The following is a 56,984-nucleotide window of genomic DNA, read 5'->3' as shown; positions in this document are numbered from 1 at the left end:
CTGCTGGAGGATTACTTTCTGGAGGCCGGCCAGCGCCTGTCCTTCACCGGACCCGTGCGACTGCGGGTCAGTGCCGAAGGCCACCGGCCCGCGCGGCTGAACTGGGCACAACACCGGGCGGTGGCAGGAGCCGCCTGTCCACCTGCACCCGCCGCATCCCAGCCCAAGGCGTCGGCCCCCACACAGGGTGCCCTGCCCCGGGGGGCGATCAGCGCGGCTTGACTCCAGCCTTGAGCCGCATCTCGGCCGCCTGCGCGTGGGCCTGCAAGCCCTCGCCGTAGGCCAGCTCGGCGGCGATGGTGCCCAGCACCTGGGCACCAGCTTCGCTCACCTCGATGATGCTGCTGCGCTTCTGGAAGTCGTACACGCCCAGCGGGGAGGAGAAGCGTGCCGTGCCGCTGGTGGGCAGCACGTGGTTGGGGCCTGCGCAGTAGTCGCCCAGGCTTTCGGAGGTGTAGGCGCCCAGAAAGATCGCGCCCGCGTGGCGCAGCAAAGGCTCCCAACGGTGCGGGTCGGTGCTGCTCACTTCCAAATGCTCCGGAGCGATGCGGTTGCTGATCGCGCAGGCTTCTTCCATGTCCTTGGTGAGGATCAGCGCGCCCCGGCCGGTAAGGCTCTTGGCGATGATCTCGGCGCGCGGCATGGTGGGCAGCAGGCGGTCGATCTCGCGCTGCACGGCGTCGAGGTAGGCGGCGTCAGGGCACAGCAGGATGCTCTGCGCCAGCTCGTCATGCTCGGCTTGGCTGAAGAGGTCCATGGCCACCCAGTCGGGCGGTGTGGTGCCATCGGCCAGCACCAGGATTTCGCTCGGGCCCGCGATCATGTCGATGCCCACGGTGCCGAACACGCGCTTCTTGGCGCTGGCCACATAGGCGTTGCCGGGGCCGGTGATCTTGTCCACCTTGGGCACGGTGGCCGTGCCGTAGGCCAGCGCGGCCACGGCCTGGGCGCCGCCGATGGTGAAGGCGCGGGTCACACCGGCCACGTAGGCGGCGGCCAGCACCAGCTCGTTGCGCTCGCCCTTCGTCGAGGTGCCCTCGCCCGTTCCGCCGGTCGCCACGCTGCCACGCACGGGGGTGGGCACGACCATGATTATTTCCTGCACTCCCGCTACGTGGGCCGGGATGGCGTTCATCAGCAGGCTCGACGGGTAGGCGGCCTTGCCGCCGGGCACGTAGATGCCCACGCGGTCCAGCGGCGTGACCTTCTGGCCCAGCAGAGTGCCGTCCTCGTCGCGGTAGCTCCAGCTCTCTCCCGACGCCTTCTTCTGCGCCTCGTGGTAGCTGCGCACGCGCTTGGCGGCTGCCTGCAGCGCGTCGCGCTGGGCCTGGGGGATGGCGTCAAACGCGGCCTTGAAGTCGGCCTGGGTCAGCTCCAGCGCGGCCATGTTCGGTGCCGAGAGGCCGTCGAAGCGGGCGGTGTATTCCAGCACCGCCGCATCGCCGCGCTTTTGCACGTCGGCCAGGATGTCGGCCACGCGCTGCTCGATGGCCGCGTCGGTGTCGGCAGACCAATGCAGGCGGGCTGCAAAATCAGCCTCAAAAGTGGCCGCAGCGGTGGACAGACGGGCGGGAGCAGCTACCAAAGTCATAGTGCGTTCTACGGTGGGTTCAGTTCTTGGGGGCAGGGATGGCCGAAGCAAACGCATCAATGATGCGGCGCAGCGGTGCCTGCTTGAGTTTGAGCGCGGCCTGGTTGACCACGAGGTAGGAGCTGATGTCCATGATGCGCTCGACCTCCACCAGGTGGTTGGCCTTGAGCGTGTTGCCGGTGGACACCAGGTCGACGATGGCATCGGCCAGGCCGATGAGCGGCGCCAGTTCCATGCTGCCGTAAAGCTTGACCATGTCGACATGCACGCCCTTGGTGGCAAAGAAGTCACGCGCAATCGACGTGTACTTGGTGGCGACCTTCAGGCGCGAGCCCTGCTTGACAGCACGCTCGTAGTCGAAGTCGTTGCGCACGGCAACGCTCACGCGGCACTTGGCAATCTGCAGGTCCAGCGGCTGGTACAGCCCCTGGCCACCGTGTTCGATCAGGGTGTCCTTGCCGGTCACGCCGATGTCGGCACCGCCGTATTCCACGTAGGTGGGCACGTCGGTGGCACGCACCAGCACCACGCGCACGTTGGGCTGGTTGGTGGGCAGGATGAGCTTGCGCGACTTTTCGGGGTCTTCCAGCACCTCGATGCCTGCGGCGGCTAACAGCGGCAGGGTTTCGTCAAAGATGCGGCCCTTGGACAGGGCCAGGGTGATCATGTTGCCGGTGCTCATGCTTTCAGTCTTTCAATGTCGGCGCCCATGCCGCGCAGTTTGGCTTCCATACAGTCGTAGCCACGGTCCAGGTGGTAGATGCGGTCCACCACGGTTTCGCCGTCGGCCACCAGGCCCGCGATGACGAGGCTGGCCGATGCACGCAGGTCGGTGGCCATCACGGTGGCGCCGGACAGGCGGGGCACGCCTTCGATGACCGCCACCTTGCCATCGGTCTGGATCTTGGCACCCAGCCGCACCAGTTCATTGACGTGCATGAAGCGGTTTTCAAAAATCGTCTCGGTCACCGTGGCCGTGCCCTGCGCAATGCAGTTGAGCGCCATGAACTGGGCCTGCATGTCGGTGGGGAAACCCGGGTACTCGGTGGTGCGAAAGCCCTGTGCCTTGAGCGTGGCGCCGCCCGCGCTTTGCACGCGGATACCGCCCTCGACCGCTTGCACGGTGGCACCGGCCTCACGCAGCTTTTCGATCACCGCATCCAGGTGGTCGGCGCGGCCATGGCGCAGCATCACATCACCGCCCGTGGCTGCCACAGCGCAGAGGAAGGTGCCAGCCTCGATGCGGTCAGCCACCACGCGGTGGGTGCAGCCGTGCAGTTGGTCCACGCCCTGGATGCGGATGCGGCTGGTGCCGTGGCCTTCGATCTTCGCGCCCATGGCGATCAGCATCTCGGCCAGGTCCGAAATTTCGGGCTCTTGCGCGGCGTTTTCCAGCACCGTCTCGCCTTCGGCCAGCGCAGCGGCCATGAGGAAGTTCTCGGTGCCCGTCACCGTGACCATGTCGGTGGTGATGCGCGCGCCCTTCAAACGCGTCCAACCCGCAGGCAGCTTGGCGATCATGTAGCCGTGCTCGACCACGATCTCGGCGCCCATGGCGGCCAGGCCCTTGATGTGCTGGTCCACCGGGCGCGAACCGATGGCGCAACCACCGGGCAGCGACACCGTGGCCTCGCCAAAGCGGGCCAGCAGCGGGCCCAGCGCCAGCACGGAGGCGCGCATGGTCTTGACCAACTCGTACGGCGCCTCGGGCGTGTTGAGCGCACTGGCGTCGATGCGCACCGTGCCGTCGTCGGCGCGCTCTGCGGTCACGCCCATATTGCGGATGAGCTTGAGCATGGTGCTCACATCCTGCAGCTGGGGCACGTTGAGCAGGGTCACCGGGTCGGCGGTGAGCAGCGCGGCACACAACTCCGGCAAGGCGGCGTTCTTGGCGCCAGAGACCAGCACCTCGCCTTGCAAGGTGCGTCCGCCGCGAATCAGGAGTTTGTCCATCTCTATCTAACAACCAAAATATGAATGAAAATGGCCCTTAGCGCTTATCTATCAAGCGTTAACAGCTATCAATAAATGAGTACCTAGGCGGGCAGCGTCACTGCGCTTGCGCCGCCCACTCGGCGGGGGTGAAGGTCTTCATCGACAGCGCGTGAACTTCATCCGTATGCATTTTCGCGCCCAGAGTGGCGTACACGCGCTGGTGGCGTTGGATGGCGCGCTTGCCCTCGAACTCGGCCGAGACGATGGTGGCGTACCAGTGGCGCCCATCGCCCTCCAGCGTGATGTGTTCGCAGGCCAGGCCGGCGGCGATGATGTCTTTGAGTTGGTCAGCGGTCATGTTGGGCTCGGAATCAGTTGCGAATTTTGTAGCCGGTGCGCAGCAGGTGCACGGCGAGAAAGCTCACGGCCAGCCAGGCGATGCCCACGATGCTGAGGCTGAGCCAGGGCGAGGTATCGCTCTGGCCAAAGAAGCCATAGCGGAACCCGTCAATCATGTAGAAAAACGGGTTGAGGTGGCTCACGGTCTGCCAGAACGGCGGCAGCGACTGGATGGAATAGAACACGCCCGAGAGGAACGTCATGGGCACGACCACGAAGTTTTGGAACGCGGCGAGCTGATCAAACTTGTCGGCCCACAGCCCGGCAATGAGCCCCAACGTGGCCAGCAGGCCCGCGCCCAGCACCGCAAACACCAGTATCCACAGCGGCGCCGCAAACTCTGGCCGCGCAAAAGCCAGCGTGACGATGAACACACCCAGCCCCACCACCAGCCCGCGCACCATGGACGAGCCCACATAGGCCACAAACCAGGCCCAGTGCGACAGCGGCGTGAGCAGCACAAACACCAGACTGCCCATGATCTTGCTCTGGATCAGGCTCGACGAGCTGTTGGCAAAGGCGTTTTGCAGCACGCTCATCATCACGAGGCCGGGCACCAGAAAGGCGGTGTAGCTGATGCGGTCGTAGACCTTGACGTGGTCTTCGAGCACGTGACCGAAGATCAGCAGGTACAACACGGCCGTGAGCACCGGCGCGGCAACGGTCTGGAAGCTGACCTTCCAGAACCGCAGGACTTCCTTGTAGAACAGGGTCTGCCAGCCGGTCATAGCGCGACACCTTCGAGTGGGATGTTGGACGCAGACGTACCGGACATCACCTGCAAGAACACATCCTCCAGGTCCGGCCTGCGGATCTCCATGTCATGCACCTCTACGCCCGCTACGCGCAGCGCTGCCAGGTGGCTTTCGATCTCTGCGGCGTCGTGCGCGGGCAGTTGCACGATACGACCGGTGACACGCGCCGCCATCGCCAGGGCGGGTGGCAAAGCCGCATCGGTCTTGAACTGCAGGATGCTGCCTGAAGCCGCCTGCAGCAGTTCGCTGGTGCGGTTCAGCGCTACGATCTGGCCGGACTTGAGCATGGCAATGCGGCCACACAGGGCTTCGGCTTCTTCCAGGTAATGCGTGGTCAGCAACACCGTGTGGCCTTCCTTGTTCAGGCGCGCGACAAAGTGCCAAAGGGTCTGGCGCAGCTCCACGTCCACGCCAGCCGTTGGTTCATCGAGCACGATGATGGGCGGCTTGTGCACCAGCGCCTGCGCCACGAGCACGCGGCGCTTCATGCCGCCCGACAGTTGCCGCATGTTGGCGTTGGCCTTGTCGGTAAGGCCCAGGTTCTCCAGCAGCTCGTCGATCCAGGCGTCGTTGTTCTTCACGCCGAAATAGCCGGACTGGATGCGCAGCGATTCGCGCACATTGAAGAAGGGGTCGAACACCAGTTCCTGCGGCACCACACCGAGCTTGCGGCGCGCCTCGGCGAAGTCGGCCTGCACGTCGCTGCCCTGCACCAGCACACGGCCGCTGCTGGCGCGCGCCAGGCCCGCGAGGATGCTGATCAGGGTGGTTTTACCGGCACCGTTGGGGCCGAGGAGTCCGAAGAACTCGCCCTCCTCAATGTCCAGGTTGACCTGGTTCAGTGCCTGAAAAGGGCCTTTGGGCGTGGCAAAGGTCTTGGAGATGGCTTGGAAGGAGACTGCGGGCATGAAGCCCCTGATTTTACGGCCTTGCCCCGAACTGCGTTATGGCGGAGGGTATGCACCCTCAGGACACGGGCGTGAGCAAGGTGCCAACGCCGTACAAGCCCGCCATGCCGCGCAGCGCCGTGGGCAACCCCTGCACGGCAAAGGTCTTGCCCACGGACAGCGCCTCACGCCGGCATTCCAGCAGCACGGCCAGGGCCGAGCTGTCAAACACCGTCATCGCGCTCGCATCCACCACCACACCACTTTCACGGTGCACGCGCAGCCCCTGCAGAAGCATCTGCAGGCAGGCTGTGGCCTGGCGGTGGGTCAGCTCGGGGGGGAGAACCAGCATGGAGGAGGCTCAGCCCTTGGCGGTGGAGTTGGCTTTGTTGCGCGCAGCCAGGGTCTCGATCAGGCCATCAATGCCCTTGGCGTTGATCTCCTGGGCAAACTGGCCCCGGTAGGTTTCCACCAGCCAGACACCCAGCACATTCAGGTTGTAGATCTTCCAGCCTGCGCCGTCGCCAGGGGTTTTTTCGAGGCGGTAGTCCAGCTGAATGGGGTCGCCACGGCCCACGATTTCGGTGCGCACCAGCACGTCCTTGTCTTCGGGCGCAGCGCGCAACGGCTTGACCTGGATGCTTTGGTCGTTGACCTGCGCCAGCGCACCCGCATAGGTGCGCACCAGCAAGATCTTGAACTCGTCCTGCAGGCGTTTTTGCTGCTCGGGCGTGGCCTGGCGCCAGCCTGGCCCCACGGCAGCGGCAGTCATGCGGCGAAAGTTGACGTTGGGCATCACGGTCTTGTCCACCAGCGCGATCACCTTGGTCAAGTCGCCGCCCTGAATCGCCTTGTCGGACTTCACAGTGTTGAGCACGTCGGTGGACAGGCGCTTGATCATCGCGTCCGGCGCTTCGTCTGCCGCCAGAGCGGCCAGCGGCAAGCCCAGAGATGCCACGGCGGCAGCACACAGTGCCAGGTGGCCCAGGGAACGTCGGTTCATCATGTCCTCTATCCTCTACTTTCTCATTCAGTCATGAGCCGCCATCCGGCATGCCCGTGTTGCATTGTGGTGGCCGCAGAAACAACGCATGCGTCGCGGGCGTTGCGGTGTGCAAGCAAGTGCAACACGATCGCCCGCGCTATGGCCGCCATCGGCGGGCAGCCCCCTGGAAATCACCTCAACGGGGAGGCTCTTGCGGCAGCACGCCGTCGTTGCCGTCTTTGCCATCCGAGCCCTTGCTGTTCTGGGGCTCGCCAGCCTGGCTGCGCACCTGCAGGAAAACGTCCCGCGTGAAGCTGTACTTGTCCAGCGCGGCACTGTCGAGGACGGAGCTTGCCCGCAAAAGATTGGCGCGCGTGTCCACCACCCGCAGTGCATACAGCGTGTTCCGGGCCGAGACCGGGTCCACATAGCTCACCACGTTGCCTTTCATGTCCACCGGCAGCGCAAAGGTGTCGCGCACCGTGGACGGGCCGAGAACCGGCAGCACCAGGTATGGGCCAGTTCCCACGCCCCATCGGCCCAGCGTCAGGCCAAAGTCCTGCTTGTAGCGGTCTATGCCCAGCTCACTGGCGATATCGAGCACCCCGCCGAGACCCATGAAGGTGTTGACATTGACGCGCATGAACGTCGAGGCGGCAGCCTCCGCGCGCAGTTGCAGCACGTTGTTCACAAACGACCAGACATCGCCGATGTTGGCGAAAAAGTTGCTCACCCCCGTGCGCACGGGGGCGGGCGCGATGTCCTGGTAGGCAATCGCTACCGGCTTGAGCACCATGGCATCAACTTGCTCGTTGAAGTTGGTCATGCTCCGGTTGTAGGATTCCAGCGGATCACGCGGGTCGGGATTGGCCACGGTGGCACAGCCCGAAAGCAGCGCACCGGCCAACAGCAGCGCCGAACCGCCCAGCGCACGTGGCAAGCCCTGCTGCTTGGAGCCGGTGGGCAGGGTGGTTGTTTCAAAGTTCTTCATTTCTTGTCACCTGCCCCTGCGGGCTTACCGCCGTCTTCGGCTTTGCTGTAGAGAAACTGTCCAATGAGGTTTTCGAGCACCACGGCAGACTGGGTCGCGGTGACCATGTCGCCCGCAACAAGGTTCTTCTCGTCCGCCCCGGCCTCAATACCGATGTACTGCTCACCCAACAGGCCGCTGGTGAGAATCTTGAGGGAGCTGTCCTTCGGGAAAGCGTAGCGGTTTTCCATCGCCAGCGTCACCCGCGCCTGGTAGGTCTTGTCGTCGAACGTGATGGACTCCACACGCCCGACCACCACGCCCGCACCGCGCACCGCAGCCTGGGGCTTGAGCCCGCCGATGTTGTCAAAACGCGCCGTGATGCGGTAGCCGGACTGGAAATTCAGGCTCAGCAAATTGGCGGACTGGAGCGCCAGAAACACCAGCGCCACGGCACCCAGCATCACGAACAGCCCAACCCAGAGATCGTTTTTGGAGCGTTGCATTGTTTATTTCCTCTTCACTGCCAGCATCGCCAGCTCAGATACTGAACATCAGGGCCGTGAGGACGAAGTCGAGCCCCAGCACGGCCAGGCACGCCATCACCACGGTGCGCGTAGTGGCACGCGACACGCCCTCGGGCGTGGGCTTGGCAGTAAAGCCCTGCAGCAACGCCACAAAGGTGACGGCAACGCCGAACACCACGCTTTTGAGCACCCCGTTGCCCACGTCTTTCCACACGTCAACGCCGCCCTGCGTCTGGCTCCAGAAAGCGCCGGGGTCGATGCCGATCATGAGCACGCCCACGCTCCAGCCACCAATCACCCCCACCGCACTGAACACCGCCGCCAGCAGGGGCATGGTGATCACGCCGGCCCAGAAGCGGGGCGCCAGAATGCGCTGGACGGGGTCCACCGCCATCATTTCCATCGCGCTGAGCTGCTCGCCAGCACGCATCAAACCAATCTCGGCCGTCAGCGACGTGCCCGCCCGCCCCGCAAACAGCAAGGCGGTGACCACGGGCCCCAGCTCCCGCACCAGCGACAGCGTGACCAGAAGACCCAGCGCTTCTGCTGAACCGTAGCGCTGCAGCGTGTAATACCCCTGCAGCCCCAGCACCAGCCCTACAAACAGGCCGGACACTGCGATGATGGCCAGCGAGTAGTTGCCCAGAAAATGCACCTGGTCGCGCACCAGCGAAGGCCGCATGAAGGTGGCACCCACCATCCGCACCAGCCGTACAAAAAGACGCGCGCCCATGCCAATGTCGGCCAGCTTTTGGCGCACGGCAAAACCGACATCGGAGGGGTTGTACCAGCTCACCGTGCACGCCCTCCCACAGGTCCGAAGTCCTGCACCTCGTCAGGGCCAGGGTAATGAAAGGGTACCGGCCCTGTGGGCAAGGCATTGACAAACTGGTGGACCAGGGGGTCCGTGCTGGCACGCACCTCATCTGGCGTGCCCTGAGCAGCCACCACGCCAGCCCCGAGGATGATCACGTGGTCTGCCAGCCGGAAGGTTTCCTCCAGGTCGTGCGAGACCACGATGCTCGTGAGGCCCATTGCATCATTGAGCTGGCGGATCAGCTGCGCCGCCGTACCCAGGGAAATGGGGTCCAGCCCCGCAAAAGGCTCGTCATACATGACCAGCTCCGGGTCCAGCGCAATGGCACGGGCCAGGGCCACCCGCCGGGCCATTCCCCCCGAAATCTCGCTGGGCATGAGATCACGTGCGCCGCGCAGGCCCACGGCATGCAGTTTCATGAGGACCACGTCGCGGATCAGCGCTTCGGAAAGGTCGGTGTGCTCCCTGAGCGGAAAGGCCACATTCTCGAAAACACTCAGGTCAGTGAACAACGCCCCGAACTGGAACAGCATCCCCATCCGGCGACGGACGGCGTACAAGCCAGACGCATCAAGGCGACCCACGTCCTGCCCATCAAACAGGACTTCACCGCCCGAAGCCCGCTGCTGCCCCCCTATCAGGCGCAGCACCGTGGTCTTGCCCCCACCGGAGGCACCCATCAGCGCCGTGACCTTGCCACGCGGCACGGTCAGCGAAACGTCGCGCAGGATGTCGCGGTCTCCGTAGGAGAACGTGACATTGCGCAGTTCGGCAAGGAGGGAGGGGTCAGGCATGCAAAAAAGATTCAGGATTCCGGGTCATCAGTCACCACACAGTGATTCCTCGGGCCGCAGGAAGCCGCGATGGTAGCTCAAGATGCAAACATACATACATGTATGTTTGCATCTTGAAGCATCTGCATCATGAGATGAATGATCGCTCAGACGCCATACAACCCCGGATTGACAGAACCCTCGATTGTGCCAATAAAGATGCGCAGACGTGGAAGGCGGGGCCATCCACCTGGACTGGCGGGCGCGCGCCGGGTCCAGTCGGTGGCCTCGCCCAAGAATGCGTCCGCCGCCCCTCCCCTCCCAACTGCCAGGGTCATATCCACCGATCGCTTTACGCCCTGACTAACCCGCCATGAAAAACGGCGCCGCAGCGCCGTTTCGATCGCATGTTCCGCAGCCGATCAGCGCGGCAGATCTGAGTAGCCCATGAGGAACTCATCGACTGCACGCGCGGCCTGACGGCCTTCGCGGATGGCCCAGACGACCAGCGACTGACCACGCCGAATGTCGCCAGCAGCGAAAACCTTGGGCACGTTGGTGGCATAACCGCCATCGAAGTCGGTCGTGGCGCGGGCATTGCCCCGGGCATCCTTGTCCACGCCAAAAGCTTCCAGCACGGCAGCCACCGGGCTCACAAAGCCCATGGCCAGCAGCACCAGATCGGCCTTCAGGATCTTCTCAGACCCGGCCACCTCGACCATCTTGCCGTCCTTGAACTCCACACGCACGGTCTTGAGGCCGGTGACCTTGCCCTTTTCGCCGATGAACTCCTTGGTGGAGATGGCGAACTCGCGCTCGCAACCCTCTTCGTGGCTGGAGCTGGTGCGCAGCTTGATCGGCCAGTAAGGCCAGGTCAGCGGGCGGTTTTCCTCTTCGGGCGGCTGGGGCATCAACTCAAACTGGGTGACGCTCACGGCGCCATGGCGGTTGCTGGTACCCACGCAGTCGCTACCGGTGTCGCCGCCACCAATCACGATGACGTGTTTGCCATCGGCGCGCAACTGGCCCTTGAGCTTGTCGCCGGCGTTGACCTTGTTCTGCTGCGGCAAGAACTCCATCGCGAAGTGGATGCCATCGAGGTCACGGCCCGGCACGGGCAGATCGCGCGATTGCTCAGCGCCACCGGTCAGCAGCACGGCATCGAACTCCTTGTTCAACTGCTCGGGCGTGACAGTTTCCTTGGCCCAGTTGGTGACCTTGGAATCTTTGCCCAGTCCGTCCTTGGCGGCGCCCACGAACACGCCGGTGCGGAAGACCACGCCTTCGGCTTCCATCTGCTTGACGCGGCGGTCAATGTGCGACTTCTCCATCTTGAAGTCCGGAATGCCGTAGCGCAGCAGCCCGCCCACGCGGTCGTTCTTTTCAAACAGCGTGACGCTGTGGCCAGCGCGCGCGAGTTGCTGTGCTGCCGCCATACCTGCGGGGCCAGAGCCCACCACGGCCACCTTCTTGCCCGTTTTGTGCTTGGCAACGCGTGGCTGTACCCAGCCCTCCTCCCACGCACGGTCAATGATCGCGTGCTCGATGGACTTGATGCCCACGGCGTCGTCGTTCACATTGAGCACGCAGGCGGCCTCGCAGGGTGCGGGGCAGATGCGGCCGGTGAACTCGGGGAAGTTGTTGGTGCTGTGCAGCACCTCAATCGCGCTCTTCCAGTCCGCGTGGTACACCAAATCGTTGAAGTCCGGAATGATGTTGTTTACCGGGCAGCCGTTGTTGCAGAACGGCGTGCCGCAGTCCATGCAGCGCGCGCCTTGCACCTTGGCCTGGCTTTCATCCAGCCCGATGACAAATTCCTTGTAGTGCTTCAAGCGCTCGGGCACAGGCTTGTAGCCCTCTTCGATGCGCTCGTATTCCATGAAGCCGGTAGTTTTTCCCATGACGATGTCCTTGTCTATGAATGCTGTGCGAAGGTGGGTGACGTCGCCTTACTTGGCGGGTGCCACTTCTTTTTTGGTAGCAGCTACCGCTGGTGTAGCGGACTCCTCCAGCACTTTTCGTTCATAAATTTCAGCCAACGCACGCTTGTACTCGGTCGGGAAGACCTTGACGAACTTGCTGCGCGATGCGGCCCAGTTGTCGAGCAGTTCGCGTGCCCGCTTGCTGCCCGTCCAGCGGTTGTGGTCTTCCAGCAGCTTCTTGAGCTGGGCTTCGTCGGTCTGTCCGTTGTGCCAGATCGAGCGTGGCACCGTGGCTTCCTGCTCGGTGGCGGGCAGGATGCGCTCCAGCGTCACCATGGACATGTTGCAGCGGGTGTCGAACTGACCGTCTTCGTCGTACACGTATGCCACGCCGCCGCTCATGCCCGCCGCAAAGTTGCGGCCGGTCTTGCCAAGCACCACCACGGTGCCCCCGGTCATGTATTCGCAACCGTGGTCGCCCGTGCCCTCCACCACTGCGGTGGCGCCCGATAGACGCACGGCGAAACGCTCACCGGCAACGCCGCTGAAGAAGGCTTCGCCCGTGGTGGCGCCGTACATCACGGTGTTGCCAACGATGGTGTTGCGCACGGCGTCACCGCGGAAATCGATGCTGGGGCGCACGACCACGCGGCCTCCCGACAGACCCTTGCCCGTGTAGTCGTTGGCGTCGCCGATCAGGTACAGCGTGATGCCGCGCGTGAGGAACGCACCGAACGACTGGCCGCCCGTGCCTTCGAGCTGGATACGGATGCTGTCGTCGGGCAGGCCTTCGGGGTGCACGCGGGTGACAGCGCCTGACAGCATGGCGCCGACCGAGCGGTTCACGTTGCGCGCCACCTCGATGAACTGCACGCGCTCGCCCTTTTCAATGGCGGGCTTGCTGCGTTCGATGAGCTTGCGGTCCAGCGTGTGCTCGATGTTGTGGTCCTGCACGTCCACGTGGAAGCGCGGCACATCGGCGGGCACGTTGGGCTGGGCGAACAGGCGGCTGAAGTCCAGGCCACGTGCCTTCCAGTGTTCCAGTCCCTGGCGCATGTCGAGCAGATCGGTGCGGCCGATCAGGTCGTCGAACTTGCGAATGCCGAGCTGGGCCATGATCTGGCGCACTTCTTCGGCGATGAAGAAGAAATAGTTCACCACGTGCTCGGGCTTGCCCGAGAACTTCTTGCGCAGCTCGGGGTCCTGGGTGGCCACGCCCACGGGGCAGGTGTTCAGGTGGCACTTGCGCATCATGATGCAGCCTTCCACCACCAGCGGTGCCGTGGCAAAGCCGAACTCGTCCGCGCCCAGCAGCGCGCCGATGGCGACGTCGCGGCCGGTCTTCATCTGGCCGTCGGCCTGCACACGGATGCGGCCGCGCAGGCGGTTCAGCACCAGCGTCTGCTGGGTTTCGGCCAGGCCGATTTCCCAGGGGCCACCCGCGTGCTTGATGGACGACCAGGGCGAAGCGCCCGTGCCGCCGTCATGCCCTGCGATCACCACGTGGTCGCTCTTGCACTTGGCCACGCCTGCGGCGATGGTGCCCACGCCCACTTCAGAGACCAGCTTGACGCTGATGCCAGCGTGTGGTGCCACGTTCTTCAGATCGTGGATCAGTTGGGCCAGATCCTCAATGGAGTAGATGTCGTGGTGCGGCGGGGGCGAGATCAGGCCCACGCCGGGCACGCTGTGGCGCAGCTTGCCGATGTAGTTGGACACCTTGCCACCGGGCAGCTGGCCGCCTTCGCCCGGCTTGGCGCCCTGGGCCATTTTGATCTGGATCTGGTCGGCCGACGACAGGTATTCGGCCGTCACACCGAAGCGACCCGAGGCCACCTGCTTGATGCGGCTGCGCAGCGAGTCGCCGTCCTGCAGGGGCAGGTCGACCTCCACGTTCTCGGCACCAATCACGCTCTTGAGCGTATCGCCCTTCTTGATCGGGATGCCCTTGAGTTCGTTGCGGTAGCGTGCGGCGTCCTCACCACCTTCGCCGGTGTTGCTCTTGCCGCCGATGCGGTTCATGGCCACGGCCAGCGTGGCGTGGGCCTCGGTGGAGATGGAACCCAACGACATGGCCCCCGTGGCAAAGCGCTTGACGATTTCCTTGGCGGGCTCGACTTCGTCGACCGGAATCGCCTTGGCGGGGTCGATCTTGAACTCGAACAGGCCGCGCAGCGTCATGTGGCGCTTGCTCTGGTCGTTGATCAGCTGGGCGTATTCCTTGTAGGTGTTCCAGTTGTTGGCGCGCGTGCTGTGCTGCAGCTTGGCAATCGCATCGGGCGTCCACATGTGGTCTTCGCCCCGAGCGCGCCAGGCGTATTCGCCGCCGGCGTCCAGCATGGTCTCGAGCACGGGGTCGTCACCAAACGCGGCCTTGTGCATGCGGATGGCCTCTTCGGCGATCTCGAACACGCCGATGCCTTCCACGCGGCTGGCGGTGCCGGTGAAGTACTTGCCCACGGTTTCCGTGTTGAGGCCGATGGCCTCGAACAACTGGGCGCCGCAGTAGCTCATGTAGGTGCTCACACCCATCTTGGACATGATCTTGGACAGGCCCTTGCCGATCGCCTTGACGTAGTTATAGATGGCCTTGTCGGCCGACAGGTCGCCGCCCAGGTCCTTGTGCATCTCGGCCAGGGTTTCCATGGCGAGGTAGGGGTGCACGGCCTCGGCACCGTAGCCAGCCAGCACGGCAAAGTGGTGCACTTCGCGCGCGGTGCCCGTCTCGACCACCAGGCCGGCCGTGGTGCGCAGGCCCGCTCCCACCAAGTGCTGGTGGATGGCGGACAACGCCAGCAGCGCAGGGATTGCCACCTGGGTAGCGCTCACGGCGCGGTCGCTCACGATCAGGATGTTGGCGCCGCCCTTGATGGCATCCACGGCCTGCGCGCACAACGAGGCGAGCTTGGCTTCCACCCCCTCACGGCCCCAGTTCAGTGGGTAGGTGATGTCGATGGTCACGCTCTTGAACTTGCCTTGCGTGTACTTTTCGATGTCGCGCAGCTTGGCCATGCCGGCAAAGTCGAGCACGGGCTGGCTCACTTCGAGCCGCATCGGCGGGTTGACCTGGTTGATGTCCAGCAGGTTCGGCTTGGGTCCGATGAAGCTGTTGAGCGACATCACGATGGCTTCGCGGATCGGATCGATCGGCGGGTTCGTCACCTGGGCGAACAGCTGCTTGAAGTAGTTGTACAGCGGCTTGTTCTTGCCCGACAGCACAGCCAGCGGACTGTCATTGCCCATCGAGCCAATGCCCTCTTCACCATTCTTGGCCATGGGCGCCATCAGGAACTTGATGTCTTCCTGCGTGTAACCGAAGGCCTGCTGGCGGTCGAGCAGCGGCAGATCGGCAGGCTGCGGTGCGGCCACTTGCGCGCCCGCGTCAATGCTGTCGAGCTTGATCCGCAGGTTTTCGATCCACTGCTTGTAGGGCTTGGTGTTGACGATGTTGGCTTTTAGCTCGTCGTCGTCGATCATGCGGCCTTGTTCCAGGTCGATCAGGAACATCTTGCCGGGCTGCAGGCGCCACTTGCGCACGATCTTGTTCTCGGGCACCGGCAACACACCCGACTCGGAGCCCATGATGACCAGATCGTCGTCGGTGATGCAGTAGCGCGAGGGGCGCAGGCCGTTGCGGTCCAGCGTGGCGCCGATCTGGCGACCATCGGTGAACACGATGGAGGCCGGGCCGTCCCAAGGCTCCAGCATGGCAGCGTGGTATTCATAGAAGGCGCGGCGGCGCTCGTCCATGGTGGTGTGCTGCTCCCAGGGCTCGGGGATCATCATCATCACGGCTTGGCTGATGGGGTAGCCGGCCATGGTCAGCAGTTCGAGGCAGTTGTCGAACGTGGCGGTGTCGGACTGGTCGGCGAAGCTGATGGGGTAGAGCTTTTGCAGGTCGGCGGCCAACACCGGCGAGGCCATTACGCCTTCGCGCGCCTTCATCCAGTTGTAGTTGCCCTTGACGGTGTTGATTTCACCGTTGTGCGCCACATAGCGGTAGGGGTGGGCCAGCGGCCACTCGGGGAAGGTGTTGGTGGAGAAACGCTGGTGCACCAGACCGATGGCCGAGACGCAGCGCTCGTCGGACAGGTCCTTGTAGTACACGCCCACCTGGTCGGCCAGCAGCAGGCCCTTGTAGACCACCGTGCGGCTGGACATGGAGGGAACGTAGTATTCCTTGCTGTGCTTGAGCTTGAGGGCCTGGATGTTGGCGCTGGCCGTCTTGCGGATCACGTACAGCTTGCGCTCCAGCGCATCCTGCACGATCACGTCGTTGCCACGGCCGATGAACACCTGGCGCAGGATGGGCTCCTTCTTGCGCACGGTGGGGGACATGGGCATGTCCACATTGACCGGCACATCGCGCCAGCCCAGCAGTACCTGGCCTTCTGCCTTAATGGCACGCTCCATCTCCTGCTCGCAAGCCAAGCGGGAAGCATGCTCCTTGGGCAGAAAGATCATGCCCACACCGTATTCACCAGCCGCTGGCAAGGTCACGCCTTGCTTGGCCATCTCTTCGCGGTACAGCGCGTCAGGGATCTGGATCAGGATGCCGGCGCCGTCGCCCATCAGCGGGTCGGCACCCACCGCGCCACGGTGGTCGATGTTTTCCAGAATCTTCAGAGCCTGCGTCACGATGTCGTGGCGCTTGATGCCCTTGATGTGGGCCACAAACCCGAGGCCGCAGGCGTCGTGTTCGTTACCCGATGAATACAAACCGTGTTGTTGCAGATGCTGGATCTCGGCAGCCGTGGTCATGGCGCACTCCTATATTTTTCGCAGGGAGTGGAAGATTAGTGCATTGCAACATCTTTTGGCAAGAAAATTAATTAGGGTCAGATTCTTAATTTACGAATGAAAATTGAATTTCATTTTTTATTAGGGACACATCAAACTTAATAGCAATTAAATCAACAACAGCAAGCGATAATGCCATATTTATTCAGACTTTTTGCGAAGCGCCGGCCTACCGGCTTGTCCCTGGGTTACCCGGCGCGGTGTGTGCTTTTGCAACTCTTGAACAAATTCTGCGTCGCCCAGCGCCCAACCACTGAGTGCGGATGACGTCAGCACAGTCTGCTCCCGCGAGCCGATGCCCGCCTGCACCAGCTCGGCATACGCCGCCTCGCGCGCAAACGGCGTGTTGCCCAGCGCCCAGTACAAAGCATGCGGTGTGAGCAAACGGTCATGGCGCAGTCCCAGCCAATGGGCATGGCTGGACCACGGGTAGTCGCCAGGCTGCGCCACCTGCCCGGCCCGCACCGGGTTCAGATCAAGGTAGACCATGCAAGGCAGGAGATACCGCTCGGGCTGCAGCACCGTGGAACGATAGCGCCCCTCCCACAGGGTGCCCGTACGGGCGTGGCGCCGGTTGAAATACTGCACGTAGCGCCGCCCTACCGCCTGCATCATCTGCGGAAGGCCGTCAGCAGTAGTGGGCGTGGCCAGCAGATGAAAGTGGTTGTCCATCAGCACATAGGCATGCACAGAAACACCAAATTTCTGCGCATTGTCTGCCAGCAGCGAAAGCATAGTCTCGAAGTCTTCGCGGTCCGCGAAGATGCTTTGGCGGTTGTTTCCGCGCTGGATGACGTGGTGCAGATGACCCGGCAGGGTCAGGCGCGGCAGGCGGGCCATGGATGTGGATGGGAGCTAGGGGGAGGATGATCATAAATCCGTCCCCGATTTCTTCTCACCCCGACAACAACGTATGGCGCGACGTCAGTCCTGCACCAATTCCACGGCAACCTGGGTATCGCGAGCCTCCGGCTTCAGACCAAAGCGAGCCCCCAGCGCCTTGTCAAGGCCAAACTCTTCCAGAATGGCGCGCAGGCGCTCCGAGGCGCTGCGCTTTTTCTGCCCCGTGTAGCGGGCAATGATCAGCTCATTCTTCATGCTGTGCTCCCAGCCTACCAGCTCTGTCACGGTGACCTGGTAGCCACTCGCCTCCAGGTACAGACAGCGCAACACATTGGTGACCTGGCTGCCCAGTTCGCGCGTGTGCAGCGGGTGGCGCCACAGCTCGGCCAAGGGCGTGCGCGACAGCTGCAAGGCCTTGCCCTGCCGCAGGCAGGCGGCCATCTCAGCCTGGCAGCACGGCACCAGCACCATCGCCCGGGCCTGTTTCTGCAGTCCGAAAGCAATGGCATCGTCCGTGGCGGTGTCACAGGCATGCAAGGCGGTGACCACATCGATCCTGGCTGGCAATTCATCTGCACCGGTGGATTCCGCCACCGACACATTCAGGAACGACATGCGTTCAAAGCCCAGTTTCTGCGCCAGCAGGCGGGATTTGTCCACCAGCTCGGCGCGCGTTTCCACCCCGTAGATGTGCCCGTGCCCCAGGGCCTTGAAGTACAGGTCGTACAGGATAAAACCCAGATACGACTTGCCCGCCCCATGGTCTGCGAGCGTCGGCCCCTGGTCGGTGGTGGCAAGCTCCGTGAGCAACGGCTCGATGAAGTTGAACAGGTGGTAGACCTGCTTGAGCTTGCGCCGCGAGTCCTGATTCAGGCGTCCATCGCGCGTGAGGATGTGCAGTTCCTTGAGCAGTTCTATCGACTGGCCCGGCCGCAGTTCGGAAAGCTCCGCAGACTCGGCCTTGGAGGCGGCCGCCTTCGGGCGGGAAGCATGCGGCTGCTGCGCGCGGGCTGCAGAGAGGTCTTTGGTCTTTCTCATCATCGAACGTCCTGGCTCGCTTCCGGCAGCGATGGCGTGCCAGCGCTGGGGCCCACATCCAGCGCGGACCAGCCCTGCATGCCCAATGCCTGCAGCACCTCAATATTTCGCTCAAAAATTGTTTCCGCCTCCGGAAACACCTCCACGGCGCGGTCGATGCTCTCCTCCCGCAGCAGATGCAGTGTGGGGTATGGCGAACGGTTGGTGCAATTGGTCACGTCATCCACATCGGTGCCCGCAAACTGAAACTGGGGGTGAAAACTCGCGATCTGCAGCGTGCCGTCGAGCTCCATGGCCTCCAGCAGTGCCTCCGCATCTCCCAGAAAATCGTTGAAATCAAGAAAATCCTGGAGGCAGTGAGGGAGTATCAGCAAGGTGGTGTCCCGCGTTTCGGCAGGGGTCGCCACCAGGGCAGACAGCTCACTGCGCAGAAGAGCCAGCACGTCCGTCAAGTCTTCGGTCAGCGCGACCACGTAGTGAATCTGCCCTTTGACATGAACACCCTTGGCAAAAGGGCACAGGTTGAGCCCGATCACTGCTCGCTCCAGCCAACGGACGGTGTTGCGAACGAACAAATCGGCAGGCTCCGAAGAGGCCACCGAGGCCGTAAAGGGGGGGGAGGAAGTCATGAAACGGGCGCACGGGGCGCGAAGAAGTGCGAGGTAGATTTTACCGGGCGCCCTGCCCACCCCCACAGCCGCTAGTCGAAAAGCCGCCGTCCCGTCAGGCGCTCATGCTCCCGCGCTGCAAACCGGTCTGTCATGCCCGCAATGAAATCCGCCACAGCCCTTGCCCGCAGCGGGCCGCAGTCCACAGAGGCCTGCTCGGCAAACGCCGCCTTCATTTCTTGGGGGGAGGCCGTGTACGCTCCAAACAGGTCGCGCACGACCTCCTGCGCACGTCCCGTGGTCTCCATGACGCGTGGATGGCGGTACAGGTTTTTAAAGAGGAACTGCTTGAGTTCCAGCGAGCGCGCACGCATGGCATCGCCAAACATCACGAGCGACGGCGATTGGCGCACGGCCTGCACATCAGTGGGCGCGTGCCTGGCCAGTGCTGCCTGCGTGGCATCAATCACGTCATAAACCTGCGCGCTGAGCATGCGCCGTATGGCTTCAAACAACAGGCGCCGTTGCAGCAGCGGCTGCACGAGATCCGGGTACTCGGCCTGGGCCGCGGCGCGGTACTGGTCGAACAAGGGCACGTCCTGCAATTGCGCCAGCGTGATCAGCCCAGAGCGCACGCCGTCATCGATGTCGTGCGCGTTGTAGGCGATTTCATCGGCTAAGTTGCACAGCTGCGCCTCCAGGCTGGGCTGCTCCCGGCGCAAAAACCTTGCACCAACGCCACCGGGCTCTTCCCGCTCCAACTGCTGTGCGTGTTGCCTGGAACAGTGCTTGAGCACGCCTTCACGCGTCTCGAAGGTCAAGTTCAGTCCGTCGTACTGTGGATAACGCTCCTCCAGCTTGTCCACTACCCGCAAACTCTGCAGGTTGTGCTCAAAGCCCCCGTGCTCCGCCATGCACCCATGCAGCGCATCCTGGCCGGCATGTCCAAACGGCGTGTGCCCAAGATCGTGGGCCAACGAGATCGCTTCCACCAGGTCTTCGTTGATGCGCAAGGAGCGAGCGATGGACCGCCCCAATTGGGCGACCTCCAGCGAGTGCGTCAGGCGTGTGCGAAACAGGTCCCCTTCATGGTTGAGAAAGACCTGCGTCTTGTAGACCAATCGCCGAAATGCAGTGGAGTGCACGATCCGGTCTCGATCACGCTGGTATTCGGTCCGTGTGGGTGCCGGTGTTTCGGGGTAGCGCCGCCCCCTGGTCGCAGCAGGGTGGCAGGCGTACGGAGCCAGGTCAGTGATCGGAATCAAAATTGCCGCCAGCGCTTATCTATAAAGCGCAAATAGCTATACTATTTATAGCAATTAGTGACAAGCACCTTCTAGGCACAACATGCATCAATCACTTCGCGCACCAAGCTGTCCGGTGCAGCGCGCACTGCCGCCTTGCCCGGGCCATCGATCACGACAAATCGGATCTCACCGGCTTCGGATTTCTTATCGATGCGCATCAGTTCCAAATAACGGCCGGCATTGTCTGCGGCGTCCAGAATGGGCCCCTTGGTGGGCAACCCCGCGCGCTGAATCAGCAGATTCAGGCGGGCCACAAATTCGCCGTCCACCAAGCCAAGCCTCCGAGAAAGCTCTGCCGCCATCACCATGCCGGCACCAACGCCCTCACCATGCAGCCACACGCCATAACCCATGCCAGCTTCAATGGCGTGCCCAAAGGTATGGCCAAAATTGAGGATGGCACGAAGGCCCGTCTCTTTTTCATCCTGGCCGACAACCCAGGCCTTGATCTCGCAACTGCGCCGTACAGCGTGCGCGAGGGCGTCGCGGTCGTGCGCGATCAGGGCATCCATATTCCGTTCCAGCCAATCAAAGAAGGCCATGTCCGAGATCGGTCCGTATTTGATGACCTCTGCAAGACCGGCACTGAATTCGCGCGCTGGCAACGTATCGAGCACCGCAAGGTCGCACACCACCAACTGCGGCTGGTAAAACGCACCAATCATGTTCTTACCGAGTGGATGGTTGATCGCCGTCTTGCCACCCACCGAAGAATCCACCTGGGCCAGCAGCGTGGTGGGTACTTGCACAAAGGGCACTCCCCGCATGTAACTGGCCGCAGCAAAGCCTGTCATGTCACCGACGACTCCCCCTCCTAGCGCAAAAACGGTTGTCTTCCGATCACAAGTGTTGGACAGCAGCGAGTCGAAAATGAGCTGCAAAGTCTGCCAATTCTTATGCTCTTCTCCGTCAGGCAAGTGCAACTCATGAATCTGCGTATAACGGCCTGCAAGTGCTTCCCGCAAAGCATCTGCATACAAACGGGCGACCGTGGTGTTACTCACAATCAATGCCGTGCTCGCGCGAGGCAAACCGGCGTAGGACGCCGCGTCGGCCAAAAGGCCATCTCCGATCAGTATGCGATAGCTACGCTCAGCCAGCTCAATGGTGACGGCTTGATCAATCTGTGGCATGGAATATTGTTGCAGTTTGGTTGAACGACTGTGAAACATCACTGCCCTGGATCCGTTTTTATCTTAATGAACTTCGCATATGGGCCAAGTTCGTCCCGGCTATCGGGCGGAATACGCATTGGATAGCTAGACAGCAAACGCACACGAATCGCATAGGGTCTTGGCCCAGGAAATTGAGGTCTACTGACTCAGTTCGCGCCATTCTCCCTTACCCCAAGGGTCTACCCGTCAATGCATCCCTCTCGAGCGAGGTACAGCAACGCTAACCCTCGTCGGCAGCTACACCGAAGAAAAACAGGGATCAACAAGCCAATTTCTCAAAAAAAACCCCAGGATATACCTGGGGTTTGGTGTCAACATTGCTCAGAAGGCGTTGCGAAAAGCCTTCTGAGCATCGGGCTGACTACCCTCTATCAGGGGCAGGTGTATTCGAGAGGATCTCCTCCAGGCGGAATAGTGCTTGCACTCACTACGGTGATACTGAATGTCCGTGTCACTTTCGCGGCCCCCTTCGTTGCGGTCACCAGGAACCGCTGCTGTCCGCAGTTTGCCACTTTAGGCACGCCGTTCAAAACACCCGCCGTGCTTGTGGTACCACTGGTCAGCCATGAAGGCAGGCTGGTGAAACTCCAGGTCACATCGCTGACAGAGGCCACGAAGGAATACGTAAAGTTCGCACCGACAGGCGCTGAGCCCAACGAACACACCGTATCGGAGTTGCAATCGCCAATCGCGAAGTCCTCAGGCAATCCGCCCACCACTTTGAGCTTCAGGACGGCAGTGTCAACGATCTTGTTTCTGTCGACGACAGTAACGGTCGCACGGTAATCACGCTCTTCCGCGGAGCTACTTACAGTTCCGCTGATCATTCCTGTACTGGAATTGATTGACAAGCCTGCGGGCAAACCCGTAGCGGACCAAGTCAATGGCGGCAATCCCCCGCTCGCAGCCAAGAGGGAAGTGAATGGAACACCCTTGGTCACTGTTCCAAGATCTGCATCTGCCAGTGTCAGCGGGTCAGTCACAGCCGCAATGACCGGGAACACGTCGATGATCGAAATGGGATCCTGAATACCATTGGCAACGTTGTTGTCAAAGCGGTCTGACGTGAACTCCACAAATATGGGCCCCGTTTCTTCGCCACTCAGCAAGCTGAACAGTGCAACACCACCCGTAGACGGCAGCTGCAAAATGCTGCCCGACTGATTCCCTGAAACCAATCGAGCACCATTGGCAGCGTCTGTTCCCGCCATAATTCTAACTTGGACTTTGGCACCTGAAGCATCTGGTGTAGGTTGATTACTGTCATCAAGAACAAAAGCTTGAATACCAACTTGGTTTATCAAACCATTGGGGTTGGATTTACTTCCAAGGAATTTTTGAGCCACGTATTCAGGAGTTGCAGCAATAACTCGCAGACTTGCAGGCTTACCAGTCGCCGCTCCCGCTCCGACAGAAATATTTACACTCGCCTTTTCAACACGTCCAGATCGGGGATCCGATACTGAGCATGTAATAGTCGCCACCCCAGCTTGATTACCCGCATGAAAATGGAAAGAATTACCTCCGGAATTTGCATCCAGAGCGATGTTTCGGAATGCAAGGGGGTTTCCCTCATCATCCTGATGCTCTTCATCACCGTCAAGATAATACAGAGGCCCAGAACTCAGACCATACTCTGTATTGCAGCCAAATACATTCTCGCCACTCGGAATTGGTGCTCCACCCTTTGTAGCATTCACATACAAAACCGTCGTGAACGGCGCATAGACTCCAATACCGACAGGATAATTTCCAACATTGACAGGCAGAGTAGTTTTCTCCGCACGCAAAGTGATAGCATAATTTTCATCCGTTTGACCCGGATTCCCCCCGCCGCCGCCACAAGCCGCAAGTACAGTCACCAGTGCAATTGGCACAAATTTGATATATTTCAACATTTATGTTCCCATTCAAAGATTAAATTCAGCGAATTGCAGCACGCTCGGTAAGAACTTTCGGGGTAATAAAAATCAACATTTCCTGCTTATTTGCTTGCTTAGTTTTTGTTTTAAATAAATTACCAACGCCGGGAATGTCACCCAAAAATGGCACCTTTGCCTCGGCATCATCCTCGAACAATTCAAAAATTCCACCAATTACGACCGTACCGCCATTTTCAACCAACACCTGAGTTTTAATGTGCTTAGTATTAATAGCACGCACATTTTGAAGAATTTCACCTGGACTATCTTTGTTTACATCAAGATCCAAGATGATATTACCTTCTGGTGTTATTTGAGGCAACACCTCCAATTTTAAAACTGCTTTCTTAAACGCGATAACCGTTCCACCATTTGGAGCTGTTACGGGATATGGAAATTCGGTCCCTTGCTCGATAGATGCTTTGGTTTGATCAGCTGTCACAACACGGGGGCTGGATACAATCTTACCTTTACCGTCTGCCTCCATCGCAGATATCTCTAGATTCAAAAATCTGTTGGCCGCGGAGTTAAAAATTGATATAGCGAAACTTGCTGGATCGAACCCTCCTTGAGCCTGAGCAGGAAGATTAACAAAGCTACCCAAAGTATTAGCAGCCCCACCAGCACCAGATGACGCTACCGCGTTACTATAGCTGGTGCCAAACGCCACGCTATTGCCACCACCGATATTGTACCCCCCGGTACCGCCACGATTAGCACGCAAATCTGTTCCACCTAGTCGAACGCCCAAGGAGCGCCCGAACGTATCGGATGCCTCAACAATTCTCGCTTCAATCATCACTTGTCGAACAGCAACATCCAAGGTCGAGAGCAACTGACGTACTTCTTCCAGTTTACTTGCCGTGTCAGTCACAAAAAGCTGATTGGTCCTGGGTTCCGCAATAGCGCTACCTCGCTCCGACAGGAATCTATTTGAGGTCCCCCCAGATGCACCACCGCTCGATGCCGTCAGTTGAGCAACCATGTCAACCGCTTTTGCATAATTCATTTGGAACGCTTGTGTTCGGAGCGGCTCCAGTTTTTGAATAGCTAAGGCAGCCTCGTAGTCCTTCTTCGTCCTGTCATCAATTTCATCTTTAGGTGCAATCCACAACACAGTGCCAGATTTCCGCATCCCCAGGCCTTTAGCCTCCATTATGATTTGAAGCGCTTGATCCCACGGGACATCTTTGAGACGCAATGTCAGCGAACCGGTGACTGTATCCGAGGTCACAATATTGAAATTGGTGAAATCAGCAATTACTTGCAGAAGTGATCGAACTTCAATATTCTGAAAATTCAGCGATAGCTTCTCCCCGCTATATCCAGGGCCTTGTGTTAGCTTGTTCAGGTCGACCTTTTTCTGCCGGATTTCAACCACAAATTGGCTATCACTTTGATACGCGCTATGTTCCCAATCACCAACGGGATCGATAGTCATGCGAACCCGCTCACCCTGCTGAACGGTGGTAATAGCTTGCACTGGCGTGCCAAAATCACCCACATCCAAACGCCGACGCAGTCCTTCTGGCAATGAAGATTTGAGAAAATCCACCACCAAACCTTTTCCCTGCTGACGAATATCGACGCCCACTTGGCTCGAGGGAAGCATCACCACCACACGTCCAGAGCCATCCGCGCCTCGTCTGAAGTCAACATCTTTCAGTGTCTGAACCTCAGAACTAGAAGGATCAGCAAAAACTGGAGCAGACACCGCTTGAGTTTCCGAATTTACAGACTGCACCGTTCCCAAAGAAATCAGCAGTGATTTCCCTTGAATATCGGCCTGATAGGAAGTGGGTTGCTTAAGATTCAGAACAATTCGGGAGCGGTCACCGGCCTGCACCACATTGACCGACTTAACGTTGCCCTGATTCACTTCAAAAATATTTTTTCCGGTGGCATTGGACGCATTAGGAAAGTCCAAGGCAATGCGTGGAGGCGATTGAATGGAAAATCCTGTGGGCACGGACTTCAGTGGTTCAGAAAAATCAATACGAACCACATCTACACCGTTCTGCACACTCCCCACTACAGATTGAACCACGACCTGCGCAAACGCACTAATGGGCGTCAATACAGCAAATGTGAATCCCACTGCAATTTGACAAATCTTTGATGGATAAATTTTCAGATATTTCATTTTTTGTCCTCTTGCAGATCGAGAGAGACCGCACGTTCAATCCAATCACCAGTCGCATCTTGAACAATTTCGCGCAATTGAATTGTATTTTCAGTAATTTTTGTTATTCGCCCGTAGTTTTGACCAATATAGTTACCAACTCGCACTTGATAAAGTAAATTATCAACCTTCAACAGAGCGGTCGGTGCACCTTTTTTATCAAGACTTCCTACCATCGCCATTACATCCAGCGGATAAGACTCCAGAGGCTCCTTTCGTCTGGCCATTTCTGGGGCGATTAAAGCGGCGTTTGAGGCAGTCTGGGTAGACTCTCGTCTCAACGCCTGTGTGAGCTTTATCGAATTGAATGGTTCGACCCCTGATGCCATTGCATAGGTTTGAGGTAAAAATTGCTTGGGCTCAGTCAAAGGGGTAACTTTAGGTTTTGTTGTTGCCCTCAACTCCGACATCCATTGACGCAATTCGTCATCACCTGAAGAACCACAACCAGATAAACCAAGAACAATCACTATTAATAGAATCAGTCTGTATGACGTCATTTTTTTTCGCCCTTTGCCACCTGCTTTTGAGCCTGAATCTCCTCAGGATCAAGGTATCTAAACGTACGAGCTGTGGCCTCCATAGTCAACGCAGCCCCATCTTTTTCCCTCCCTACTGGGGCAATAGAAATATCGTTCAAGGTAACAATCCGCGACAGATGTGCAATATCAGACGCAAACGATCCCATGTCGTGATATTTTCCAGTTACACGAACTTGAATAGGCAATTCAGCATAATACTCTTTAACCACCACTTGCCCTGGCCTGAACAAATCAAACTGCAAACTTCTTCCAAGCCCAGCCTGATTGATATCCGAGAGCAACGCTGCCATCTCGGCTTTGCTTGGTAGTTGCTTTTCCAACTGAATCACGTACTGCTGGACCTGTTCTCGTTGACGCTTCAAAGCCTCCAAACTCACAGCTTTAATCAATTTTTCTTGATAGTCTTGACGCAGGGTTTGCTCTTTGGCGATCTCGGTTTCAAGTTCGACTTCATACTCATTGATCTTGGCAAACCAAAGAACTGCTGCCACCGCGATGGAAATAAAAAGACACAGCAGAATTTTTGGAGCTACTGGCCACAAAGAGGGGTCTTTGGGATCCAAATTTCGGAACTGCCGGGAAACATTCTCCTGCAAGGCAGAGAAATCAATATCTTTTTTTGATTTTTTTGCCATCTCTATTTCCCAATCGTGGCGCTAGCTGAGTCTTTGGCTTTTTGCGCTTCACCAGTACGCATCAGACGGAAGCGCAAATTGAACGTGGATACTCGACGCTGGTCTCTGGACGACAAAGCAATATTGCTGGCCACAATTTCCACCAATTCCGGCTTTGACAGCCAAGGAGTGTTATCGGTCAAATTCCGAAGCATCTCAGAAACACGCTCGTTGGATTGGGCAACCCCTTGCATAGCGATTACTTGCTCAGTTTGCTTAATGCTTGTCACATACGCGCCTTCTGGTATCTGACGCACGAGTTCATTGAGCAAGTGAACAGGGAGATTTCGATCTGACTGAAGATCTTCCACAGCCTTCTGCCTAGCCCGCAAAGCCGCAATTTCGTCTTCTATGGTGGCAATTTCCTTGATTTGTTCTTCAAGGACCTTAATTTCACTCTGAAGAAAAGCATTTCGCTCTTGCTGTGCGGTGATCATCATTTGAAACCACCAATACACTGCCCCAGCGATTGCCAGACCAATCAGAAATGATGCGAACATCGTCGCCTGAAAGGCTTCCTTCCGACGTTTGCGCGCAGCTTCCCGGTGCGGAAGTAAATTGATCAGAATCACTGCAGGAACCTCCGCATGGCCAGACCGCACGAGGTCAGATAGGACGGCGCTTCACGCACCATTTTTTTCAAACGAACGGAACTTCCGATTTCCATACCGTCAAAAGGATTGACTGCGCTGCACGCAAAGCCGGTCTGCTGGGTAACAGCCTCTGTCAGGCCTGGCAGCGGCGCGGAGCCACCTGCAAGCATGATGTGATCAACACGGTTATGGGGTGTACTGGTGAAGAAAAACTGCAAAGCTCGGCCGATCTCCTGGGCCATGCTGTCTACAAACGGCCGCAGCACAGCCGATTGGTAGTCTTCTGGGAGGTCACCATTTCGCTTTTTACTTTCCGCCTCTTCCACTGAGAAACCGTATTGACGGACGATCAATTGGGTCAGCTGCGCTCCTCCAAAAGCTTGGTCCCGGTCATAAAGCACTTCTTCATTGCGGATAACCTGCATGCTGGTGGTAAGTGCTCCCACCTCAAAAAGCGCAACCATTGCGTCGACGCCTTTCTTGGGCAAGGCCTCAATGAGACGCCCCGCAGCCAATCGGGAGGCATGGGATTCAATGTCCACCACCACCGGCTTGAGGCCTGCAGCCTCTGCCAAACCTTGGCGGTCTTGGACCTTCTCTCGCCGAGATGCGGCAATGAGAACATCGACGTCCCCCGGCGCATTTTTGCTGGGGCCGATGACGCAGAAGTCCAAACTCACTTCGTCGAGCGAGAAAGGAATGTACTGATTGGCCTCCGACTCGACTTGAACCTCAAGCTCTTGTTCTGTCATGCCCCCTGGCAGCGTGATCTTCTTGGTGATGACGGCCGATGGCGGCAGTGCCAAGGCGACGTTCTTCGTGCGCGTTCCACTTTTTTTGACCAGGCGGCGCAGTGCGTCCGCAACTTCGTCGAATTTTTCGATGTTGCCATCCGTGATCCAGCCACGCTCCAGCGGTTCGATCGCGCAACGCTCCAGAACCAAGCCGCCTGCCTTATCGCGCCCAAGCTCCACCAGTTTGACACTGGAGGAACTGATGTCGATTCCCAGCAGCGGCGGAGACTGGCGACTGAACAAAGACCCCATTGAGCTCAAGATTGGTCCCCTGTAACTTGCCAAAATGAGGCAACAAAACTTAACACTTCACATGAATGCTATCAGTAAGATAGTTCTCCAGCAAAGATTTTTCCCCGCGTAACACTTGCGGAGCGTTGCCAAAAGCAGACGAATTTAGCCGCCCTTGCAACACCGTTTGGCAACGATGACGCACCTTTGGGCAGACGGGCACGGGCCGGGCATTGTGATTTTCAGTGGGGTGCAGCGGACATTTTTATAATGGGCCGTCTTACCCCTCCGGAGCGATATGCCGCCCTCTTCATCGAAGTCCTCTGACAAGCAGGACTCTCCTTCCGCTCCCACCCGCCCCACTTGGCTCCGTTGGCTGGTGCGCGCCACACTTTGGATGGTGGGCCTGGCGACTGCCGCCGCCGTGGGATTGGCTCTGACCATTGCAGTGGCGCTGGCGGTGGCCTATCCGAACCTGCCGGACATCTCTGATCTCGCTGACTATCGCCCCAAGTTGCCTTTGCGCGTTTACTCAGCCGAAGGCGCTTTGCTGGGCGAATTCGGCGAGGAGCGCCGCAACCTCACCCCCATTGGTGAAATCCCCAAAGTCATGAAGGATGCGGTATTGGCCATTGAAGATGCCCGCTTCTTCCAGCATGGCGGCGTTGACTACAAAGGCGTAATTCGCGCAGCCTTGGCTAATCTTGGCCGGGTAAAAAGCCAGGGCGCCTCTACTATCACAATGCAGGTGGCGCGGAATGTTTACCTCTCGTCAGAGAAAACATTTACACGCAAAATTTACGAAATCTTACTGACATTCAAACTCGAGCATTTACTGACCAAAGATCAGATTCTTGAGATTTACATGAATCAGATTTATTTGGGCAATCGCGCCTATGGATTCGCTGCGGCGTCAGAAGCCTATTTTGGCAAGCCCCTGAAATCGGTGTCCGTGGCTGAGGCGGCCATGCTTGCAGGTCTGCCCAAAGCGCCCTCTGCGTACAACCCCATCAGCAACCCCAAGCGGGCTCGCTCCAGGCAGCTTTACATCATTGAGCGCATGGAGGAAAACGGCTTCATCACCGCCGAGCAGGCGACAGATGCCAAGAAAGAAGAACTCAAGATCCGTACCGGCCCGGACAGTACCCGGATTCATGCAGAGTACGTGGCCGAGATGGCGCGCCAGCTGATCTTCACGCAGTATGGCAACGAGGCCTACACACGCGGACTCAACGTCTACACGACACTTAACGCTGCGGAACAAGAGGCTGCGTACGCGGCGCTGCGCCGAGGCATCATGGACTACGAGCGGCGCCAGCAGTACCGAGGACCGGAAAAGTTTGTGGTGTTGCCGACGGCGGCCCAGGAGGTGGAAGACGCCATTGACGACGCGCTGGCCAATCACCCGGACAACGGCGACGTCCTTTCTGCCGTGGTTCTGGAGGCCTCGCCGCGCAAGATCGTTGCAGCCCGCGCGAACGGCGACACACTGGAAATCACCGGCGATGGACTGAAGCCCGCACAGTCCGGCCTGAGTGACAAGGCCGCGCCCAACATCAAGATCCGCCGTGGAGCAGTGATCCGGGTGGTGAAAACACCCAAGAACGCCTGGGAAATTACACAGCTGCCCGAAGTCGAAGGCGCCCTGGTGGCACTGGACCCGCGCACTGGAGCCATCCGGGCGCTGGTCGGCGGATTTGATTTCGACAAGAACAAGTTCAACCACGCCGCACAGGCATGGCGCCAACCCGGGTCGAGCTTCAAACCCTTCATCTACTCTGCGGCACTGGAGAAAGGGTTCACGCCCGCAACGGTCATCAACGACGCCCCTCTGTTCTTTGATGCAGGGGTGACCGGTGGCCAACCATGGGAGCCCAAGAACTACGATGGCAAGTACGACGGCCCCATGAGCATGCGCACGGGACTGGCCAAGTCCAAGAACATGATCTCGATCCGCATCTTGCAGGCCGTCGGGCCGAAGACCGCGCAGGAGTGGGTATCCCGCTTTGGCTTCGATGCTGAAAAGCACCCGGCCTACCTCACCATGGCGTTGGGCGCGGGCTCCGTCACACCCCTGCAAATGGCTACGGCCTATTCCGTCTTTGCCAACGGCGGATACCGCGTGAACCCCTGGCTGATCACCAAGGTCACCGACCACAAGGGTCGCGTCATCTCTGAAACGACTCCGCCGGTCACCAGCGAACAACCGCGCGCCATTGATGCCCGCAACGCCTTCGTGATGAACAGCTTGCTGCAAGAGGTCACGCGCTCCGGTACCGCAGCGCGGGCGCAAGCAACTCTGAAGCGGCCAGACCTCTACGGAAAAACCGGGACCACCAACGATTCTGTGGACGCATGGTTTGCCGGATACCAACCCACGATCGCTGCAGTGACCTGGATTGGCTACGACACGCCGCGTAACCTGGGTAGCCGCGAAACAGGGGGCGGCCTCAGCCTGCCGGTATGGATCAATTTCATGGAACGTGCACTCAAGGGTGTCCCCGTCATGGAGCCCACAGTGCCCGCTGGCGTGGTCAATGTCGGCGGGGAATGGTTCTACGACGAGTACGCGCGCAACAGCGGTATTCCAAGTGTGGGTCTCGATGACCGATCCGCATCACCCGCTGTGGCTCCACAAGCGCCACCGCCCACCGAAGAGCGGAACCGCATCCTGGACCTGTTCCGCAACTGATGGCGTTGCGGACGCTCTTCCATCTACCTGAGAGACGTGAGCCACCCAGGAGGGTGGCTCACGCTGAAAACTGCAGTGGCAAACCCGCTTGGGCGGCTGCGTCGCGGCTCAGGCACTCAAAGAACTCGCCAGCTCCTTTGGTGTCCTGCCAGGCTTGGCCGTCAAACCGGTAGTGGTAACCACCGGACCGCGCGGCCATCCACACCTCGTGCAGAGGTTTTTGCAGATTGATGACGATCTGGCTACGGTTGGGGAACGTCAATGTCACCATGCCCCCGGAGCGCTGGGCGTCCACATCGGCATCGGTCGCATCGTTGATGCGATCGCAGCTGCGCTCGACGGCAAGCAGCAGTTTTTCGGCGTGGTCCATGAATTCGAGGTCGGTCATTACAATTTGCGCATGTTGAAAGCTTCCCAAATTCTAGTCAGGACGCTTGTCCTTGCTGCCAGTGCGGCAGCCCTTGCAGGTTGCGGTCAACGGGGCCCCCTGTATTTGCCCAGCAGTCCGGCAGCTGCGCAGCGTGCGACCCTGCCCCAGACCTTGACCCCCGGCGTCGGTACCGCCAGCCCTGCGCAGCCCCCCGCAGCCGCAGCGTCAGCGCCGCGCTGAAAAGCGGCAGAAGGGCCGGGACAACGGTTCTGGCCACCAATACCACCAAGGCACTTGATTTCTATCAAGGACGTCTCAGAGGGTCAATCGTACAGTTCGTGCTTTATTGCACCGCAGGATGGCCATGGCCCTCGAACTCTACCGCGACAAGAACCATGCTTGTCTGATGTTCACCGACCTCATCGAAGAAGACGGTCAGGCCGTTCAGGCCAACCAGTTTCTGATCGTGGACGACGACACCGGCGCCATCATCGACCCCGGTGGCAACCTGGCCTTCAACGAGCTGTTCATGGGGATGACCAAGCACTTCCCACCGCACAAGCTGTCGTACCTGATCGCTTCGCATGCAGACCCAGACATCATTGCCTCGCTGGATCGCTGGATGACCAGCACCAAGGCCGACCTGGTGATCTCACGCGTCTGGGAACGTTTTGCGCCCCACTTCACCAAGGTAGGCAAGACGGAAAATCGCGTCATCGGTGTGCCCGACAGTGGCGGGCATCTGCCCCTGGGCCGCCATGAACTGGTGCTGCTGCCTGCGCACTTCATGCACTCCGAGGGCAACTTTCACTTCTACGACCCGGTCAGCCGCATCCTGTTCACCGGCGACCTGGGGGTGTCGATGATGTCGGGCGCCGAGGCTCGTGTGCCAGTGACCGACCTCCAGGCCCACATCCCGCGCATGGAGGGATTTCACCGCCGCTATATGGTGTCCAACAAGATCCTGCGGCTGTGGGTCCGCATGGCACGGCAACTGGATATCGCCATGCTGGTGCCACAGCATGGCGCGCCCATCATGGGCAAGCAGGCGATCAGCGATTTCTTCAGCTGGATCGAGAACCTCATGTGTGGCATCGACCTGTTTGACGATCGGGCCTACCAGATTCCCACCGGTTACATCGATCCTGTGACCCGGCAGATGCGCGCGGCACCGGCGCGATAGCCACAGGTCTTGGAATTTCAGGCTAAATTTGCTGCTGGCGCTTTACCATAAAGCGCCAGCAGCTATTATTTATATAGCAAATAATTCCACAAGCACAGCGCTACGACGTGCGGGCGGCTTGGGATGCCTTGGCCCCCGCCGTACCCTGGGTTGGCCGACGCTTGCGCAGCCGGTGCCACAGTCGCCAGCCCAGCAAAGCTGACAAAACCGCCGCATACACCGCCACCTCGCCAAAATCATTCTTGCCAGCGCGCATCCAGAAGAAGTGCAGGATGGCCAGGCCCGCCACTGCGTATACGCTGCGGTGCAGCGCCTGCCAGCGCTTTGCGCCCAAAGCCTTGATCGCGCGGTTGAACGATGTGGCGGCAAGCAGCGTGAGCACCAGCAGCGCCAGAGACCCGACCAGGATGAAAGGCCGCTTGATGATGTCGCGCACGATGTCGGTCCCATCAAAACCCATGTCGAACCAGGCGTAGCTCAGCAGGTGCAGCAGGCCGTAGAAGAACACGAACAGGCCCAGCATGCGCCGAAAGCGCGCAAGCTGGGGCGTGGAAGTGACCACGCGCAGCGGCGTAACGGCCAGCACCAGACAGAGCGCGCGCAGCGTCCAGTCACCCGTGGCGCGGATCAGGGCCTCGGCCGGATTGGCGCCCAGCTGATTGGCCGCCGCAGCGTAGACCAGCCACGCCAACGGAAGCAGGCACAGTGCAAAGACCACGGGCTTGGCGGCAGAATGGAGGAAGAGTTTGCGCATGGTGATCCGCGCCCCTCTTCTGCCGCTTTACCTACACGTCAAGCGGAGAAAAAAGGCGAATGAAGATCAGTAGAACTTCTTGAGGTCCATGCCCGCGTACAGCTGCCCCACCTGGGCTTCATAGCCGTTGAACATGAGCGTCTTGCGCTTTTTGGCAAACAGGCCATCTTCGCCAATGCGTCGCTCGGTGGCCTGGCTCCAGCGAGGGTGGTCCACCTCAGGGTTCACGTTTGAGTAAAAGCCGTATTCCTGCTTGGCCGCCTTGTTCCATGCCGTGCCGGGTTCTTTCTCGACAAAGCGAATCTTGACAATGCTTTTGGCGCTCTTGAAGCCGTACTTCCACGGCACCACCAGGCGAACAGGCGCCCCGTTCTGGTTGGGCAGCACTTCGCCATACATGCCAAAAGCCAGCAGTGTGAGAGGGTTCATTGCCTCGTCCATGCGCAGGCCTTCCACATAGGGCCAGTCGAGCACGCGCGATCCGACAAAAGGCATGGTGGCCTTGTCGGCCAGCGTCACAAATTCCACATACTTGGCGCTACCCTGGGGCTCCACACGCTTGATCAGTTCGGCCAGCGAATAACCCACCCAGGGGATGACCATGGACCAGCCTTCCACGCAGCGCAGGCGGTAGATGCGCTCCTCCTGTGCGCTGAGCTTGATCAGGTCTTCGATGCCGTATTTACCCGGCTTCTTGACCAGCCCTTCCACTTCCACCGTCCAGGGCGTGGTCTTGAGTGTGTGGGCATTGCGCGCGGGGTCGGCCTTGTCGGTGCCGAATTCGTAGAAGTTGTTGTAGGTGCTCGCGTCTTTGTAGTCAGTGAGCTTTTCCATCGTGACCGCACCCGCCACGGTGGACTTGGCACCCGCCAGCGCAGCCAGCTTGTTGGGCCGCACCACCTGCGCCTGCTGCGCCAGTGCCTCGCGGCCTGCCCAGGCCGCCATCGCGGCACCTGCAGCGCCGCCCGCCATGAGCTTGAGCATCTGGCGCCGGTCTTCGTAGACCGCGCGGGGTGTGATTTCGGAGGAGTGGGGGTGGTTGAAACCCGAATCGCGCGAAGGGATCAGCATGGAGAGGCTCCGGTCATGGTCTGGTGGAAACAGCTGCAGCAGTAGAGCAGCACAACTGTTAGTTCGTTCCCTAGACCACGCAGGTTACACCGAAGACGCAATAGTTGCCGGCCCCACCCCGATGCCCGACTGAGCCCTCACCCCATCACAGCGTGCCGTAGCTGTGCAAACCGCTCAGGAACATGTTCACCCCCAGAAACGCGAACGTGGTCACCGCCAGGCCCACCAGCGCCCACCAGGCCGACACGGTGCCGCGCAGCCCCTTCATCAGTCGCATGTGCAGCCAGGCGGCGTAGTTGAGCCAGACGATCAGCGCCCAGGTTTCCTTCGGGTCCCAGCTCCAGTAGCCGCCCCAGGCCTCGGCCGCCCACAGCGCGCCGAGCACGGTAGCAATGGTGAAGAACGCAAAGCCCACGGCGATGGACTTGTACATCACGTCGTCCAGGATCTCAAACGAGGGCAGGCGCGCCGCGATGCGCTTGCGGCCCAGCAGGATGCCAGCCACGATGAAAGCCGAAATGCCGAAGTACACCATCCAGTAGCTGCCACCGTTCTCGGTCGCACCTTGGCGAAACACGATAGGCTCGAAACACAGCACCACGCCCAGCAGCCACAGCGGCGCCAGCTTGTACCAGCGGGTTTCGGTGGCCTGCTGCTTGATGAGGTAGGCAAAGGCCACCATGGCGGCCAGCGCAAACGTGCCGTAGCCGATGAAGTTGGCGGGCACATGCAGCTTCATCCACCAGCTCTTGAGGGCAGGCACCAGGGGCTGGATCTCGTGCGCTTCGCGCACCACCGTGTACCAGAGCAGGAAGCCCACGGCGGCACTGACTACCAACATCACGAACCCGCCCAGTGCACGCGTGTCGTACTGCTGTTCGTAATACAGGTAGAACGCCGCCGTCATCCAGCAGAACAGCACAAACACTTCATACAGGTTGCTCACCGGGATGTGGCCGATGTCCGGGCCGATGAGGTAGCTTTCGTACCAGCGCACCAGCGTGCCGATGAGCGCCATGGCCACAGCCACCCAGGCAATGCGCGAGCCCAGCATGCTCATGGTGCGGCCCTCGCCGCGGGAGAACATGCCCACCCAGTAAAAGATGGTGCTCATGAAGAACAGCATGCTCATCCACAGGATGGCAGATTGGCTCGACAGGAAATACTTGAGGCCGAACACCGTATCGGCCCGCGCCAGACTACCCGCACCGTCTTGCTGGTACAGGCCGATGGCCAACAGCGCCACCGCAGCCACGATCAGCATCAGCGCGCGCAAGGGGCGCCAGAACCAGCCCAGCCAGATCGTGCACGGAATGGCACCCAGCAAAATACCTTTCTCGTAGACGTCCATGAAGGCGCCGTAGCGCTGCAACGCATACAGCCCGCCCACGGCCACGATGGCGGCAAACAGCCAGTCGAACCAGTTGCGGCGGGCAAAAAAACCCTCGTTCAGGGTGATCGTGGTGGCCGTGGAGGAAGAAGTCGCGGTATTCATGCGGTGCCTTCGCGGGGCGATGCCCCGATCAGTTTTTGTGCGAGCTGGACAAACTCCTGGTCGCCGTCCATGGTCTTGCGGTTGGTGGACAGGGCCATGGTGGCGTGGGTACGCCCGTCCTGCGGCGCCACCCAGACCCAGACGCGCCGTTCGCGGACGTAGAGCATGGCAAAAACGCCCAGGATCAGCAAGGCACATCCCAGATAGACAACATTCTTGCCAGGGGCTCGCGCCACCTGGAAAACACTGGCCTGTACCTGGGTGAAGTCCTTGAGTTCAAACGCCAGCGGTGCGGGGTAGATCTGCGCGTCGCTGAGCGAGAGCACGGCCTGCGTCATGAAGCCCTGCGTCTGATCGTCCTGGGGAAGCGGCGGCAGGCCGGCACCCTGGCGCGACAACTGCGCCACCTCGAACAGCGTGCCGTTCAAAATGCGCACCAGCACCTCACCCGCCCGCGCGCGCTCGGCCTCGGGCACGTTGGCCTCCATGAAGTCCGACACCGCCTGCAGGCCACCAGTGGGCTTGCCATCGACCATGCCCTGGCCTGCAAACAGGGCCAAGGCCCGCAGTGCAGACTGCTGCAACTGCTCGGCCAGATCCGGGCGCGAGGTGTCGATGGCCTGCGCCACATAGCGGCGCACGGCCTGCTCGCGCGCTGCGGGGTCGGCCAGGGTGGCCTTCATGCGAACGAAGCCGTCCATGCTGCCCTTGTCATCGGCTGGCACCCGCAGGTACCGGAATGGCTCTGCAGGGGTTTCGCGCACGCCCAGCAGAAACACCGGCACGCCGTCGCCCGTGTCCACGGGCAGCATGTAGTTGTGGAACTCACGCGCCTGGCCCGCTGCGTCCCGAAGCTTGTAGCTCACGCTCGGGCCCACGTTGCGCAGTTCTTTTTTGGTGACGGTCTTGTTGGCGGCGCCCAGGCGGGATTCCACCGACTCGCGCAGGTCCACCTTGCGCACATCCACACCGCTGCCTCCGGGGCCTGCACCCCCGAAGTTCTCGACATTGATGGTGCGCAGTGCTGTGAACTCCAGCGTCAGCGTCTCGCTGCCCGGGCCGCCGCCGTTGTTGGTCAGCTGGGTGGAATTGCCGACCACTCCTTCGACCTCAATGGGCTTGGCGCCTGCCACCATGGGCACGCCGCGCAGCTTGAGGTGCGAGCCGCCGTCGTCAAAACTCGACTGGTAGATCTCGATGCCTTTGTAGCTGGCCGGGTGGTTCACCTCCACACGCGCGGGCGTCTTCTCGCCCGTGGCCTTGTCGTGGATGATGATCTCGCTGGCAAACAGCTTGGGCATGCCGGTGGAGTAGTGCTCCACGATGAACTTCTTGAGTTCGATGGCAAACGGCAAGTCCTGAAGCAGCACGCCGTCGGACTGATTCAGGATGGCTGTGCTCGACTGTGTGCCCTCAGCCACCAGCAGGTTGCCCCGAAAGGTGGGGTTGCGCTCGGAAAGCCGGTGTTCGGGCTTCACATCGGCAATCAGGCCGCCGCCTTGGTACGGTGTCTTGCCCCCCAGCAACATCTGGGCGCGCACGATGAGATCTCCGTCCAGCAGACCGCCCACACACACCAGCACGATGGCGCTGTGCGCGGCGATGTAGCCCAGCTTGTTGGCAGCACCCGCCTTGGCCGCCACCATCCAGCCAGTGCCGGGGCCAGAGGTGGTGTCGCGCTGCTGCAGGCGCACCTTCCATCCGCCACCGGCCAGCAGGGTGCCAATGCGGCGCGCCTCGACCTCGGCAGAGCCGCTAAGCGTTGCCTCGGCCTTGTGGTGAAAAGCCTTCAGGCTTTGTTCGCGGATGTTTTCCTTGTAGACCTTGAGGTCGATGAGGATCTTGGGTGTATTGCGGGCGATGCACAGCGATGTGCTGATCACCAGAAACGCCAGGATCAGCAAGAACCACCAGGCGCTGTAGACGGCATTGAGCTGGATGGCGCCAAACAACTCCGCCCAGAAGGGACCGAACTGGTTGACGTAGTTGACCGCCGGCTCGTGCTGCTTGAGCACCGTGCCGATCACCGAGGCAATGCAGATCACCGTCAGCAGCGAGATCGCGAACCGCATGGAGGACAGCAGCTCGATCCCGGCGCGCCAGGCCTGGGAACCAGACTGGATGCGAAGGCCTTGGGTGTTATCGGACATGGATGAAAAAGAAAGGAGACGGCGAGGAGGCGCGAGAGAAGGAAAGAAAAAGGGCGGGACCATCTGTGCGATGGGCCCGCCCGTTTTGGGATTGTTATTGGCGGTAGGTTCCGTGCAACCCGGTCTAGCGGGCCACAAGATTGACGAAAATCAAGTCAATCAGCGCAGGCCAGCGATGTAGTCGGCCACGGCCTTGATTTCCTTGTCGTTCAGCTTGGCCGCCACCTGCGTCATCTGGGTGCTGTTGGCACGCGAGCCATCGCGGAAGGTGTTGAGCTGGGCCACGGTGTAGTCAGCGTGCTGACCCGACAGGCGGGGGTACTGGGCAGGGATGCCTGCGCCATTGGGGCTGTGGCAGCCAGCGCAGGCAGCGATCTGGCGGTCGGCGATGCCGCCACGGTAGATGCGCTCACCCAGGGAGACCAGGTTCTTGTCCTTGGCGAAGCCGGGTTTGGCCGCCTTGGAAGCCACCCAGTACGAAATGTTCTTCATGTCCTCGTCCGACAGCGCGGTGGCGAAACCCTTCATGATGGCGTTGTTGCGCTTGCCGGACTTGAATTCCTGCAACTGCTTGACCAGGTATTCGGGGTGTTGCTGCGACAGTTTGGGGTTGGCCGCAATGGCCGAATTGCCATCGGCGCCATGGCAGGCAGCACACACTGCGGTGTAGCTGGCCTCGCCTTTGACGAGATCCGGCTTGGCCGCTTTGGGGGCATCGCCCGCCGCATAGGCCGAAAAAACAGGTGCTGCCAGTGCGGCAGCCGTCAGCAAAGAGGCGAGCAACTTCATATCGAGGGTCTGTGTTTATGTGCGCAAAACCTCGCGATTCTACAATGAGGCTCCCAAGCCTCCCAATATTCCATGACGACCTCTTCCACCGCGCCAGTTGCTGGCTCCCTTCCGCCCGCTCCCGACGCCAAGATCGCCATGGGCTGGATGCACACCGCCAGGTTTCTGACCACGGCCGCCCAGCTGCACCACCTGCCGCCCATCCATGTGCCCGAGATCGCTTTTGTGGGCCGCTCCAACGCGGGCAAATCCACGTGCATCAACACGCTCACGCAGCAAAAGCAGCTGGCCTTCGCCTCCAAACGGCCCGGGCGCACGCAGCACATCAACCTTTTCTCGCTGGGCAAGCACGGCGCGACCGATGCGGTGCTGGCCGATCTGCCCGGCTACGGCTACGCGAAGGTGTCGAGGTCCGACAAGGTGCGTTGGCAGCAGGTGATGGTCAATTACCTGGTGAGCCGCCCTGGGCTCACCGGCATCGTCTTGCTGTGTGACCCCCGGCTCGGATTGACCGAGCTGGACGAGGCCTTGCTTGAAGTGCTGCGACCACGGGTCGAAGAAGGCCTGAAATTCCTGATCGTGCTGACCAAGGCGGACAAGCTCACACGCTCGGAGCAAGCCAAGATCCTGTCGATTACGCGACTGAACGCAGCCGGCGGAGAGGTGATGATGTTCTCGGCCCTCAAGAAACAAGGCGTGGACGAGGTGGCACAGCTGCTGTGGCAGTGGGCGCACCCGGTGCAAGCCTCGGGCGACGCAGCCCCTGCCCCCGCCGTTGAGCCCCCAGAGCTCGGTGATTCTGAGGATATTCAGTCAAATTAGGCCCTAGCGCTTATCCATCAAGCGCTATTAGCTATTAAATGCATAGCGCCATGATCCAGACCGTCTCCGCTCCCCTGCCCCACGGAACCACCCTGCACTGCCGCGTAAGCGGCGTGGCGGGTCGCCCAGTGCTGCTGTTTTTGCACGGCTTCCCCGAGGGCGCCTTCATCTGGGATGAGCTGCTGCTGCACTTTTCCCGCCCCGAAAACGGTGGCTACCACTGCGTGGCGCCCTACTTGCGCGGGTTTGGCCCCTCCAGCAGCCCCGCCGAAGTGGATGCCTACCGTGCCAAGCATCTGGTGCAGGACCTGGTGGCGCTGATTGCCCACGAATGCCCCGGCGGCGCGCTGGAATGCCTGGTGGCGCACGACTGGGGCGGCGCCGTGGCCTGGAACCTGGCCAACCAGCAGCCGCAGCTCATGAAGCGGCTGGCCATCATCAACTCCCCCCACCCTGGCGCCTTTGTGCGAGAGTTGGCACACAACGCTGCGCAGCAGGCGGGCAGCCAGTACATGCACTTCCTGTGCAGGCCTGATGCAGAGGCCCTGCTGGCCGAGGACGACTTTCGCCGCCTGTTCGCTTTTTTCAACGCCCCAGACGGCAGCGCCCCCACGTGGCTGACCGAGAGCGTGCGCGCCCAGTACCGCGCGCTGTGGCAGCAGGGCCTGACGGGTGCCTGCAACTACTACCGCGCCAGCCCCCTGCGCCCACCCCGCGATGGTGACCCGGGCGCGCAGGCCATCACCCTGCCCGAATCCATGTTGACGGTGACGGTGCCCACGCTGGTCCTGTGGGGCATGGACGACCCGGCCCTGCTGCACGGCCTGCTCGACGGCCTGCCGGGCTGGGTGCCGCAGCTGCAGCTGCGGCAGGTGGAGAAGGCCTCGCACTGGATCGTGCACGAGCACCCTGAGCGCGTGGCCCTGGAACTGCAGCGATTTTTGCAATCAAAATGATAGCTACCAGCGCTTGACAGATAGGCGCCAGATGCTGATTTGACTCAAATTTTCAGGCGTAAAAAGACGGTTCGCCTTCGGGCCGTGTCTTGAAACGCTTGTGCACCCAGTAGTACTGCTCGGGCATGGTGTTGATGACGGCCTGCAGTTCGTGGTTCATGCGCAGGGTGTCGGCCTCGGCATCGTCGGTGGGGTAGTTCGCCCAGGCGGGCGAGACCTCGGCCACGTAGCCTGTGGGCGTCATGCGCGAATACACGCCCACCACCTTGGCCCGCCCCAGCCGCGCAAACCGCGACAGCGACGGGATGGTGGCCGCCGTCACGCCGTAGAACGGCACAAACACCGAATCATTGCGCCCGTAGTCCATGTCGGGCAGCAGGTACAGCAGGCCGCCCTTGCGCAGGTTGGCGATGATGGGTTTGACGCCGTCCGAGCGGTTGAGCATGCGCACGTCGCCAAAACGCTGGCGCCCGGCCATGAACCAGCCGTCCACCGCCGGATCGGGATGGGTGGCAAAAATGGACGTGAACGCTCGGCCCGAATGCAGCGGCAGCGCCAGGCCACCCGCGTCCATGCCATAGAAGTGCGGGGCAAACAGGATGGTGGGCGTGTCGCCGTCGAGCTCGTGTACGGCACCTCTGAGTTGCACGCGCCGCTCGACCACCTCGCGGGGCGCGGCCCAGAGCCAGCTGCGGTCCAGCCAGGTCTGGCAGAACACCACAAAACTGGCGCGCGCCACGGCGCGGCGGCGCGCCTCGGTCCAGTCCGGAAAACACAACTCCAGGTTGCGCAGCGCCACCTTGCGCCGGGGCGCCACCAGCACAAAGGCCACCTGCCCCAGCAGCCACCCCATGCCGCGCAGCACGGGCAGCGGCAGGTGCGCCAGCACCCGCATGAACCACACACCCAGGCGTCCCGTCATACCGCAGCTCCCGCAGCAGGCGCTGCCTCGGCGCGCGGCTGCTTGTAACGGGCATAGCCCCACAGGTATTGCTCGGGGCACTGGCGGATAAGGTGTTCCATGGCCTGGTTGATCTGCACAACGGCAACGTCCAACTGGTCCGACAGCGGTTGCGCCAGCGGCTCGAAATGGGTGACAAAACCACGGCCCCAGGGCAGCCGCTCGCAGCGCACCAGCACCACGGCAGCACCCGTCTGCTGCGCCAGGCGCACGGCCAGGGTCATGGTGTAGGCATCGCGGCCAAAAAACGGCGCCCAAAGGCCCTGCCCGTCCGGCGGGACCTGGTCGGGCAGCAGGCCCACGGCCTCACCCCGCCGCAGGGCCTTGATCATCTGGCGCACACCCGCCAGTGTGGTGGGCACGGCCAGCATGCCAGGCCGGTTGCGTGCGGTCTCCATCACCTTGGCCAGCCAGGCCTGGCGCGCGGGGCGGTACAGCACGGTGATGGGGCCGCGCTCCGCGCTCCAGCGGCGGGCCGCCGCCTGGGCCGACAGCTCGAAGCACCCCTGGTGCGGCGTGAGGTACAAAATGCCGCGCCCGGCCGCATACGCCTGCTCCACACAGGCCTCGCCTTCGATGCGGCAGGGCAGTGGCGCCCCCAGCCACAGGCGCGGCAGCTCGGCCACCATGCGGCCGGCATGGGCCACAGCGGCACGCACGTCGCCCAGCGAATACCCTGCCAGGGCCGAATTGGCCAGAAAGCGACGCCGGTACGTGGGCGACGCACAAAACGCAATCCAGCCCATGGCCGCGCCCATGATGTGCAGCAACCACAGTGGAAATACGGAAAAGAATCGAAAGACGACTGGCATTAAAATGACGGGGTCGCTGAGTTAAATGAGCAACTTGCAGGGCGACGTTAAAAAAATCTGCTAAAGCGTTCGCCAGATCTCCTTCGGGGTGAGGGCAACGCCCCAAATGCCGGAACACAGGAGTTTATTCAAATGGCGAACGACTTTCTCTTTACCTCGGAATCCGTCTCCGAAGGCCACCCCGACAAGGTGGCCGATCAGATCTCGGACGCGATTCTCGATGCAATCTTCAAGCAGGACCCCCGCAGCCGCGTGGCTGCCGAAACGCTGACCAACACCGGCCTCGTCGTGCTGGCGGGCGAGATCACCACCAACGCGCATGTCGACTACATCCAGGTGGCACGCGACACCATCAAGCGCATCGGCTACGACAACACCGACTACGGCATCGACTACAAAGGCTGCGCCGTGCTGGTGGCCTATGACAAGCAGTCCAACGACATCGCCCAGGGCGTGGACCACGCGAGCGACGACCACCTAAACACCGGCGCTGGCGACCAGGGCCTGATGTTCGGCTACGCCTGCGACGAAACGCCCGAGCTGATGCCCGCGCCCATCTACTACGCGCACCGCCTCGTCGAGCGCCAGGCCCAGCTGCGCAAGGACGGCCGCCTGCCGTTCCTGCGCCCCGATGCCAAGTCGCAAGTGACGATGCGCTACGTGGACGGCAAGCCCCACAGCATCGACACCGTGGTGCTCTCCACCCAGCACCACCCCGACCAGAGCGAAACGCAAACCAAGATGAAGGCTTCGTTCACCGAAGCCATCATCGAAGAGATCATCAAGCCCGTGCTGCCCAAGGAATGGCTGCAAAACACCCGCTACCTGATCAACCCCACGGGCCGTTTTGTCATCGGCGGCCCGCAAGGCGACTGTGGCCTGACCGGCCGCAAGATCATCGTGGACACCTACGGCGGTGCCTGCCCCCACGGCGGCGGCGCCTTCAGCGGCAAGGACCCAACGAAGGTGGACCGCTCGGCAGCCTACGCTGCCCGCTATGTGGCCAAGAACATCGTGGCCGCAGGCCTGGCGCGCCAGTGCCAGATCCAGGTGGCTTACGCCATCGGCGTGGCCGAGCCCATGAACATCACGGTGTACACGGAAGGCACGGGCGTGGTGTCGGACGAGCGTCTTGCAGCGCTGGTGCGTGAGCATTTCGACCTGCGCCCGAAGGGCATCATCCAGATGCTGGACCTGCTGCGCCCGATCTATGAGAAGACCGCAGCCTACGGCCACTTCGGCCGCGAAGAGCCCGAATTCAGCTGGGAGAAGACCGATAAAGCTGCTGCGCTGCGCGCTGCAGCCGGGCTGTAAAGCCCGCCGCGCGATAGCGCGGTTTTCGGTCTGCGGGCGAAGCTCATATCGCGTCAGCGATGTGAGCGCAGACCAAAAGACCGTCAGAGCCGTCCCACCTCCAAAGCCGCAACGCTCCGCGTTGCGGCTTTTCTTTTGACGCTTCACCACTGCCCGCCAGCGGCCCTCTCCTACACCCACCGCCCGCCCGCACTGACGGTGCTGCCGACGGCCCCTCGGTATTGTTCCTGCACACCCTTTCGCAGCCCCGCGCTGCCTGAACATCCACTGCAAGGAGCGACCACCATGCTGAAGTACGCCATCATTTTTGCCCTGATCTCCCTGGTCGCCGGTGCCCTGGGATTCAGCGGAGTCGCCGCAGGCGCGGCGGGCATCGCCAAGGTGCTGTTTGTGCTGTTCCTGGTGATTGCCGTGGTGTTTGTGGTGCTGGCCGTCATCGGCGTGGGTGCCGCGCGCAAGGTACTCAAGTAGCCCAGCGCACCTTTGTCACAGCCCCACATTTCCCACACAGCCGCACCATGACCGACACCACCAATATCTTTGAAGCCCTGCGCGAGAGCCACGAACGCCAACGAGCGCTGTACACCGCACTCACCGACACCAGCGGAGACACCCCTGAGCGGCGCGAGCTGTTTGACCAGCTCAAGCAGGAACTGACGGCCCATGAACGGGCTGAGGAACGGCATTTTTATATTCCGCTGATGGCGCACGACGCGGGCATCGACCTGTCCCGCCACGCCATTTCAGAGCACCACCAGCTCGACGAACTGCTGGAGTCGCTGGAAGAGGCCGACCCGGCGAGCCCCAGCTGGCTGCCGCTGGCCAAGAAACTTGCGGAGAAGGTGGAGCACCACCTCAAGGAAGAAGAACACCGCTTCTTCCAGATGGCCGGCAAGCTGCTGACGGAGAAGCAAAAAACCGCGCTGGCGGCGGACTACCGGGCTGACTATGAGGAGGCCAAGGCCGCCATGGCCTGAGCGTGCCGGGCTCGGCCCGGAGACACGCAAGCGGTCATACTGACTCTTCGGCCTGCACCACGCAATTGCGACCGCTGGACTTGGCCTTGTAGAGCGCCGTGTCCGCGCGCTTGATCAGGGCGTGGCTGTCTTCCTTGTGGTCCCACGTGGCCACGCCAAAACTGGCGCTGACATGGCCCACCGCGTCGAAAGGCACGCCTGCAATGCGCGCGCGCACCGCCTCGGCCATGGCCATGGCGGCATCCACCGGGGTTTCCTTGAGCAGGATGATGAACTCCTCGCCCCCGAAACGCGCAGCGCAGTCGGACGACCGCAGAAGTTCGCGCACGCGCAGCGCCGTGCTCTTGAGCACCACATCGCCCGAGTCATGCCCAAAGGTATCGTTGATGCGTTTGAAAAAGTCGATGTCAAACATCACCACCGACAGACTGCCCTTCTTGATGCGGGTGTCGGCCATCTCGGTCTCCAGCCTCTCAAAGAAGCGGCGGCGGTTGACCAGGTCCGTCAGGAAGTCCTTGGTGGCCAGGTCTTCCAGCTTGCGGTTGAGCCGCGCCATGGGCTCGATCACCAGCGACGACAGCGACAGGTTGAGCCCGACGAAAAGCAGCACAAAACTACCCACTAGCGCCGCCATCACCGTGTTGAAGGTCTGACGCGCCTTCTCCAGCGGGAAGTACATCGGCACCTTCACAACCTGGATGCCCACCGTCTCGTTCATGCCCCAGCCAAAGCCGTTCTTGTCGCCATAGACCTTGAGCATGGTGGGCGGCGCCACGGCCGGTGTACTGTGACAGGCCATGCATTGCGCCTGCTTGATGGTGATGGGGCGGGCCACGTACATGGCGCGGTGCATGCCCTCGCCCACCTCGCCGGTGACCTCTTTCTTGAGGTCGGCCCGGCCTTCGCGGAAGTCGCTGATGATGCGCTCCTCCCACTCGTTGGCACGGTCGCGCAGGTTGGTGGGGTTGAGCACTGCCTCCTTGTACTCATAGCCCGGAAACCGGTTCTGCAGGCGGCGCAGGGTTTCGGTGGCCGCGTAGGCAGGCACCGTCTGCGGCAGGAATTTCTCGGCCAGCGTCACATCCAGGTGGGGCTTGACCAGCTCTGTCGTGTAGTCGCGGATCGCCATGGCCGCGTGCATCATGATCTGCGAGTTGTGCTGCACCTCCTCGATGGCCGACTGCTGCAGAAAGCGGTGTACATAAACTCCCGCACCCGCCGCTGCCACCAGCAGCACGGCCGCCAGCACCAGGTTGAATTTGAGTCGCAAAGACATGGATTTCCCTCAGGTGCCAGCGTTGTGCCGGCTTGTTGTTGGTGGTGCAACGGCAGCCATCCTGGCCCGCGCGACGCACCCACCGTTCGTGGGACACAAAGTTTGCGTTTGTGCCAGATTTCCGTGCGGCGGTCCAATAGTTTGTGCGCTAAGCCCGCGCTACAGCCCGCGCGCGCTCAGCGACAGATTGCGCCGGTAGGCCGGGCGCACCCGGTACAGCTGCGCGGGGCGGTGGGCGCCGCCGCCTTGCAGCGCTCCCGGCACCGGCTCCAGCATGGCCAACTCGTCCATCTTGCGGCGAAAACTCACCTTGTTGACCGGCTCGCCCAGCACCGCCTCGTACACAGCCTGCAGCTGCGGCAGTGTGAACGGCTCGGCGCACAGGTGCACAGGCATGGACGAATACTGGCTTTTGCTGCGCACGCGGGCCACGGCGGCATCGACCATGGCACGGTGGTCAAAAGGCAGCGCAGGCAATTCGGCCACGGGTACCAGCGTTAGCGGTGCCTGCTCCAGCACCTCAGGCGGCACCAGGGCACAGTAAGCGACGGCCAGCGACCAGCCCCGGGGGTCGCGCACCGGGCCGGAGAAGGTGGCCAACTGCTCCAGGTACGGGCTCTGCAAGCCCGCCTTGTCGCGCAGCACCCGGGCCGCGCTGGCCTGGGCATCGGCATCTTCTTGCGCATGGATGTAGCCACCCGGCAGCGCCAGAGCCCCGGCAAACGGCGCGCGCTCACGGCGCAACAGGGCCACTTGCAACGCCCCTTGCTGCAAGGTCAGCAACACCACATCGACGGTACAGATCACAGTGGGCAAAGCGGATTCGGTCATGCGCCGAGTTTGTCACAAGCATGAGCAAACCGGCATCCAGATCGCGAACCACATTCCCTAGCGCAAATTCTTTGAGACCACTACGAAACAAGTGCTTTCAACTTAGTTAGTTCATTTTTTTTACTAACAAGATTACACTGCATCCAACAACCCAGGAGAAGACCATGGCCCACAACATCCAGCTGCTGGTGATCGACCCCCAAAACGACTTCTGCGACCTGCCCATGGCCTGGCAACCCACCGATGTACTGACCGGCCAACGCACCGCACCCGCCCTGCCTGTGCCGGGTGCCCATGCCGACATGCAGCGCCTGGCCCAGTTCATCCGCAACCAGGGCGACCAGCTTGATGGGATCACCGTCACGCTCGATTCGCACCAGCGCTTTGATATCGCTCACCCTGGCTTCTGGCAAACCGGCGCGGGTGCCGGTGTGGCGCCCTTCACCCCCATCACCGCCGCCCAGGTGCGCGCAGGCGACTACACACCGCGCGATACCACTGCCCTGCCCCGCACCCTGCGGTATCTGGACGCACTCGAAGCCCAGGGCCGCTATACGCTGATGGTGTGGCCGGTGCACTGCGAGGTGGGCAGCTGGGGCCATGGCGTGCACGCCGATGTACTGGCCGCCTGCGGGGCCTGGCAGCTCCAGCGCCAGCGCGCGGTGCGCAATGTGTTCAAGGGCACCAACCCCTGGACGGAGCACTACAGCGCCATCGAGGCCGAGGTGCCCGATGCGGACGACGAAGGCACCGCACTCAACACCGCCCTGCTGCAGTCGCTGGGCCAGGCCGATGTGCTGCTGGTCGCGGGCGAGGCCAGCAGCCACTGCGTGCGCTCGACCACCGAGCACATCGCGCAGCACCTGCCCCGCCTGGTGCCGGGCTGGCAGGCGAGCCGCATCGTGCTGCTGACCGACGGCATGAGCCCCGTGGGCGGGTTCGAGGCGCAGCACCAGGCATTTCTGCAGGTCATGTGTGCAGCCGGTGCACATCTCGCCAATATGAATGAAATCAGGCTCTAGCGCTTATCTATCAAGTGCTAGCAGCTACCAATTTTGGAGCAACACCATGAACCCCGTCATCACCAGCCTGCTCGACACCGATCTCTACAAGTTCACGATGTGGCAGGCCCTGCTGCACCGCCACCCACAAACACAAAGCGAATACCGCTTTGTGTGCCGCAACACCCCAGCCTACCCGCTGGCCGAGCTGCTGCCCGAGGTGAACGCTGCGCTGGACCACCTGTGCAGCCTGCGCTTCACGCCCGAAGAGCTGGCCTATGTGGGCAGCCTGCGCTACATCAAGAGCGACTTTGTGGACTTCCTGCGCATCTTCCAGTTCCAGCGCAGTTTCATCAGCGCCTGGGCCGAGGGCGAGCAACTGCACATCGTGGCGCAAGGCCCACAGGTGCATGTGATGGGGTTTGAGATCTTCGTGCTGGCCATCGTGAACGAGCTGTACTTTCGCCGCTTTGACGCGGCCCAGGCACTCGCCAGCGGCCGTGCACGGCTGGCCGCCAAAGTGCATCAGCTGCAGGCCCTGGCCCGGCAGGCCACGCTGCGCCACGCTTTCGAGCTGTTCGACTTTGGCCTGCGCCGCCGCTACAGCGGCGCCTGGCAGCGCGAGGTGGTGCAGACCTTTGCGCAGCAAGCTCCGCAGTGGTTCAAGGGCACCAGCAACGTGCTGCTGGCGCGCGATTTGAACCTCGTGCCCATCGGCACCATGGCGCACGAGTATTTGCAGACCTACCAGGCCCTGGGCGTGCGGCTGCGCGACTTCCAAAAGGCCGCGCTCGAAGACTGGGTGCAGGAATACCGGGGCGACCTGGGCATTGCACTGACCGACACCGTGGGCATGGACGCCTTTCTCGCTGACTTTGACCTGTACTTCGCCAAGCTGTTCGACGGCCTGCGCCACGACTCAGGCGACCCGGTGGCCTGGGGCGAAAAAGCCCTCGCGCACTACACCCGGCTGCGCATCGACGCACACACCAAGCGGCTGGTGTTCTCGGACGGCCTCGACCTGGAACGCGCCCTCATGCTGTACCGCCACTTTGGCGACCGCACACAGCTCGGCTTTGGCATTGGAACGAATCTCACCAACGACATGGGCGACGCACCGGAGATGCGACCGCTCAACATCGTGATGAAGCTGGTGCGCGCCAACGGACAACCTGTGGCGAAACTCTCAGACACGCCCGGCAAGACGCTGTGCGACGATGAAACCTACCTGGCCTACCTGCGTCAGGTTTTCAACGTGAAGGACTGACACCATGCTCCGCATCACCCTTGCCCAGCTCAACTTCACTGTCGGCGACATCGAAGGCAACGTGGCCCGCATGGTGGCCGCCGCGCAGCAGGCGGCGCGCGAACAGGCCGACCTCGTTGTGTTCAGCGAGCTGTCGCTGTGCGGCTACTACCCCGGCGACATGCTGGAGGAAACCGGCTTTCAGCAACGCATCGAGGCCGGTATCTCCGCGTTACAACAGGCCTCTGCTGAATTACCCCAGCTGCACTGGGTGTTGGGCGCGCCCACACCCGCGCGCGGCCCCGGCAAGCGCTTGCACAACAGCCTGCTGGTACTGCAAGGCGGGGCTGTGCGCCTGCAATACGCCAAGCAGCTGCTGCCCACGTACAACATCTTTGACGAGCGCCGCCACTTCGAGCCCGGACCAGACGTGGCCAAGGTGCTGCGCATCGGCAGCACGCAGGTGGGCCTGCTGATCTGCGAAGACGGCTGGAACGACCACGGCGCCGACTACGCCACCAACCCTTTCGAGCGCATGCGCGACGCCGCGCCCGACCTGGTGGTGAGCATCAACGCCAGTCCCAGCCACACTGGAAAACGCGAGCAGCGCCACCAGATCTTTGCCGACGCCGCGCGCCGCCACGGCCTGCCGATCCTGTACGTGAATCAGATCGGTGGGCACGACCAGGTGGTGTACGACGGCGCATCGTTCGCGGCCGAGCCCGATGCGGGTGTCGTCTTTGAAGCGCAGCGGTTTGTGGAAGACGTGTGCACGCTGCAGTTCGACAACGGGCATTTTCTGAGCGCGGAAGGCGCACGCCCCGCCCCCGTGCCCGCACAGGGTCTGCCCACCATGGACTTCTACCGCCAGCAGATCGTGCTGGGCCTGCGTGACTACGCACGGCGCTGCGGCTTTACGCAGGTGGTGGTGGGCAGCTCGGGCGGCATCGACAGCGCGCTGACGCTCGCCTTGGCCGTGGAAGCGCTGGGTGCGGACAACGTGGTCGGCATCACCATGCCCTCGCGCTACTCCAGCAGCGGCTCGGTCGATGACTCGGTGGCGCTGTGCCACAACCTGGGCGTGCAGCTCTTCACACACCCGATTGCCGAGCTGGTGGCGGGCTACGCGCAGCAGTTCGAGGCCAGCTTTGGCAAACCGTTGGTGGGCCTGCCGCTCGAGAATCTGCAGGCGCGCATTCGCGGAACGGTGCTGATGGAATACTCCAACGCCTTCGGCCACCTGCTGCTCACCACGGGCAACAAGAGTGAAATCTCGGTAGGCTATTGCACGCTGTATGGCGACACCAATGGCGGCCTGGGCCTGATTGGCGACCTCTACAAGACGGAGGTGTTTGCCCTGTCGCGCCACGTCAACGAACACGCCGGGCGCGCGCTGATTCCGCAGGCCATCATCGACAAGGAACCCTCTGCCGAGCTGGCACCCGGCCAGCGCGATGTGGACAGCCTGCCACCCTACCCCGTGCTCGACGAAGTGCTCAAGCTGCTGATCGAAGGCGAACGCCTTTCTGCCACAGAGCACCAGGCGGCGCAGAATTTTGTGGCCCAGCTGCAAACCGACGACGCGGGCCGCGCCCTGGTGCAGCGCGTGCGCATGATGGTGGCGCGCAACGAATACAAGCGCCGTCAGGCCCCGCCCATCGTGCGCGTACGGGCGCGGGCCTTTGGCAGTGGGCGGCAGATGCCTATTGCTGCGCGGTATGTGTAATACGGCTCCAGGGTAAAATTACTACCAAAAAGATAGCTGCTAGCGCTTTACAGATAAGCGCTAGCGACCAAAAACACTTAAAAATCACCCGATAACGACTGGAGACACATGGTCGATACCGCCATCTACATCGGGCGTTTTGAACCCGTGCACAACGGCCACATGGCGCTGCTGCAGCGCGCGCTCGACAGCGCGCAGCAGGTCATCGTGGTGGTGGGCTCGGCCTGGCAGGCGCGCTCGCCCAAGAACCCCTTCACCTGGCCAGAGCGCGAGGCCATGCTGCGCAATGCGTTGCCCGAGGTCGACCGCAGCCGCATGGTGGTCCTGCCCATGCGCGACTACTACAACGAGGCGGTCTGGGTGCAGGCCGTGCGCCAGGGCGTGGCGCGGCTGACGACACCCGGTGCGCGGATCGGTCTAGTGGGCCACTTCAAGGACGCCACCAGCGGCTACCTGAGCGCGTTCCCGGGCTGGGAGCTGATCCATGTGGAGCGCCAGGGGCCGATTGACGCCACCGCCATCCGCGACGCCTGGTTTGGCGCCACACCCGACGCGGTGCAGTCTGCCCTCGCCCCCCTGGCCGACCAGATGCCTGCCAGCACCCTGGCCACGCTGACCGAGTTTGCGCAGACCCCGCACTACCTGGCGCTGCAGCAGGAGTGGCAGATGCTGCGCGGCTACCGCCAGGCCTGGGCCGCCGCGCCCTACCCACCCGTCTTCGTGACGGTGGACGCGGTGCTGCGCTGCCAGGACCATGTGCTGCTGATCCGCCGCGCACACGCACCCGGCAAGGGCCAGCTGGCCGTGCCCGGTGGCTTCATCGAACAGCGCGAAACGGTGTGGCAGTCCTGCCTGCGCGAACTGGTGGAAGAAACCCACTGCGACCTGCCCGAGGCCACCATGCGCGCCGCGCTGCAGTCCGTGGCCGTGTTCGACCACCCCGACCGCAGCCAGCGTGGCCGCACCATCACGCATGCGCACTACTTTGATTTGGGAGATGCGCAGTTTCCAAACGTGCAAGCAGACGACGACGCGCTGCAGGTGCAGTGGACACGCATCGACCAGCTGGCGGGGATGGAAGAGGAATTCTTTGAAGACCACTTCCACATGCTGGACCACTTCCTGGGGTTGACGGAGCTGCACTGACAACGTGCAGCCAGACTTCAAGCCAGAACAGCCTCTAGCGCTTATCCAATAAGCGCATAAAGCTATTATTTGAATAGCATCAAGTCCCAGCCCTCTCCAGCATGGCATGCAGCAGCACGTTGCAGCCCGCCTCGATGTGCTCGGGTTTGGCGTCCTCGATCTCGTTATGGCTGATACCGTCCTTGCAGGGGATGAAGATCATGCCGCTGGGCGCGAGCTTGGCCATGTAGACGGCATCGTGCCCCGCGCCGGAGACTGCGGGCATGTGGCTGTAGCCCAGCTTGGCGGCGGCGCGACCCACGGCCTCCACACACTCGGGCTGGAAGAGTTGCGCGGGGTAGCTGGACACCATTTCGATATGAACCTGCACACCGTGTTCTTGGGCCACCTGGTCGGCAAAGGCCTTGACCTCGGCAGCCATGGCGTCCACCAGCGCGTCGGTGCTGTTGCGAAGGTCAATGCTGAACTTGACCCGGCCGGGGATGACGTTGCGGCTGTTGGGGAAGACTTGCACCATGCCCACGGTGCCGCGCCCGTGCGGCGGGTGGCGGTGGGCGGCGGCGACTACGTCTTGCATGATGCGTGTGGCGGCCAGCATCGCGTCCTTGCGCAGGGCCATGGGCGTAGGGCCGGCGTGGGCTTCCATGCCGGTGACGGTGCAGTCAAACCAGCGGATGCCCAGCACGCCGCTGACCACGCCGATGGTCTTGTCGTTGTCTTCCAGCACCGGGCCTTGTTCGATGTGGGTTTCGAAGTAGGCGCCGATGGGGTGGTCGCCGGGCTCCTGGTCGCCGATGTAGCCGATGCGCTCGAGTTCGCCTTTCACCGTTTTGCCTTCGGTGTCGGTGGCGGCGTAGGCGTGCTCCAGCGTGAAGGCTTTGGCGAACACGCCCGAGCCCATCATCACGGGCACGAAGCGGCTGCCTTCTTCGTTGGTCCAGAAGGCCACTTCGATGGGGGCCTCGGTTTCGATGCCGTGGTCGTTGAGCGTGCGCACCACTTCGATGCCGGCGAGCACGCCGTAGTTGCCGTCGAACTTGCCGCCGGTGGGCTGGGTGTCGATGTGGCTGCCGGTCATGATGGGTGGCAGGTTGTTGTTGCGGCCCGGGCGACGCATGAAGCCGTTGCCAATCTTGTCGATGGTGACGGTCATGCCTGCTTCGCGCGCCCAGCGGGTGACGAGGTCACGGCCCTGTTTGTCCAGGTCGGTGAGGGTGAGGCGGCAAACGCCGCCCTTGGGCGTGGCGCCGATCTGCGCCAGTTCCATGAGCGAATCCCATAGGCGTTCGCCGTTGATGCGGAGGTTTTCGATGTCGGGTTTGACTTTGGTGTCCATGGTGTTCTCCAGATGCATTGCAGCGCTTAGCGCGCCACCGCCGAGGGGGCCAGGTCTTGCGCACGTTTTTGCACGGCCTGGAAGTTGGCGCCAAACGCGGGGCGCTTGATGTAGCGGCCTTTGCCCTGCTCGGCCCGCAGGTCGCCGTTGGCAAACACCACGCGGCCCTGGCTCACGGTGTGGCTGGGGATGCCGCGCACGGTGCGGCCTTCAAAGATGTTGAAGTCGCCCTTGCTGAACTGGGTCTTGGCGGAGAAGGTCTTGGTGCCTTGAGGGTCCCACAGCACCAGGTCGGCATCGGCGCCTTCGCCGATAAAGCCCTTGCGTGGGTAGATGTTGAACAGCTTGGCCGCATTGGCCGAGGTGATGGCCACGAACTCGCTGGGCGTGAGGCGACCGGTGTTCACACCGCCGTCCCACAGCGCGGCCATACGCTCTTCCACGCCGCCGGTGCCGTTGGGGATCTTGGCGAAGTTCTCCTTGCCCATGGCCTTTTGCGCGGCGCAGAAGGTGCAGTGGTCCGTTGCCGTGGTGTGCAGCTGCCCCGACTGCAGGCCGCGCCACAGCGCCTCCTGGTGGCCCTTGGGGCGGAAGGGCGGGCTCATCACATAGGCGGCGGCCTTGGCAAAGTCGGGGTCGCGGTAGACGCTGTCATCCACCAGCAGGTGGCCGGCCAGCACCTCGCCGTACACGCGCTGGCCGCGCGCGCGGGCGCGGGCAATGGCGTCGGCCGATTCCATGCAGCTCACGTGGACCACGTAGATCGGCACGCCCAGCACATCGGCAATGGCAATGGCGCGGTTGGCGGCCTCAGCCTCCACCATGGGTGGGCGCGACAGTGGGTGGCCCTCGGGGCCGGTGATGCCCATCTTGGCGACCTCCTGCTGCAGCAGGTAGACCAGCTCGCCGTTCTCAGCATGCACCGTGGGCATGGCCCCGAGTTCGAGCGCGCGCTTGAAGCTGTTCACCAGGGTTTCGTCGTCGCACATGATGGCGTTCTTGTAGGCCATGAAGTGCTTGAAGCTGTTCACGCCCTCTTCCTGCACCAGCGTGCCCATGTCGGCGCGCACCTGCTCGCTCCACCAGGTGATGGCGACGTGGAAGGAATAGTCGGCGGCCGATTTCTCCGCCCAGCCGCGCCACTTGCGATAAGCATCCAGGATGGGTTCTTGCGGATCGGGGATCACGAAGTCGATGATGCTCGTGGTGCCGCCGGCCAGCGCGGCGGCCGTGCCAGTGTAGAAGTCGTCCATGGTGACGGTGCCCATGAACGGCAGCTGCATGTGGGTGTGCGGGTCGATGCCACCGGGCAGCACGTACTGGCCGCTGGCGTCCAGCGTCTGCGCCCCTACCGGCGCCTGCGCAGCCGCCCCATCGCCCACAGCCACGATGCGGCCATCGACGCACAACACATCGGCGCGCTGTTCACGGTCGGCGTTGACCACGGTACCACCGCGGATCACAAGGGCTTGGGTCATGGGGGTCTCCTTCAAGGATGCGGATCAGATCAAAAAAAAGGCCCTGCACTGGCACCAGGCCCAGGCAGGGCCAAGGGGTCACTTTTTCTTGGCAGTCAGGTAGTAGTAGGTGCCGGCCACGGCCAGGCTGAAGAACCAGCCAAAGTCAAACAGCGCGAGCAGCAGGCCGGGCACAGCCGCCTTGTCGATCACGCCCGACACGGCCAGGTAGCCCGGCAGGCAGGGCAGCACGCCCAGCGCAAAGGCAATCAGCGCCTGCACGTTCCAGCCATTGCTGTACTCGTATTCGCCGCCACGGCGGTACAGGTCGTCCACCTTCAGCTCGCTCTTGCGCACGAGGTAGTAGTCCACCAGCAGGATGCCCGCGATGGCGCCCAGCAGCGTGCCGTAGCCGCCCAGCCAGGTGAACAGGTAGCCGCCCGAGGTGGCCAGCAGCTTCCAGGGCATGAACACCAGGCCAATCAGCGCGGCGATCAGGCCACCCATGCGGAAGCTGATCTTGGACGGTGCGACCTGGCTGAAGTCGTACGACGGCGACACCAGGTTGGCGGCCACGTTGGTCGTCAGGTTGGCCAGCAGGATCACCAGCAGGCCCACACCTGCAGCCACACTGCCCATCTGGGTGAGCAGGCCGTCGGGGAACAGTTGCGCCTTGCCGTACAGGATGGCCGATGCCGAGAAGCCGATCACACCTACCATGGAGAACAGTGCCATGGGAATCGGCAGGCCAATCGCCTGGCCCATGACCTGGTCCTTCTGCGACTTGGCAAAGCGCGTGAAGTCCGGGATGTTGAGCGCGAGCGTGGCCCAGAAGCCGACCAGGCCCGTCAGCGCCGCCCAGGTCTTGGGGCCACCCTCGACCACCTTGGCAGGCAGGTTGAAGAGCTGGCCCGAAGGCACCTTCATCATCAGCACCACCACCAGCACGATGGACGCGATGATCATCAGCGGCGCGGCGATCACTTCGAGCTTGCGGATGGACTCTGGGCCCTTCCAGATGAAGTAAATGTGCACCGCCCAGAACGCGAGGAAACACATGAACTGCGAGGTGCTGATGGTCTGCCCCTCGGCCGGGCCCGCGAGCCCCATGCCCAGGATGTTCAGGAAGCCATGCAGCGCCAGCGCGCCGAAATAGCAGTTGATGGAGAACCAGCCACAGGCCACCAGGCCCCGCAACACGGCAGGCAGGTTGGCGCCTTTCACACCGAATGAAGCGCGCGCCAACACCGGGAACGGCACACCATATTTGGGTCCCACGCGGCCGATCAGCACCATGGGCACGAGCACGATGCAGTTGGCCAGAAACACCAGCCACACCGCCATCTGCCAGGTGAAGCCCTGGTCGAGCATGGAGCTGGCCATGGTGTAGGTGGGCACACACACCACCATGCCCACCCAGAGTGCAGCGAAGTCTTTCCAGGTCCAGTGTCGCTGCGCGGCGGTGGTGGGGAGCAGATCTTCATTGGCGAGCGTGTTGGAGGCTCCGCCGGGCATTAGCCCCGCCACGTGGGCAGCGCTGCCGGTACTGTTGGTCATGCCTGTACTCCTGTCAAAGACGTCGTTGGGGTTGCACACAACCCGCCGTCTGTTTCAGCGCCCTCACGCTGGCAGATGGCGGGCAAAGGGAAGCGAGCGATGCTAGAGATCACGCAAGAACTGCACCAGATGCAGTGCAGCATGCGTTGCAAATCAGCACCACAACGGGTGCTGTCACAACGCATTGCGGGGTCTGTGGCACACGCACGCATGGGCCGCATATCAAGCCGCTGCAGACACGCGCTGCGGGTTGTTGGGGTGCGTGGTCCAGTTGGCGTATTCGCCGGTAACTTTCTTGCCCGTGCGCACATCAACTTCGCCCGGCTCCAGCGCGCGCATGGTGATGCACTCTGGCACGGGGCAGATCGACACGCACAGGTTGCAACCCACGCACTCGGCCTCGTTGATCTCGAACTTGCGCACGCCACCCTCTTTGGTGAAGGTGATGGCCTGGTGCGAGGTGTCTTCGCACACCACATGGCAGCGGCCGCACTGGATGCAGGCATCCTGGTTGATGACGGCTTTTTCGATGTGGTTGAGGTTGAGGTTCTTCCAGTCCTTGACCGTGGGCACGGCCTGGCCCTTGAAGTCGTCCAGCGTGGCGTAGCCGTGCTGGTCCATGAAGTTGGACAGTCCGTCGCACATGTCCTGCACGATCTTGAAGCCATACACCATGGCGGCCGTGCACACCTGCACCGTGCCGCAGCCCAGCGCTATGTACTCGGCCGCATCGCGCCAGGTGGTGATGCCGCCGATGCCGCTGATGGGCAGGCCCGCCGTCTGCGCGTCGCG

52 protein-coding genes (2 of these 52 cut by a window edge) are annotated in these 56,984 nt (G+C 61.6%); 13 read left to right on the top strand and 39 right to left on the bottom strand.

The features are described from left to right. On the top strand, nt 1-222 hold the 3' portion of the coding sequence (locus tag ACODS0_RS15050) for a DUF2917 domain-containing protein (protein WP_121507443.1). 189 nt of this gene lie to the left of the window's left edge; the window shows 222 of its 411 coding nt (coding positions 190-411); the start codon falls outside the window, past its left edge; it ends in the stop codon at nt 220-222. On the opposite strand, the gene hisD is transcribed toward ACODS0_RS15050, so the two are convergent. From hisD to ACODS0_RS14925, 25 genes are all read right to left on the bottom strand, one after another. Then, the gene (gene hisD / locus ACODS0_RS15045) at nt 209-1,591 is read right to left on the bottom strand and encodes a histidinol dehydrogenase (RefSeq protein ID WP_055399237.1); all 1,383 of its coding nucleotides are present in this window, start codon (nt 1,589-1,591) and stop codon (nt 209-211) included. The two genes, ACODS0_RS15050 and hisD, sit on opposite strands and share 14 nt — an antisense overlap. Before the next feature lie 19 nt (nt 1,592-1,610). Further along, nucleotides 1,611-2,258, bottom strand: a complete 648-nt coding sequence (hisG, locus tag ACODS0_RS15040; RefSeq protein ID WP_121508815.1) for an ATP phosphoribosyltransferase — start codon at nt 2,256-2,258, stop codon at nt 1,611-1,613. An 11-nt stretch (nt 2,259-2,269) separates the two neighbouring features. Beyond that, entirely contained in the window at nt 2,270-3,544 is a 1,275-nt protein-coding gene (murA, locus tag ACODS0_RS15035; RefSeq protein ID WP_488835851.1) for a UDP-N-acetylglucosamine 1-carboxyvinyltransferase, read from the bottom strand. Between the two features lie 97 nt (nt 3,545-3,641). After that, nucleotides 3,642-3,884: a BolA family protein gene (locus tag ACODS0_RS15030; protein ID WP_010462096.1), complete on the bottom strand. Its 243-nt coding sequence runs from the start codon at nt 3,882-3,884 to the stop codon at nt 3,642-3,644. A 13-nt stretch (nt 3,885-3,897) separates the two neighbouring features. Beyond that, nucleotides 3,898-4,653 carry an ABC transporter permease gene (locus ACODS0_RS15025; RefSeq protein ID WP_121507446.1) on the bottom strand — a complete coding sequence of 252 codons (756 nt, stop codon included), beginning with the start codon at nt 4,651-4,653 and terminating at the stop codon, nt 3,898-3,900. Continuing rightward, nucleotides 4,650-5,588, bottom strand: a complete 939-nt coding sequence (locus ACODS0_RS15020; RefSeq protein WP_055399246.1) for an ABC transporter ATP-binding protein — start codon at nt 5,586-5,588, stop codon at nt 4,650-4,652. Before ACODS0_RS15020 ends, ACODS0_RS15025 begins: the two co-directional genes overlap by 4 nt. Nucleotides 5,589-5,646: 58 nt before the next feature. After that, nucleotides 5,647-5,919, bottom strand: coding sequence for an STAS domain-containing protein (locus ACODS0_RS15015; protein ID WP_055399248.1), 273 nt, complete (start codon nt 5,917-5,919; stop codon nt 5,647-5,649). Nucleotides 5,920-5,928: 9 nt separating this feature from the next. After that, the gene (locus ACODS0_RS15010; RefSeq protein ID WP_055399250.1) at nt 5,929-6,573 is read right to left on the bottom strand and encodes an MlaC/ttg2D family ABC transporter substrate-binding protein; all 645 of its coding nucleotides are present in this window, start codon (nt 6,571-6,573) and stop codon (nt 5,929-5,931) included. 175 nt (nt 6,574-6,748) lie between these two features. After that, nucleotides 6,749-7,543, bottom strand: coding sequence for an MlaA family lipoprotein (locus ACODS0_RS15005; protein WP_055399252.1), 795 nt, complete (start codon nt 7,541-7,543; stop codon nt 6,749-6,751). Next, entirely contained in the window at nt 7,540-8,028 is a 489-nt protein-coding gene (gene mlaD, locus ACODS0_RS15000) for an outer membrane lipid asymmetry maintenance protein MlaD (RefSeq protein ID WP_121507448.1), read from the bottom strand. The genes ACODS0_RS15005 and mlaD overlap by 4 nt, the downstream gene beginning before the upstream one ends. 34 nt (nt 8,029-8,062) lie before the next feature. After that, entirely contained in the window at nt 8,063-8,845 is a 783-nt protein-coding gene (mlaE, locus tag ACODS0_RS14995) for a lipid asymmetry maintenance ABC transporter permease subunit MlaE (RefSeq protein WP_055399256.1), read from the bottom strand. Continuing rightward, nucleotides 8,842-9,660: an ABC transporter ATP-binding protein gene (locus tag ACODS0_RS14990; protein WP_121422427.1), complete on the bottom strand. Its 819-nt coding sequence runs from the start codon at nt 9,658-9,660 to the stop codon at nt 8,842-8,844. The genes mlaE and ACODS0_RS14990 overlap by 4 nt, the downstream gene beginning before the upstream one ends. A 401-nt stretch (nt 9,661-10,061) precedes the next feature. Then, nucleotides 10,062-11,540: a glutamate synthase subunit beta gene (locus tag ACODS0_RS14985; protein WP_176888461.1), complete on the bottom strand. Its 1,479-nt coding sequence runs from the start codon at nt 11,538-11,540 to the stop codon at nt 10,062-10,064. 48 nt (nt 11,541-11,588) lie between these two features. Next, on the bottom strand, nt 11,589-16,322 hold the full coding sequence (locus ACODS0_RS14980) for a glutamate synthase-related protein (RefSeq protein ID WP_121422425.1): 4,734 nt from the start codon (nt 16,320-16,322) through the stop codon (nt 11,589-11,591). Between the two features lie 180 nt (nt 16,323-16,502). Continuing rightward, nucleotides 16,503-17,201 (bottom strand): transposase, encoded by a 699-nt coding sequence (locus ACODS0_RS14975; RefSeq protein WP_488835850.1) that lies wholly within the window; start codon nt 17,199-17,201, stop codon nt 16,503-16,505. An 84-nt stretch (nt 17,202-17,285) separates the two neighbouring features. Further along, a complete protein-coding gene (locus ACODS0_RS14970; RefSeq protein ID WP_228898799.1) occupies nt 17,286-18,242 on the bottom strand; it encodes a class I SAM-dependent methyltransferase in 957 nt (318 codons plus the stop codon). Continuing rightward, entirely contained in the window at nt 18,242-18,871 is a 630-nt protein-coding gene (locus ACODS0_RS14965) for a DUF1415 domain-containing protein (protein WP_488835849.1), read from the bottom strand. The genes ACODS0_RS14970 and ACODS0_RS14965 overlap by 1 nt, the downstream gene beginning before the upstream one ends. A gap of 71 nt (nt 18,872-18,942) precedes the next feature. After that, nucleotides 18,943-20,115 (bottom strand): deoxyguanosinetriphosphate triphosphohydrolase, encoded by a 1,173-nt coding sequence (locus tag ACODS0_RS14960; protein ID WP_488835848.1) that lies wholly within the window; start codon nt 20,113-20,115, stop codon nt 18,943-18,945. Between the two features lie 71 nt (nt 20,116-20,186). After that, nucleotides 20,187-21,290, bottom strand: a complete 1,104-nt coding sequence (gene aroB, locus ACODS0_RS14955; protein ID WP_488835847.1) for a 3-dehydroquinate synthase — start codon at nt 21,288-21,290, stop codon at nt 20,187-20,189. A 413-nt stretch (nt 21,291-21,703) separates the two neighbouring features. Next, on the bottom strand, nt 21,704-23,230 hold the full coding sequence (locus ACODS0_RS14950; RefSeq protein WP_488835846.1) for a putative Ig domain-containing protein: 1,527 nt from the start codon (nt 23,228-23,230) through the stop codon (nt 21,704-21,706). Between the two features lie 25 nt (nt 23,231-23,255). Continuing rightward, the gene (locus tag ACODS0_RS14945; protein WP_156358764.1) at nt 23,256-25,397 is read right to left on the bottom strand and encodes a type IV pilus secretin PilQ; all 2,142 of its coding nucleotides are present in this window, start codon (nt 25,395-25,397) and stop codon (nt 23,256-23,258) included. Continuing rightward, nucleotides 25,394-25,936, bottom strand: coding sequence for a pilus assembly protein PilP (locus ACODS0_RS14940; RefSeq protein WP_082437492.1), 543 nt, complete (start codon nt 25,934-25,936; stop codon nt 25,394-25,396). Before ACODS0_RS14940 ends, ACODS0_RS14945 begins: the two co-directional genes overlap by 4 nt. After that, a complete protein-coding gene (locus tag ACODS0_RS14935; RefSeq protein WP_055399272.1) occupies nt 25,933-26,613 on the bottom strand; it encodes a type IV pilus inner membrane component PilO in 681 nt (226 codons plus the stop codon). Before ACODS0_RS14935 ends, ACODS0_RS14940 begins: the two co-directional genes overlap by 4 nt. Before the next feature lie 2 nt (nt 26,614-26,615). After that, on the bottom strand, nt 26,616-27,224 hold the full coding sequence (locus ACODS0_RS14930; protein ID WP_055399274.1) for a PilN domain-containing protein: 609 nt from the start codon (nt 27,222-27,224) through the stop codon (nt 26,616-26,618). Next, a complete protein-coding gene (locus ACODS0_RS14925) occupies nt 27,221-28,300 on the bottom strand; it encodes a pilus assembly protein PilM (protein ID WP_055399276.1) in 1,080 nt (359 codons plus the stop codon). The genes ACODS0_RS14930 and ACODS0_RS14925 overlap by 4 nt, the downstream gene beginning before the upstream one ends. Nucleotides 28,301-28,568: 268 nt before the next feature. On the opposite strand from ACODS0_RS14925, the gene ACODS0_RS14920 reads away from it, so the two are divergent. Next, on the top strand, nt 28,569-30,962 hold the full coding sequence (locus ACODS0_RS14920) for a penicillin-binding protein 1A (RefSeq protein WP_055399278.1): 2,394 nt from the start codon (nt 28,569-28,571) through the stop codon (nt 30,960-30,962). A gap of 58 nt (nt 30,963-31,020) precedes the next feature. Here the strand turns inward: ACODS0_RS14920 and cyaY are convergent, their stop codons facing one another. Further along, complete coding sequence (cyaY, locus tag ACODS0_RS14915) at nt 31,021-31,350, bottom strand: iron donor protein CyaY (protein ID WP_121422414.1); 330 nt, start codon at nt 31,348-31,350, stop codon at nt 31,021-31,023. Between the two features lie 12 nt (nt 31,351-31,362). On the opposite strand from cyaY, the gene lptM reads away from it, so the two are divergent. Together lptM and ACODS0_RS14905 are read left to right on the top strand one after the other, a co-directional pair. Beyond that, the gene (lptM, locus tag ACODS0_RS14910) at nt 31,363-31,572 is read left to right on the top strand and encodes an LPS translocon maturation chaperone LptM (protein ID WP_228898816.1); all 210 of its coding nucleotides are present in this window, start codon (nt 31,363-31,365) and stop codon (nt 31,570-31,572) included. Between the two features lie 124 nt (nt 31,573-31,696). After that, complete coding sequence (locus ACODS0_RS14905; protein ID WP_218298730.1) at nt 31,697-32,515, top strand: oxygen-binding di-iron domain-containing protein; 819 nt, start codon at nt 31,697-31,699, stop codon at nt 32,513-32,515. Between the two features lie 100 nt (nt 32,516-32,615). Here the strand turns inward: ACODS0_RS14905 and msrQ are convergent, their stop codons facing one another. The 5 genes from msrQ to ACODS0_RS14880 all read right to left on the bottom strand — a co-directional run bounded on the left by msrQ (nt 32,616) and on the right by ACODS0_RS14880 (nt 38,774). Beyond that, nucleotides 32,616-33,269 (bottom strand): protein-methionine-sulfoxide reductase heme-binding subunit MsrQ, encoded by a 654-nt coding sequence (gene msrQ, locus ACODS0_RS14900; RefSeq protein WP_121507459.1) that lies wholly within the window; start codon nt 33,267-33,269, stop codon nt 32,616-32,618. 66 nt (nt 33,270-33,335) lie between these two features. Further along, nucleotides 33,336-34,340, bottom strand: a complete 1,005-nt coding sequence (gene msrP / locus ACODS0_RS14895) for a protein-methionine-sulfoxide reductase catalytic subunit MsrP (protein ID WP_055399284.1) — start codon at nt 34,338-34,340, stop codon at nt 33,336-33,338. A 145-nt stretch (nt 34,341-34,485) separates the two neighbouring features. Continuing rightward, nucleotides 34,486-35,835, bottom strand: a complete 1,350-nt coding sequence (gene ccsB / locus ACODS0_RS14890; RefSeq protein WP_121507460.1) for a c-type cytochrome biogenesis protein CcsB — start codon at nt 35,833-35,835, stop codon at nt 34,486-34,488. Beyond that, nucleotides 35,832-37,985: a cytochrome c biogenesis protein ResB gene (locus ACODS0_RS14885; protein WP_488835845.1), complete on the bottom strand. Its 2,154-nt coding sequence runs from the start codon at nt 37,983-37,985 to the stop codon at nt 35,832-35,834. Before ACODS0_RS14885 ends, ccsB begins: the two co-directional genes overlap by 4 nt. 159 nt (nt 37,986-38,144) lie before the next feature. Beyond that, nucleotides 38,145-38,774, bottom strand: coding sequence for a c-type cytochrome (locus ACODS0_RS14880; protein ID WP_055399289.1), 630 nt, complete (start codon nt 38,772-38,774; stop codon nt 38,145-38,147). 72 nt (nt 38,775-38,846) lie between these two features. On the opposite strand from ACODS0_RS14880, the gene yihA reads away from it, so the two are divergent. Both yihA and ACODS0_RS14870 read left to right on the top strand, forming a co-directional pair. After that, on the top strand, nt 38,847-39,596 hold the full coding sequence (yihA, locus tag ACODS0_RS14875; RefSeq protein ID WP_121422409.1) for a ribosome biogenesis GTP-binding protein YihA/YsxC: 750 nt from the start codon (nt 38,847-38,849) through the stop codon (nt 39,594-39,596). Between the two features lie 50 nt (nt 39,597-39,646). Next, a complete protein-coding gene (locus ACODS0_RS14870; protein ID WP_488835844.1) occupies nt 39,647-40,552 on the top strand; it encodes an alpha/beta fold hydrolase in 906 nt (301 codons plus the stop codon). A 52-nt stretch (nt 40,553-40,604) separates the two neighbouring features. On the opposite strand, the gene ACODS0_RS14865 is transcribed toward ACODS0_RS14870, so the two are convergent. Next, nucleotides 40,605-41,474 (bottom strand): lysophospholipid acyltransferase family protein, encoded by an 870-nt coding sequence (locus ACODS0_RS14865; RefSeq protein ID WP_055399296.1) that lies wholly within the window; start codon nt 41,472-41,474, stop codon nt 40,605-40,607. Continuing rightward, the gene (locus ACODS0_RS14860) at nt 41,471-42,325 is read right to left on the bottom strand and encodes a lysophospholipid acyltransferase family protein (RefSeq protein WP_055399298.1); all 855 of its coding nucleotides are present in this window, start codon (nt 42,323-42,325) and stop codon (nt 41,471-41,473) included. Before ACODS0_RS14860 ends, ACODS0_RS14865 begins: the two co-directional genes overlap by 4 nt. A gap of 132 nt (nt 42,326-42,457) precedes the next feature. Between ACODS0_RS14860 and metK the strand changes: the two genes are divergently transcribed. From metK to ACODS0_RS14845, 3 genes are all read left to right on the top strand, one after another. Next, nucleotides 42,458-43,639: a methionine adenosyltransferase gene (gene metK / locus ACODS0_RS14855; protein WP_056060126.1), complete on the top strand. Its 1,182-nt coding sequence runs from the start codon at nt 42,458-42,460 to the stop codon at nt 43,637-43,639. A 285-nt stretch (nt 43,640-43,924) separates the two neighbouring features. Continuing rightward, complete coding sequence (locus ACODS0_RS14850; protein ID WP_055399302.1) at nt 43,925-44,110, top strand: DUF1328 domain-containing protein; 186 nt, start codon at nt 43,925-43,927, stop codon at nt 44,108-44,110. Nucleotides 44,111-44,157: 47 nt separating this feature from the next. Then, entirely contained in the window at nt 44,158-44,616 is a 459-nt protein-coding gene (locus tag ACODS0_RS14845; RefSeq protein ID WP_099731133.1) for a hemerythrin domain-containing protein, read from the top strand. Nucleotides 44,617-44,650: 34 nt separating this feature from the next. Here ACODS0_RS14845 and ACODS0_RS14840 read toward each other — a convergent pair whose 3' ends face one another. Then, nucleotides 44,651-45,892, bottom strand: a complete 1,242-nt coding sequence (locus ACODS0_RS14840) for a diguanylate cyclase (protein WP_055399306.1) — start codon at nt 45,890-45,892, stop codon at nt 44,651-44,653. A gap of 159 nt (nt 45,893-46,051) precedes the next feature. Further along, nucleotides 46,052-46,723, bottom strand: coding sequence for an NUDIX hydrolase (locus ACODS0_RS14835; RefSeq protein WP_121422403.1), 672 nt, complete (start codon nt 46,721-46,723; stop codon nt 46,052-46,054). Between the two features lie 164 nt (nt 46,724-46,887). Here ACODS0_RS14835 and ACODS0_RS14830 point away from each other — a divergent pair, with 164 nt between their 5' ends. The 4 genes from ACODS0_RS14830 (at nt 46,888) to ACODS0_RS14815 (ending at nt 51,842) form a co-directional block, all read left to right on the top strand. Continuing rightward, nucleotides 46,888-47,745 carry a cysteine hydrolase family protein gene (locus tag ACODS0_RS14830; protein WP_488835843.1) on the top strand — a complete coding sequence of 286 codons (858 nt, stop codon included), beginning with the start codon at nt 46,888-46,890 and terminating at the stop codon, nt 47,743-47,745. A gap of 46 nt (nt 47,746-47,791) precedes the next feature. Continuing rightward, nucleotides 47,792-48,991 (top strand): nicotinate phosphoribosyltransferase, encoded by a 1,200-nt coding sequence (pncB, locus tag ACODS0_RS14825; protein WP_488835842.1) that lies wholly within the window; start codon nt 47,792-47,794, stop codon nt 48,989-48,991. 4 nt (nt 48,992-48,995) lie between these two features. Continuing rightward, a complete protein-coding gene (locus ACODS0_RS14820) occupies nt 48,996-50,696 on the top strand; it encodes an NAD+ synthase (RefSeq protein ID WP_488835841.1) in 1,701 nt (566 codons plus the stop codon). A gap of 108 nt (nt 50,697-50,804) precedes the next feature. After that, complete coding sequence (locus ACODS0_RS14815) at nt 50,805-51,842, top strand: bifunctional nicotinamide-nucleotide adenylyltransferase/Nudix hydroxylase (RefSeq protein ID WP_488835840.1); 1,038 nt, start codon at nt 50,805-50,807, stop codon at nt 51,840-51,842. Between the two features lie 79 nt (nt 51,843-51,921). Here ACODS0_RS14815 and ACODS0_RS14810 read toward each other — a convergent pair whose 3' ends face one another. From ACODS0_RS14810 to preA, 4 genes are all read right to left on the bottom strand, one after another. After that, nucleotides 51,922-53,178: a Zn-dependent hydrolase gene (locus ACODS0_RS14810; protein WP_488835839.1), complete on the bottom strand. Its 1,257-nt coding sequence runs from the start codon at nt 53,176-53,178 to the stop codon at nt 51,922-51,924. Between the two features lie 26 nt (nt 53,179-53,204). Continuing rightward, nucleotides 53,205-54,656 carry a dihydropyrimidinase gene (gene hydA, locus ACODS0_RS14805; RefSeq protein WP_488835837.1) on the bottom strand — a complete coding sequence of 484 codons (1,452 nt, stop codon included), beginning with the start codon at nt 54,654-54,656 and terminating at the stop codon, nt 53,205-53,207. Between the two features lie 78 nt (nt 54,657-54,734). Next, on the bottom strand, nt 54,735-56,192 hold the full coding sequence (locus tag ACODS0_RS14800) for an NCS1 family nucleobase:cation symporter-1 (RefSeq protein ID WP_121507475.1): 1,458 nt from the start codon (nt 56,190-56,192) through the stop codon (nt 54,735-54,737). Nucleotides 56,193-56,414: 222 nt separating this feature from the next. After that, nucleotides 56,415-56,984, bottom strand: partial view of an NAD-dependent dihydropyrimidine dehydrogenase subunit PreA gene (gene preA, locus ACODS0_RS14795; protein ID WP_488835835.1) — the 3' end only. The gene runs 744 nt beyond the window's last position; only the last 570 of its 1,314 coding nucleotides appear in the window; its start codon lies off the right edge, out of view; it ends in the stop codon at nt 56,415-56,417.

The sequence above is a fragment of the Acidovorax sp. FG60 genome (assembly GCF_057808995.1).
The sequence above is the reverse complement of the archived record's forward strand: the minus strand, read 5'-3'. Positions and strand labels throughout refer to the sequence as shown.

What these genes read in the sequence shown, in the direction of transcription:
- metK (WP_056060126.1), top strand. Translation starts at nt 42,458, where the DNA reads ATGGCGAACGACTTTCTCTTTACCTCGGAATCCGTCTCCGAAGGCCAC.
- hydA (WP_488835837.1), bottom strand. Translation starts at nt 54,656, where the DNA reads ATGACCCAAGCCCTTGTGATCCGCGGTGGTACCGTGGTCAACGCCGAC.
- ACODS0_RS14950 (WP_488835846.1), bottom strand. Translation starts at nt 23,230, where the DNA reads ATGTTGAAATATATCAAATTTGTGCCAATTGCACTGGTGACTGTACTT.
- ACODS0_RS15010 (WP_055399250.1), bottom strand. Translation starts at nt 6,573, where the DNA reads ATGATGAACCGACGTTCCCTGGGCCACCTGGCACTGTGTGCTGCCGCC.
- ACODS0_RS14985 (WP_176888461.1), bottom strand. Translation starts at nt 11,540, where the DNA reads ATGGGAAAAACTACCGGCTTCATGGAATACGAGCGCATCGAAGAGGGC.
- ACODS0_RS14880 (WP_055399289.1), bottom strand. Translation starts at nt 38,774, where the DNA reads ATGAAGTTGCTCGCCTCTTTGCTGACGGCTGCCGCACTGGCAGCACCT.
- ACODS0_RS15020 (WP_055399246.1), bottom strand. Translation starts at nt 5,588, where the DNA reads ATGCCCGCAGTCTCCTTCCAAGCCATCTCCAAGACCTTTGCCACGCCC.
- lptM (WP_228898816.1), top strand. Translation starts at nt 31,363, where the DNA reads ATGTTGAAAGCTTCCCAAATTCTAGTCAGGACGCTTGTCCTTGCTGCC.
- ACODS0_RS14990 (WP_121422427.1), bottom strand. Translation starts at nt 9,660, where the DNA reads ATGCCTGACCCCTCCCTCCTTGCCGAACTGCGCAATGTCACGTTCTCC.
- ACODS0_RS14815 (WP_488835840.1), top strand. Translation starts at nt 50,805, where the DNA reads ATGGTCGATACCGCCATCTACATCGGGCGTTTTGAACCCGTGCACAAC.
- msrQ (WP_121507459.1), bottom strand. Translation starts at nt 33,269, where the DNA reads ATGCGCAAACTCTTCCTCCATTCTGCCGCCAAGCCCGTGGTCTTTGCA.
- ACODS0_RS14870 (WP_488835844.1), top strand. Translation starts at nt 39,647, where the DNA reads ATGATCCAGACCGTCTCCGCTCCCCTGCCCCACGGAACCACCCTGCAC.
- ACODS0_RS14850 (WP_055399302.1), top strand. Translation starts at nt 43,925, where the DNA reads ATGCTGAAGTACGCCATCATTTTTGCCCTGATCTCCCTGGTCGCCGGT.
- ACODS0_RS14885 (WP_488835845.1), bottom strand. Translation starts at nt 37,985, where the DNA reads ATGTCCGATAACACCCAAGGCCTTCGCATCCAGTCTGGTTCCCAGGCC.
- ACODS0_RS15015 (WP_055399248.1), bottom strand. Translation starts at nt 5,919, where the DNA reads ATGCTGGTTCTCCCCCCCGAGCTGACCCACCGCCAGGCCACAGCCTGC.
- ACODS0_RS14860 (WP_055399298.1), bottom strand. Translation starts at nt 42,325, where the DNA reads ATGCCAGTCGTCTTTCGATTCTTTTCCGTATTTCCACTGTGGTTGCTG.
- ccsB (WP_121507460.1), bottom strand. Translation starts at nt 35,835, where the DNA reads ATGAATACCGCGACTTCTTCCTCCACGGCCACCACGATCACCCTGAAC.
- pncB (WP_488835842.1), top strand. Translation starts at nt 47,792, where the DNA reads ATGAACCCCGTCATCACCAGCCTGCTCGACACCGATCTCTACAAGTTC.
- ACODS0_RS15005 (WP_055399252.1), bottom strand. Translation starts at nt 7,543, where the DNA reads ATGAAGAACTTTGAAACAACCACCCTGCCCACCGGCTCCAAGCAGCAG.
- ACODS0_RS14830 (WP_488835843.1), top strand. Translation starts at nt 46,888, where the DNA reads ATGGCCCACAACATCCAGCTGCTGGTGATCGACCCCCAAAACGACTTC.
- ACODS0_RS14845 (WP_099731133.1), top strand. Translation starts at nt 44,158, where the DNA reads ATGACCGACACCACCAATATCTTTGAAGCCCTGCGCGAGAGCCACGAA.
- ACODS0_RS14965 (WP_488835849.1), bottom strand. Translation starts at nt 18,871, where the DNA reads ATGACTTCCTCCCCCCCCTTTACGGCCTCGGTGGCCTCTTCGGAGCCT.
- ACODS0_RS14935 (WP_055399272.1), bottom strand. Translation starts at nt 26,613, where the DNA reads ATGGCAAAAAAATCAAAAAAAGATATTGATTTCTCTGCCTTGCAGGAG.
- msrP (WP_055399284.1), bottom strand. Translation starts at nt 34,340, where the DNA reads ATGCTGATCCCTTCGCGCGATTCGGGTTTCAACCACCCCCACTCCTCC.
- ACODS0_RS14800 (WP_121507475.1), bottom strand. Translation starts at nt 56,192, where the DNA reads ATGACCAACAGTACCGGCAGCGCTGCCCACGTGGCGGGGCTAATGCCC.
- ACODS0_RS14945 (WP_156358764.1), bottom strand. Translation starts at nt 25,397, where the DNA reads ATGAAATATCTGAAAATTTATCCATCAAAGATTTGTCAAATTGCAGTG.
- cyaY (WP_121422414.1), bottom strand. Translation starts at nt 31,350, where the DNA reads ATGACCGACCTCGAATTCATGGACCACGCCGAAAAACTGCTGCTTGCC.
- ACODS0_RS14835 (WP_121422403.1), bottom strand. Translation starts at nt 46,723, where the DNA reads ATGACCGAATCCGCTTTGCCCACTGTGATCTGTACCGTCGATGTGGTG.
- ACODS0_RS14980 (WP_121422425.1), bottom strand. Translation starts at nt 16,322, where the DNA reads ATGACCACGGCTGCCGAGATCCAGCATCTGCAACAACACGGTTTGTAT.
- ACODS0_RS14840 (WP_055399306.1), bottom strand. Translation starts at nt 45,892, where the DNA reads ATGTCTTTGCGACTCAAATTCAACCTGGTGCTGGCGGCCGTGCTGCTG.
- ACODS0_RS14865 (WP_055399296.1), bottom strand. Translation starts at nt 41,474, where the DNA reads ATGACGGGACGCCTGGGTGTGTGGTTCATGCGGGTGCTGGCGCACCTG.
- yihA (WP_121422409.1), top strand. Translation starts at nt 38,847, where the DNA reads ATGACGACCTCTTCCACCGCGCCAGTTGCTGGCTCCCTTCCGCCCGCT.
- ACODS0_RS14940 (WP_082437492.1), bottom strand. Translation starts at nt 25,936, where the DNA reads ATGACGTCATACAGACTGATTCTATTAATAGTGATTGTTCTTGGTTTA.
- ACODS0_RS14820 (WP_488835841.1), top strand. Translation starts at nt 48,996, where the DNA reads ATGCTCCGCATCACCCTTGCCCAGCTCAACTTCACTGTCGGCGACATC.
- ACODS0_RS14810 (WP_488835839.1), bottom strand. Translation starts at nt 53,178, where the DNA reads ATGGACACCAAAGTCAAACCCGACATCGAAAACCTCCGCATCAACGGC.
- hisD (WP_055399237.1), bottom strand. Translation starts at nt 1,591, where the DNA reads ATGACTTTGGTAGCTGCTCCCGCCCGTCTGTCCACCGCTGCGGCCACT.
- ACODS0_RS15030 (WP_010462096.1), bottom strand. Translation starts at nt 3,884, where the DNA reads ATGACCGCTGACCAACTCAAAGACATCATCGCCGCCGGCCTGGCCTGC.
- mlaD (WP_121507448.1), bottom strand. Translation starts at nt 8,028, where the DNA reads ATGCAACGCTCCAAAAACGATCTCTGGGTTGGGCTGTTCGTGATGCTG.
- ACODS0_RS14905 (WP_218298730.1), top strand. Translation starts at nt 31,697, where the DNA reads ATGGCCCTCGAACTCTACCGCGACAAGAACCATGCTTGTCTGATGTTC.
- aroB (WP_488835847.1), bottom strand. Translation starts at nt 21,290, where the DNA reads ATGCCACAGATTGATCAAGCCGTCACCATTGAGCTGGCTGAGCGTAGC.
- hisG (WP_121508815.1), bottom strand. Translation starts at nt 2,258, where the DNA reads ATGATCACCCTGGCCCTGTCCAAGGGCCGCATCTTTGACGAAACCCTG.
- ACODS0_RS15025 (WP_121507446.1), bottom strand. Translation starts at nt 4,653, where the DNA reads ATGACCGGCTGGCAGACCCTGTTCTACAAGGAAGTCCTGCGGTTCTGG.
- ACODS0_RS14920 (WP_055399278.1), top strand. Translation starts at nt 28,569, where the DNA reads ATGCCGCCCTCTTCATCGAAGTCCTCTGACAAGCAGGACTCTCCTTCC.
- murA (WP_488835851.1), bottom strand. Translation starts at nt 3,544, where the DNA reads ATGGACAAACTCCTGATTCGCGGCGGACGCACCTTGCAAGGCGAGGTG.
- ACODS0_RS14975 (WP_488835850.1), bottom strand. Translation starts at nt 17,201, where the DNA reads ATGGCCCGCCTGCCGCGCCTGACCCTGCCGGGTCATCTGCACCACGTC.
- ACODS0_RS14970 (WP_228898799.1), bottom strand. Translation starts at nt 18,242, where the DNA reads ATGAGAAAGACCAAAGACCTCTCTGCAGCCCGCGCGCAGCAGCCGCAT.